The sequence below is a fragment of the Cohnella fermenti genome (assembly GCF_004801405.1).
In the GTDB taxonomy this organism is placed as follows: Bacteria; Bacillota; Bacilli; order Paenibacillales; family Paenibacillaceae; genus Cohnella; species Cohnella fermenti.
In genome coordinates this window covers 230,687-282,848 of sequence record NZ_SSOB01000003.1, presented here as the reverse complement: position 1 = coordinate 282,848, position 52,162 = coordinate 230,687, and the positions used below count along the sequence as shown (strand labels likewise).

The 52,162-nt window shown below is 60.1% G+C and carries 45 protein-coding genes and 1 other RNA gene (1 of these 46 only partly in view); 14 read left to right on the top strand and 32 right to left on the bottom strand.

Annotated features, from left to right (window positions below; translation table 11 throughout):
• The 3 genes from E6C55_RS34130 to E6C55_RS04195 form a co-directional block, all read left to right on the top strand.
• The coding region (locus tag E6C55_RS34130; protein WP_211093515.1) for a hypothetical protein at nucleotides 1-230 on the top strand (230 nt) is incomplete at its 5' end.
• Between the two features lie 295 nt (nucleotides 231-525).
• Complete coding sequence (locus E6C55_RS04200) at nucleotides 526-1,950, top strand: RsmB/NOP family class I SAM-dependent RNA methyltransferase (RefSeq protein WP_136368516.1); 1,425 nt, start codon at nucleotides 526-528, stop codon at nucleotides 1,948-1,950.
• Between the two features lie 271 nt (nucleotides 1,951-2,221).
• Nucleotides 2,222-2,314, top strand: a complete 93-nt coding sequence (locus tag E6C55_RS04195) for a sporulation protein YjcZ (RefSeq protein WP_136368515.1) — start codon at nucleotides 2,222-2,224, stop codon at nucleotides 2,312-2,314.
• A 270-nt stretch (nucleotides 2,315-2,584) separates the two neighbouring features.
• On the opposite strand, the gene E6C55_RS04190 is transcribed toward E6C55_RS04195, so the two are convergent.
• From E6C55_RS04190 to E6C55_RS04170, 5 genes are all read right to left on the bottom strand, one after another.
• Entirely contained in the window at nucleotides 2,585-3,376 is a 792-nt protein-coding gene (locus tag E6C55_RS04190) for a Cof-type HAD-IIB family hydrolase (RefSeq protein WP_136368514.1), read from the bottom strand.
• Complete coding sequence (locus E6C55_RS04185) at nucleotides 3,373-4,227, bottom strand: pseudouridine synthase (protein ID WP_136368513.1); 855 nt, start codon at nucleotides 4,225-4,227, stop codon at nucleotides 3,373-3,375. Before E6C55_RS04185 ends, E6C55_RS04190 begins: the two co-directional genes overlap by 4 nt.
• A 34-nt stretch (nucleotides 4,228-4,261) precedes the next feature.
• Nucleotides 4,262-5,875: an RsmB/NOP family class I SAM-dependent RNA methyltransferase gene (locus tag E6C55_RS04180; RefSeq protein WP_136368512.1), complete on the bottom strand. Its 1,614-nt coding sequence runs from the start codon at nucleotides 5,873-5,875 to the stop codon at nucleotides 4,262-4,264.
• Between the two features lie 95 nt (nucleotides 5,876-5,970).
• Nucleotides 5,971-6,774, bottom strand: a complete 804-nt coding sequence (locus E6C55_RS04175; RefSeq protein WP_136368511.1) for a GTP pyrophosphokinase — start codon at nucleotides 6,772-6,774, stop codon at nucleotides 5,971-5,973.
• A 24-nt stretch (nucleotides 6,775-6,798) separates the two neighbouring features.
• Nucleotides 6,799-7,890: a quinone-dependent dihydroorotate dehydrogenase gene (locus tag E6C55_RS04170; RefSeq protein WP_230986521.1), complete on the bottom strand. Its 1,092-nt coding sequence runs from the start codon at nucleotides 7,888-7,890 to the stop codon at nucleotides 6,799-6,801.
• Nucleotides 7,891-8,115: 225 nt separating this feature from the next.
• Here E6C55_RS04170 and E6C55_RS33625 point away from each other — a divergent pair, with 225 nt between their 5' ends.
• Nucleotides 8,116-8,259 (top strand): hypothetical protein, encoded by a 144-nt coding sequence (locus E6C55_RS33625; RefSeq protein ID WP_168735449.1) that lies wholly within the window; start codon nucleotides 8,116-8,118, stop codon nucleotides 8,257-8,259.
• A gap of 4 nt (nucleotides 8,260-8,263) precedes the next feature.
• On the opposite strand, the gene E6C55_RS04165 is transcribed toward E6C55_RS33625, so the two are convergent.
• The 4 genes from E6C55_RS04165 to E6C55_RS04150 form a co-directional block, all read right to left on the bottom strand.
• The gene (locus tag E6C55_RS04165; RefSeq protein ID WP_136368509.1) at nucleotides 8,264-9,835 is read right to left on the bottom strand and encodes a L,D-transpeptidase; all 1,572 of its coding nucleotides are present in this window, start codon (nucleotides 9,833-9,835) and stop codon (nucleotides 8,264-8,266) included.
• Between the two features lie 116 nt (nucleotides 9,836-9,951).
• Nucleotides 9,952-11,787 carry a CHASE2 domain-containing protein gene (locus tag E6C55_RS04160; RefSeq protein ID WP_168735448.1) on the bottom strand — a complete coding sequence of 612 codons (1,836 nt, stop codon included), beginning with the start codon at nucleotides 11,785-11,787 and terminating at the stop codon, nucleotides 9,952-9,954.
• Nucleotides 11,788-12,261: 474 nt separating this feature from the next.
• Nucleotides 12,262-12,498, bottom strand: coding sequence for a ferredoxin (locus E6C55_RS04155; protein ID WP_136368507.1), 237 nt, complete (start codon nucleotides 12,496-12,498; stop codon nucleotides 12,262-12,264).
• A 128-nt stretch (nucleotides 12,499-12,626) separates the two neighbouring features.
• Nucleotides 12,627-13,913, bottom strand: coding sequence for a DNA polymerase IV (locus E6C55_RS04150; RefSeq protein WP_136368506.1), 1,287 nt, complete (start codon nucleotides 13,911-13,913; stop codon nucleotides 12,627-12,629).
• Nucleotides 13,914-14,163: 250 nt separating this feature from the next.
• On the opposite strand from E6C55_RS04150, the gene cimA reads away from it, so the two are divergent.
• On the top strand, nucleotides 14,164-15,771 hold the full coding sequence (cimA, locus tag E6C55_RS04145; protein WP_136368505.1) for a citramalate synthase: 1,608 nt from the start codon (nucleotides 14,164-14,166) through the stop codon (nucleotides 15,769-15,771).
• A gap of 164 nt (nucleotides 15,772-15,935) precedes the next feature.
• Here the strand turns inward: cimA and E6C55_RS04140 are convergent, their stop codons facing one another.
• Entirely contained in the window at nucleotides 15,936-16,505 is a 570-nt protein-coding gene (locus tag E6C55_RS04140) for a TlpA family protein disulfide reductase (protein WP_136368504.1), read from the bottom strand.
• Between the two features lie 174 nt (nucleotides 16,506-16,679).
• On the opposite strand from E6C55_RS04140, the gene E6C55_RS04135 reads away from it, so the two are divergent.
• Entirely contained in the window at nucleotides 16,680-17,990 is a 1,311-nt protein-coding gene (locus tag E6C55_RS04135; RefSeq protein WP_136368503.1) for an MFS transporter, read from the top strand.
• Between the two features lie 77 nt (nucleotides 17,991-18,067).
• A complete protein-coding gene (locus E6C55_RS04130; protein WP_136368502.1) occupies nucleotides 18,068-18,490 on the top strand; it encodes a Mov34/MPN/PAD-1 family protein in 423 nt (140 codons plus the stop codon).
• Here the strand turns inward: E6C55_RS04130 and E6C55_RS04125 are convergent.
• Genes E6C55_RS04125 through E6C55_RS04115 form a run of 3 tightly spaced genes read right to left on the bottom strand, consistent with a single transcriptional unit; the run spans nucleotide 18,487 to nucleotide 21,746 of the window.
• Nucleotides 18,487-19,224 carry an exonuclease domain-containing protein gene (locus tag E6C55_RS04125; protein WP_230986520.1) on the bottom strand — a complete coding sequence of 246 codons (738 nt, stop codon included), beginning with the start codon at nucleotides 19,222-19,224 and terminating at the stop codon, nucleotides 18,487-18,489. The genes E6C55_RS04130 and E6C55_RS04125 overlap by 4 nt on opposite strands.
• Nucleotides 19,225-19,229: 5 nt before the next feature.
• A complete protein-coding gene (locus E6C55_RS04120) occupies nucleotides 19,230-20,309 on the bottom strand; it encodes a DUF294 nucleotidyltransferase-like domain-containing protein (RefSeq protein ID WP_136368501.1) in 1,080 nt (359 codons plus the stop codon).
• Between the two features lie 60 nt (nucleotides 20,310-20,369).
• Nucleotides 20,370-21,746: an ammonium transporter gene (locus tag E6C55_RS04115; RefSeq protein WP_136368500.1), complete on the bottom strand. Its 1,377-nt coding sequence runs from the start codon at nucleotides 21,744-21,746 to the stop codon at nucleotides 20,370-20,372.
• 497 nt (nucleotides 21,747-22,243) lie between these two features.
• Between E6C55_RS04115 and E6C55_RS04110 the strand changes: the two genes are divergently transcribed.
• Together E6C55_RS04110 and E6C55_RS04105 are read left to right on the top strand one after the other, a co-directional pair.
• Nucleotides 22,244-22,702 carry a MerR family transcriptional regulator gene (locus E6C55_RS04110; protein ID WP_136368499.1) on the top strand — a complete coding sequence of 153 codons (459 nt, stop codon included), beginning with the start codon at nucleotides 22,244-22,246 and terminating at the stop codon, nucleotides 22,700-22,702.
• A gap of 38 nt (nucleotides 22,703-22,740) precedes the next feature.
• Entirely contained in the window at nucleotides 22,741-23,424 is a 684-nt protein-coding gene (locus tag E6C55_RS04105) for a zinc metallopeptidase (protein ID WP_136368498.1), read from the top strand.
• Nucleotides 23,425-23,924: 500 nt separating this feature from the next.
• Here E6C55_RS04105 and E6C55_RS04100 read toward each other — a convergent pair whose 3' ends face one another.
• A complete protein-coding gene (locus E6C55_RS04100; RefSeq protein ID WP_136368497.1) occupies nucleotides 23,925-24,827 on the bottom strand; it encodes a LysR family transcriptional regulator in 903 nt (300 codons plus the stop codon).
• A gap of 52 nt (nucleotides 24,828-24,879) precedes the next feature.
• On the bottom strand, nucleotides 24,880-25,479 hold the full coding sequence (locus tag E6C55_RS04095; RefSeq protein WP_136368496.1) for a rhomboid family intramembrane serine protease: 600 nt from the start codon (nucleotides 25,477-25,479) through the stop codon (nucleotides 24,880-24,882).
• 119 nt (nucleotides 25,480-25,598) lie between these two features.
• Between E6C55_RS04095 and tpx the strand changes: the two genes are divergently transcribed.
• Nucleotides 25,599-26,117 carry a thiol peroxidase gene (gene tpx / locus E6C55_RS04090; RefSeq protein WP_136368495.1) on the top strand — a complete coding sequence of 173 codons (519 nt, stop codon included), beginning with the start codon at nucleotides 25,599-25,601 and terminating at the stop codon, nucleotides 26,115-26,117.
• 121 nt (nucleotides 26,118-26,238) lie between these two features.
• On the opposite strand, the gene E6C55_RS04085 is transcribed toward tpx, so the two are convergent.
• The 4 genes from E6C55_RS04085 to E6C55_RS04070 all read right to left on the bottom strand — a co-directional run bounded on the left by E6C55_RS04085 (nucleotide 26,239) and on the right by E6C55_RS04070 (nucleotide 29,407).
• Complete coding sequence (locus E6C55_RS04085; RefSeq protein ID WP_136368494.1) at nucleotides 26,239-26,622, bottom strand: DUF1499 domain-containing protein; 384 nt, start codon at nucleotides 26,620-26,622, stop codon at nucleotides 26,239-26,241.
• Between the two features lie 83 nt (nucleotides 26,623-26,705).
• A non-coding RNA gene (gene ssrS, locus E6C55_RS04080) (6S RNA) lies at nucleotides 26,706-26,888 on the bottom strand.
• A 54-nt stretch (nucleotides 26,889-26,942) separates the two neighbouring features.
• A complete protein-coding gene (locus E6C55_RS04075; RefSeq protein ID WP_136368493.1) occupies nucleotides 26,943-27,710 on the bottom strand; it encodes a YesL family protein in 768 nt (255 codons plus the stop codon).
• A gap of 35 nt (nucleotides 27,711-27,745) precedes the next feature.
• On the bottom strand, nucleotides 27,746-29,407 hold the full coding sequence (locus E6C55_RS04070; protein ID WP_136368492.1) for a DEAD/DEAH box helicase: 1,662 nt from the start codon (nucleotides 29,405-29,407) through the stop codon (nucleotides 27,746-27,748).
• A 237-nt stretch (nucleotides 29,408-29,644) separates the two neighbouring features.
• On the opposite strand from E6C55_RS04070, the gene E6C55_RS04065 reads away from it, so the two are divergent.
• Both E6C55_RS04065 and E6C55_RS04060 read left to right on the top strand, forming a co-directional pair.
• Entirely contained in the window at nucleotides 29,645-30,484 is an 840-nt protein-coding gene (locus E6C55_RS04065; protein ID WP_136368491.1) for a YitT family protein, read from the top strand.
• A 138-nt stretch (nucleotides 30,485-30,622) separates the two neighbouring features.
• Nucleotides 30,623-31,858, top strand: coding sequence for a putative glycoside hydrolase (locus E6C55_RS04060; RefSeq protein ID WP_136368490.1), 1,236 nt, complete (start codon nucleotides 30,623-30,625; stop codon nucleotides 31,856-31,858).
• Between the two features lie 4 nt (nucleotides 31,859-31,862).
• Here the strand turns inward: E6C55_RS04060 and E6C55_RS33620 are convergent, their stop codons facing one another.
• The 10 genes from E6C55_RS33620 to E6C55_RS04010 form a co-directional block, all read right to left on the bottom strand.
• The gene (locus tag E6C55_RS33620; RefSeq protein WP_168735447.1) at nucleotides 31,863-32,159 is read right to left on the bottom strand and encodes a hypothetical protein; all 297 of its coding nucleotides are present in this window, start codon (nucleotides 32,157-32,159) and stop codon (nucleotides 31,863-31,865) included.
• 448 nt (nucleotides 32,160-32,607) lie between these two features.
• Nucleotides 32,608-33,897, bottom strand: a complete 1,290-nt coding sequence (locus E6C55_RS04050) for an FG-GAP-like repeat-containing protein (protein WP_136368488.1) — start codon at nucleotides 33,895-33,897, stop codon at nucleotides 32,608-32,610.
• 29 nt (nucleotides 33,898-33,926) lie between these two features.
• Nucleotides 33,927-36,266 (bottom strand): helix-turn-helix domain-containing protein, encoded by a 2,340-nt coding sequence (locus tag E6C55_RS04045; protein ID WP_230986519.1) that lies wholly within the window; start codon nucleotides 36,264-36,266, stop codon nucleotides 33,927-33,929.
• 150 nt (nucleotides 36,267-36,416) lie between these two features.
• Complete coding sequence (locus tag E6C55_RS04040; RefSeq protein ID WP_136368487.1) at nucleotides 36,417-38,033, bottom strand: extracellular solute-binding protein; 1,617 nt, start codon at nucleotides 38,031-38,033, stop codon at nucleotides 36,417-36,419.
• 83 nt (nucleotides 38,034-38,116) lie between these two features.
• Nucleotides 38,117-39,001, bottom strand: a complete 885-nt coding sequence (locus E6C55_RS04035) for a carbohydrate ABC transporter permease (RefSeq protein WP_136368486.1) — start codon at nucleotides 38,999-39,001, stop codon at nucleotides 38,117-38,119.
• A gap of 43 nt (nucleotides 39,002-39,044) precedes the next feature.
• Nucleotides 39,045-39,947: an ABC transporter permease gene (locus E6C55_RS04030; protein ID WP_136368535.1), complete on the bottom strand. Its 903-nt coding sequence runs from the start codon at nucleotides 39,945-39,947 to the stop codon at nucleotides 39,045-39,047.
• A 248-nt stretch (nucleotides 39,948-40,195) separates the two neighbouring features.
• On the bottom strand, nucleotides 40,196-42,433 hold the full coding sequence (locus tag E6C55_RS04025) for a rhamnogalacturonan lyase (RefSeq protein WP_136368485.1): 2,238 nt from the start codon (nucleotides 42,431-42,433) through the stop codon (nucleotides 40,196-40,198).
• A 1,126-nt stretch (nucleotides 42,434-43,559) separates the two neighbouring features.
• Nucleotides 43,560-44,528 carry a 6-phosphofructokinase gene (pfkA, locus tag E6C55_RS04020; RefSeq protein WP_136368484.1) on the bottom strand — a complete coding sequence of 323 codons (969 nt, stop codon included), beginning with the start codon at nucleotides 44,526-44,528 and terminating at the stop codon, nucleotides 43,560-43,562.
• Between the two features lie 49 nt (nucleotides 44,529-44,577).
• Nucleotides 44,578-45,603, bottom strand: a complete 1,026-nt coding sequence (locus E6C55_RS04015) for a tetraprenyl-beta-curcumene synthase family protein (RefSeq protein ID WP_136368534.1) — start codon at nucleotides 45,601-45,603, stop codon at nucleotides 44,578-44,580.
• Nucleotides 45,604-45,684: 81 nt separating this feature from the next.
• A complete protein-coding gene (locus E6C55_RS04010) occupies nucleotides 45,685-46,032 on the bottom strand; it encodes a hypothetical protein (protein WP_230986518.1) in 348 nt (115 codons plus the stop codon).
• 141 nt (nucleotides 46,033-46,173) lie between these two features.
• Between E6C55_RS04010 and E6C55_RS04005 the strand changes: the two genes are divergently transcribed.
• Entirely contained in the window at nucleotides 46,174-47,514 is a 1,341-nt protein-coding gene (locus tag E6C55_RS04005; RefSeq protein WP_136368483.1) for a multi antimicrobial extrusion protein MatE, read from the top strand.
• Nucleotides 47,511-48,671 carry an MFS transporter gene (locus tag E6C55_RS04000; protein ID WP_136368482.1) on the top strand — a complete coding sequence of 387 codons (1,161 nt, stop codon included), beginning with the start codon at nucleotides 47,511-47,513 and terminating at the stop codon, nucleotides 48,669-48,671. Before E6C55_RS04005 ends, E6C55_RS04000 begins: the two co-directional genes overlap by 4 nt.
• A 59-nt stretch (nucleotides 48,672-48,730) precedes the next feature.
• Here the strand turns inward: E6C55_RS04000 and E6C55_RS03995 are convergent, their stop codons facing one another.
• From E6C55_RS03995 to E6C55_RS03985, 3 genes are all read right to left on the bottom strand, one after another.
• Nucleotides 48,731-50,119 carry a hemolysin family protein gene (locus E6C55_RS03995; protein ID WP_136368481.1) on the bottom strand — a complete coding sequence of 463 codons (1,389 nt, stop codon included), beginning with the start codon at nucleotides 50,117-50,119 and terminating at the stop codon, nucleotides 48,731-48,733.
• A gap of 222 nt (nucleotides 50,120-50,341) precedes the next feature.
• Entirely contained in the window at nucleotides 50,342-51,652 is a 1,311-nt protein-coding gene (locus E6C55_RS03990) for a replication-associated recombination protein A (protein ID WP_136368480.1), read from the bottom strand.
• A gap of 93 nt (nucleotides 51,653-51,745) precedes the next feature.
• Nucleotides 51,746-52,162: the end of a CotH kinase family protein gene (locus tag E6C55_RS03985; RefSeq protein WP_136368479.1), read on the bottom strand. It continues 639 nt past the right edge of the window; the window shows 417 of its 1,056 coding nt (coding positions 640-1,056); the start codon falls outside the window, past its right edge; its stop codon occupies nucleotides 51,746-51,748.

The following is a 52,162-nucleotide window of genomic DNA, read 5'->3' as shown; positions in this document are numbered from 1 at the left end:
TTTCCCCGAATGGACCCTATGATCCATTGTCCAGAGGCATGCCGGAAAGTCCAGTCCCTGATTCGATTTTCAAGGTGCAAAATGGCTGGAAATTTTTCGAGCGGCCTCCAGTCCCCTCGGGGACTGGAAATAGGCTCTTGAATGACTTCAAAACATACTATACGAGGAGGTATGGCGATGAAGGAGGAGATGTTGTTGGTGGGAATGTGACGCTAGAGGAGGGAAAGTGACGCTAGAGGAGGGAAAGTGTCGCTAGAGGAGGGGATGTGACGCTATGAGGAGAGGATGTCGTGGCGGATGCCAAGCTGACCTCGGTACGTTGCGCGCCTCTCCGGCCCAGTAAGCCCTCCCCCATCCCGTTCGCATCCCATCTCCGTCTCATCCCATCCCATCCTCATCTCCGGCCCATCCCGTCGCCGTCTCCGCGCATCGTCCCGCCGGTATTCGCCGCCAACGGTTTCCTCCTCCCCCCAAGCTCGTGTATACTGGTAAGCACTATCGACAGTACCGGAGGAGATTGACCGCATGACATCGTTGCCGGCACCTTATGTGGAACGCATCAAGCAGCAACTCGGAGAGGAGGCCGCTGCCTTCCTCGACAGTTACAGCTCGCCGAGAACGTACGGGTTGCGAATGAACCTTCTGAAGGCCGCCGAGTCTCCCGAAGCGTGCGCCGTCGTTCGGGCTCAGTTCGGCTTGAAGCCGGTGCCCTGGTGCGCGGAGGGCTGCTTCTACGAAGAGAGCGTCCGGCCGGGGAAGAACCCCTTCCATCAAGCCGGCCTCTACTATATCCAGGAGCCGTCCGCGATGATCGCCGCGGAGTTGCTCGATCCGCAGCCCGGCGAGATTGTGCTTGACCTCGCCGCCGCTCCGGGCGGCAAGACGACGCAGATCGCCGGCAAGCTGGCCGGACGAGGCCTGCTCGTCGCGAACGAGATTCACCCGGGCCGCGCCCGAATTCTAGCCGAGAACGTGGAGCGCCTCGGCATCCGCAACGCGGTCGTGGTGAACGCCGCGCCGGACGAGTTGTCGGCTCGCTGGCCGGAAGCGTTCGACCGCATTATGCTGGACGCTCCCTGCTCGGGGGAAGGGATGTTCCGCAAGGACGAAGGCGCAGCGGCCGAATGGTCTCCCGAGGCGGTTGACGTCTGCGTTCGCCGCCAACGGTCGATTCTGCCCGACGCCGCGAGGATGCTGAAGCCGGGCGGAAGGCTTGTCTATTCGACCTGCACGTTTAACCGCGCGGAGAACGAGGAGACGATCGCCTGGTTCCTCGGCGAATTCCCCGACTTCCGGCTGCTGCGGGAAGAGCGAATGTGGCCGCATCGGGGCGAAGGCGAAGGTCATTACGCCGCCGTGCTGGAGAAGCTTGCCGGCGAAGATGCGGAGCAGGCGGATGCCGAGCCGCGCTCCCGCGTTCAGCGCTCGCAGCCTGAACCGCGCCGCGCCAAGCCTTCGCCCCGGGCCGCTCAAGCCCGCCGGGGCGACCCCGCCGCCAGTCGGCTGACGGCGGCGCTCGAGCAGTTCCAACAGTTCGCGAGAGAAGCGCTGCCCGGCTTCGAGCTGCCGCCGGAAGGCGAGCCGCTGCTGTTCGGCGACGCCCTGTATTGGCTTCCGGTTCCCGCGGGAAGCCCGCTCTCGACTCACTCTCTCGGCGGACTGCGAACGCCCAGGCCGGGACTTCATCTCGGCGACGTTCTCCGAGGGCGGTTCGAGCCGAGCCACGCATTGGCGATGGCCGCTTCCGCGGGCGATGCCTCAAGAAGCGTCAACCTTGCGCCGGACAGCCCGCAAGCGGCCGCCTACCTGCGAGGCGAGAGTCTCCCCTCGCCCGAGCCGCCCATGAGAGGCTGGGGCCTCATAACAATCGCCGGCCTGCCGCTCGGCTGGTTCAAGGCAAGCGACGGCCAGCTCAAGAACCGTCTCCCCAAGGGATTGCGGCAGGTTTAAGCGAGTACGCCTCCTATGCATGCCTCCCGCTTCATGCGCCTCGCCGCCCTCTCCGCCGCCTCCCCGCACGCCGCAACATCCCCATCGTCCCCGTCTTCGCCCGCCCTGCCATGGGCATTTTCCTCAAAATCAGCCGAGCAAGGGCGGATGTCCAATCCGCCATGCTCTATTCTCATAAGATACAGTAGACCGAATGACGGGACACTACTTCCGAGCCCAGCTAGCACCCGTTTCGGCAACCAACAACACATTTCTTGAAGGAGGAATTTGCATGTCCGGTGTTGTCGGCGGCTACTATGCATCCGCAGCTTTCGTATTGGTCCTGTTCATCCTGCTTGTCATCATTCTCAAGGCTGGATACTGAGTTCGCTGAACTCTTCGGCCGCGGCGCAGAATCGAAGCCGACCCGCAGTTAACCCTGCGTCAATCTAAAAGAAGGACCGTCAGGGAATGTCTCCCTGACGGTCCTTTTCGGTTGGGACGTTCAGCCGAATTTTTATATGAATTTTCACATAGAATCCGGCATCCGAATCCAGCATCCGAATCCGGCATCCGGCGGCGGCATCGACGTCGCATCCTTCCTCGGCACCGCCAGTTGCCGGGGAACGCGCCGGCTCATCGGCCCATCGGCCCATCACCCAAGCAGCTTCTCAAGCACGACCGCCACGCCGTCCTCGTTGTTGGACAGCGTCACCTCGTCGGCCGCTTCCTTCACCGCATCCGGCGAATTGGCCACCGCCACGCCGTGCCCGGCATACGTCAGCATCCCGATGTCGTTGTAATAGTTGCCGATGGCCAGAATCTGCTCCCTCGGCACGCCGCGCAGCTTCGCCAGACTCTCCAGCGCCGTCCCCTTCGAAGCGGCAAGCGGCTGGACGTCCATGAAGAAGTCGCCGCTTCTCACCGTCTGCAGGTCGTGGCTCCACGCCGCCCAATCCCGCTCCAGCTCGTCCAGTTGCTCCTTCAGGGCGAAAATCGATATTTTCAGCGTGCAATCCGGAAGCCCCTCTGTCTTCGCATCGCGAACGATCGGAGTCACAAAGATGCGCTTGTACACCGCCGCCATCGTCTCGTCGAGGCTCTCCACATACAGCTCGAACGCCGTGTTCATGTCGAAGTGGTACCTTCGCTCGCGGCAATAATCCAGGTAGCGCTCCACCAGCTCCGGCGGGATGACCGATTGATGAAGCACCTCCCTCGTGCGGCTGTCCACCACACAAGCGCCGTTGTGCGTAACGACCGTGCCCTCCAGACCGAGCTGCTCCAGCATCGGCAGCGTGCTTGTCGTCCCTCGGCCCGTGCACAGAACGATCTCCGCTCCTTGCTCCGCCGCCGCCCGAACCGCCGCACGCACGCGGGGCCGCAATTCGTGATGGTCGTCGATCAGCGTTCCGTCCACGTCCAATGCGATGATGCGATAATTCATGATTCCGAGGACTCCTTCCGGTATTCCCGCAATGCGGTCACTTCATCTTCCGTCAACTCGCGCCACTGCCCGGCCTCCAGCGACTCGTCCAGAGACAGCGGCCCCATCGCCACCCGCCTCAGGTACAGCACCCTCTTGCCCGCGGCCTCGAACATCCTCTTCACCTGGTGGTACTTGCCCTCGCGAATCGTCAGTTCGATCCAGCTCAGCGGACGCCCCGCCACAATCGCCTCCTCAAGCTCCGGCCCTCTCAGCGCCGCGACCTTGCCCATTCGTTCCACAGCGCCCAGCGCCTCGGGATGATCGGGAACCCTCCCGCCCTCCCCGACCGCCAGCACAAGCAATTCGGCCGGAAGCGTCCGATAGCCGTCATCAAGCGTCACCCCGTTGTGGAAAAGAAGGGCTTCGGACTCGCCGACATGGCCTTCGACCAGAGCCCGGTATGTCTTGGGCACGTGTTTGCGCGGAGAGAGGAGGTCATGCGAGAGCTTGCCGTCGTTCGTGAGCAGCAGCAGGCCTTCGGTATCCTTGTCCAGCCTGCCGACAGGGAAGGGCGCGAAGACGTTCATCTCCTCGTCCAGCAGATCCAGCACAACCAGGTCGCGGCGGTCCTCCGTCGCGGACACGTAGCCGGCCGGCTTGTTGAGCAGCACGTAGACCGTATCGCGATACGCAATCCTCGCCCCGTCCAGGTACACCTCGTCCGCCGCCGGATCGATCTGCATGCCGGGGTCCTTCGCCCGCTGGCCGTTCACCGCAATCGCGCCTTGCTTCACAAGCAGCTTGATTCCGCTCCTCGTTCCGTAGCCGAGATTTCCGAGCATTTTGTCAAGCCGCATCGTCTTCTTCATGCCAAGCTCCTCCCTGCTTTCGCGATCCGCTTCTTCATATCCATCGCCAGCCGGGGAGCAGCTCGTTCTTCAGAATCGTCCCGTCCCAGCGGCCCCAGCCGGCCGGGAAGCCGTCGATGCAGACAAGCGTCCAGCCGCGGCCCGGCGCCGGCTCCCCGTCCGTGCCGACGATCGCCGCAGGCTCCGGCTGCAGCGTCTCGCCCTTCATGTAGCGCAGCGCGTCGCCATCGCCGCTTCGCAGCCGAAGCGACAGCGCCGCATCCTCCATCCGCAGCCCCATCGCCAGTGCCTGCGAAGGCTCGAACCGATGCTTCGTCGCGGAGCCGAGCAGCAGCCCCGGCCGCACCGCGTTCAGCCGCCCGAGGTCCGGCAGCTCTTCCGGCTGCAGGTACAACTGCTCCCCGCGCCGATACAGCGTGCCGCGCGGCCGCCAGCCGGGCAGCGTCGTCTTCGCGAAGGCGAGCAGCTTGTCCCGCGGGTCGTCCTCGGCCGAGGTAGCAGGCCCCTTCCCGGCAGTTCCCTTCCCGGCCGGCTTCTTGCCGCGCGGCGAGGCCTCTCCCCGGCCCGGCCGCTTCGCTGCGGCCGCGATCGCCGGCGGGGCGGGCAGCGGCGGGAATTGCCAGTCTCCGTCATTCGCCGGAGCAACCGACTCTCCCGCTTCCGCACCCGGCTCCGGGCGCCGCACAAGCAGCGCGGCGTAATGCCCTTCGCCGCGAGCCCGATGCGGCCACACGCGCACCGTGCCCGCAAGCTGCGCCAGCCGCTCCTCCGGCAGGCCGAACGTGTCCTCCGCCGCCAGCCAGTCCGGCCTGCCGGGGGCGAGCCCCCACTCGGGCGGCGCCTCCAGCGGAACCACGTCGAAGTCCGGACGCTCGCTCAGCAGCCGCGCGACGGACAGCTCGTTCTCCTTCGGCGAGAACGTGCAGGTCGAATAGAGCAGCTTGCCGCCGGGAGCGACCAGCTTCGCCGCTTCGCGCAGAATCGCCTCCTGCATGGCGGCGCAGCGCTCGACCGAATGCCGCTCCCACTCGCGGATCATGTCCTCGTCCTTGCGGAACATGCCTTCGCCGGAGCAGGGCGCGTCCACCAGAACGCGGTCGAAGAAGTCTCCGAACGCGGCGGCCAGCGCGGCCGGTTCCTCGTTCGTGACGATCGCATTCGCCATGCCCGCGCGCTCCGTGTTCTTCGCGAGCGCCTTCGTCCGCTCCGCCGCGTTGTCGTTCGTCACGAGCAGGCCGCGTCCCGCAAGCTTCGCGGCAAGCTGCGTCGACTTGCCTCCCGGAGCGGCGCACAGGTCGAGCACCCGATGGCCCGGGCGCACGTCCAGCAGCTCGGCGGGCAGCATCGCGCTCGGCTCCTGGATATAGTACAGGCCCAAGTAATAGTGAAGATGCTTGCCGGGGCGATCCTCTTCCCCGATGTAGACGCCGCCCGCCGCCCACGGAATCGGGTCCGCCGTCCGTCCCGCGCTCCCGAAGCCGGCACGGCCGTCATCGCGGAACCGCTCCTCGTATTCCGTCAGGCCGAGCTTCAAGCCGTTTATGCGAAGACCGGCTGTCCGGGGCTGTGCGTACGTTGCGAAGAACGCGTCCGCCTCGCCCTCCAGCAGCGATCTCATCGTGTTCTTGAATTTATCCGGAAGCCGCATCCGCTCCGTCTGCCTCCTTGCGGGCCTGGCCCGTCATGTCCGCCTCCAACAGGGAAGCAACCGAAGCCATCGGCTCCGGTTGCCCCCGCATTCCCTTACTCGGCCGATCCCTTCCGTGCGCGCAGAAGCGCCTCCTGGACCTCGCCCGACAGCTCGGTGATGCCCCAGATGTCCTCCTGCTCCCACAGCTCGTTGAAGCGAAGCTGGAACTGCGCCGCCTCGCGGACGCGCCGGAAGAAGTAGAGCCCCTGGATGTCGTTCAGCACCTTGCGGACGATGCCGCTCTTGCCTTCGAAGTCCTGCTGGGCGTCGACGATCTCCTGCCGGATCTTCGACATCTCCTCGTCGAGCTTCGCCGCAGCTTCCGCCGCCCGGAACAGGCGCTCCTTCACGTCTTCGGGAAGCTTCTCTTTATATTTGTAGTTCAGCGAATGCTCGATCGTCGCCCAGAAGTTCATCGCGAGCGTCCGGATCTGAATCTCGGCGAGCACCGGCATCGAGCCGATCGACGTCTGGATCGGGTATTCGACGATGATATGGTAGCTGCGATAGCCGCTGTCCTTGTAATGGGTAATGTAATCCTTCTCGTAGACGACCTTCATATCCTTGCGCATGCGCACGAGATCCGCCACCCGGTGAATATCCTCGACGAACTGGCACATGATGCGGATTCCGGCGATATCCTCGATGCCCGTCTCGATCTGGTCGAGCGGCACGCTCAGCCGCTTCGCCTTCTCCAAGATGCTCGAGATCTTCTTGACTCTTCCGGTCACGAATTCGATCGGAGCATACTCGTCCCGGGCCTTAAGCTCGGTGCGGAGGCCCTTGTATTTGATCTTAAGCTCCTCTACCGCCTGCTGGTAAGGGAGCAAAAACTTGTTCCAATCCCTGCCGTCCATTCCGGTTGCTCCTTTCCGTTCCAATTAACGGTGGTCGGCTCCCACGGCTTCCTCGACGCGCCCGAAGCCGTCTCTTCTCAGAAGCTCGCGAAGACCTCCGGCGATCTCCTTGACGACCCCGGGCCCCTTGTAGATCATCGCCGTGTACACCTCGACGAGGCTGGCTCCCGCACGGATCTTGTCGTACGCATCCCGGGCGGTGAAGATGCCTCCCGAGCCGATGATCGGCAGCTTGCCTTCCGTCAGCGAGTACAGCGACCGGACGACCTCGGTCGAGCGCTCCGTCAGCGGACGGCCGCTGAGGCCCCCCGATTCCTTGGCGTTCGGGTGCGTCAGCCCGTCGCGTCCGATCGTCGTGTTCGTCGCGATGATGCCGGCCATGCCGCTCGTCTTGATCGCTTCCGCCATATAAGCCAACTGCGTCTCGTCGTTGTCCGGCGCGATCTTGACCAGAATCGGCTTCTCCGCTCCCCGCGCCGCCGCGGCTTGCTTGCGCATCTCGTCCTTGACCGCGTCCAGCAGCAGCTTAAGCTCGTCCCCGTGCTGAAGCTTGCGCAGGTCCGGCGTGTTCGGCGAGCTGATGTTCACCACGAAGAAGTCTCCGTACGCGTAGAGAAGGCGAACGCACTCGCGGTAATCGTCCGCGGCGTTCTCGTTCGGGGTGACTTTGTTCTTGCCGATGTTGACCGCAATCGGAATGCGCCGCTCCTTCAGCTTGGCGAGCCGCGCCGCCATCGCCTCCGCGCCTTCGTTGTTGAAGCCCATCCGGTTGACGAGCGCTTCGTCGGGAGGCAGGCGGAAGAGCCGCGGCAGTTCGTTGCCCGGCTGCCCCTTCGGCGTGACCGTTCCGACTTCCATGAAGCTGAGCCCGATCCGCGAGAAGCCTTCCACCGCCTTCGCATTCTTGTCCAATCCGGCAGCGAGCCCTACCGGATGCGCGAAGCGCAGGCCGAACAGATTAACGGCCAGCTCTTCCCGTTCGCGCACGCCCCACACGGCGGACAAGAACGAAGGAATTCCCGGAATCCGGGATGCCGAGCCCAGGCCGTCCACGACCAGATGATGGGCCGCTTCGGCATCCATTTTGAAGAAGAAGGGTTTGACCAATTTGTACATAAGAACGTCGAACATCCTTTCCGTCGCTGCGCTGCACGCAACCTCGCCAAGCGCTCAGCCGCAAAAACCTTTCGGCTATCAGTTTAGCCTTTTCTTCCGGAAAAGAAAAGGGAACATCGTCCATTCCTTCGCTTCGAACCTTTGCGGACATCTGGCTTTTTAGCCGGCAACCGTTTACAATAAAAACAGATTCGCTACTCTATATTCGGAGAAAGGTTGATCGCCGTGAGCCACGCCAAAAAAAAGCCGCCCGTCCTTCCTCATTCCAAACAGAAAGAAGAAGTCAACAAGCGGGCTCTGATATGGGTCGGCGCCGCCATCGCCGTCGTCGTTGTCGTCGTGGCGGTGCTCTTGATCATGGACATCTAGTCGTTTAATTCAGCCATTCATACTTCTTATTCGGGTTTGTCTCGTCCTGCGAAGGCGGAAGGCGGAATCTCTCCGTCGGCGTTCGCAGCTCCTGAGGCAAGCCTTTTGCCGTTATCGTCACCTTCGTCCCGAGCGAGGCGAGGTCGTACAGCTCCTCCAAGTCCTCCTTGGCCATCCGGATGCAGCCCTTCGACTCGTCCTTCCCGATGCTGTCCGGATCGTCGGTGCCGTGAATCGCATACAGCGTGTCGGACAGCGTCATGCCCCGGCTGCCGAAGGCTCCGGTCGAAGTTCCGTTCGGGTTGCGCACCTTCTCGGTAATGTAGAACGTTCCCTCCGGCGTGCGCTCCGCGCCGAGCCCGACCTCGTAGTTGCGCAGCAGCACGTTCCCGCTCACAACCGCAAGGCGGTGCTTCGACTTGTCGACGATAATCTCGAGCGGCTGCTCCGCGAGCGGAGCGAGACTCCCGGACGGCTTGCCGCTTCCTTCCGCCGGTCCGCTCGCTGCGGGCCAACCCGCGGCGGCAGGGAGCTTGCCGTCCACCTTCGTCAGCTCCTCGCTCAGCTCGGCGAACCAGGCTTCCATCCGTTCGTTCCAGCCCGCGACGGAATTGTTCGGGTAAGCCGCCGCCAACTGTTCGCCGGAAGCCGGCCACTTCCCCGTTCTCGTCTTGTACAGATTGATCGCCGAACGCAGCACCAGCTTCTCTTCCTGGAGCGGCTTCCACACCGCAACCGCCTGTCTGGCTGCGGCGTTGTCCGCGCCTTGACCGGCCTGACACGGGCACCAGCCCGAAGCGAACCAATCAACCGCCGCTTCCCCTTCTCCGGAAGCCGCCTCCACCTCGGCCAGCGGCAAGCCGCTGCGCTGCCAGTCCGTCCACTTGCCCGCCAGCACCGGCGTCTGCACGAGCAGGGACACGGACGGGCTCCCGTTGCCCTGCTTGCTGTCCGCCAGCAGCAGACGGCCCAGCGTCAGCGCTCCGTCCGTCTGCGCGTCGGCGGCCCCCGCGACATAAGCCAGCCGCTTCTCCGCCGCCTTGCCGCCATCGCCGCCGCTCGCGCTTCCGCCCGTCTTGCCTCCGGCAGGCGCCGCCTTCGTCCCCGTGGGCTTCGCGGGCTCGGCTTGCCCCGCTTCCGGCGATGGCGTCCCCGTCCCCGTCTCCGCGCCGGCCGCCAACTCCGCCTGCTTTGCCGGAGCGGCCGCTTCCTCGCCGGCGACCGCAGCGCCGACTCCCGTCAGCAGCAGCAGGACGCCCGCGATTATCCAGCCGCGCAGGCGCCGCTTCCTGCCTGCGGCGCGCCCGGCGCCGTCCGAGTCCGTCGGCCTTCCGGCGCTGCGAAGCGGATTCTCCTTCGATTCGAACGCTTCGTACACGGCGCCCGCCTGCGCGAAGCAGTAGTTGGCCTTGCCTTCTTCCCCCTTGGCCGCGTACTGCTTCCCGAGCAGATACCACGCCATCTCATTGTTCTCGTGCTTTAGCAAGTAATCCTTCATGGGCAGAGAATCGCCCAGCTCCGGACTGTGCTCGTAGAATTCGTCGATCAGCTTCTCCAGCTTGTCGTCCTGGCTCACGTCCGTGCTCCTTCCGGCTTCGATAAGTTGGACAGGATGGGATGAGACGGATAAGTGGGAACGGGCAGGTTCCTTACTTGTCCCTTATGTCGTATATCGGTCCGGAGTGCCGGATATTAAAGCGAAGGAAGACCTACAACCTCGTAGATCCGGATCGGCTGCGACTTGCCTTTGAACATTTTCTCCCCGGCGTCTTCGTAGAGGAAGTGCTCCTTGGTCTGCTCATAGACGGCTTCGGACACCATGATCTGCCCCGGCTTCGTCGAGGATTCGATGCGCGCCGCAATGTTGACGTTATCGCCGATTGCCGTGTAATCGACGCGCAGGTAAGAGCCGATATTGCCGACAACGACTCCCCCCGTATTGATTCCGATGCCCACGTTCACCTCGCAGCCGTACTTCTCCCGAATCTGCTCGCGGATGACGTTCATGCCCTGCTGGATCTCGTAGGCGGTCTTCACGGCAAGACGCTCGTGCTCGGCGACGTCGAGCGGCGCGTTAAACAGAATCATCGCGGCGTCCCCGATGAACTTGTCGATCGTGCCCTGGTTGGCGAGCGTCGTCTGCGTGATCATGTTGAACATCGTATTGAGCGTATCGACGAGCTCGGGCGGAGACAGCTTCTCGGACAGCGGGGTGAAGCCGCGGATATCGAGGAACAGAATCGTAATATGCTTCGAATTGCCGCCGAGCTCGATGTCCATATCCTTCGAGACAATCTCCTTGACGAGGTCGGGGGAGATGTAGCGGCCGAATTGGCGCGTCACGAAGCTCTTCTGCGAGCTCTCAAGGTACGACTTCAGCGAGACGTTGACGAGATAGGCAAGCGTCATCGCCAGGACGGCGTAGACGATATTGGCGTGAATCCGCTCCGTGTCGTACAGCAGCCGCTGCCCGTACATGACGCCGAGCACAACGGCCAGGAAGAGCAGAATCGAGAAGACGTTCTTGAGCTTCCAAGGGATGAAGATAAACAGCCCGAACAGCAGCAGCGTGAGCAGAATAACGGCCCAATCCGGCGCGAAGCCGACTTCGGTCCCGCTCAGCATCTGGTTGATAATGTTCGCATGGACGTACACGAGCCTCATATGCTTGCTGATCGGCGTCGTCCCCGAGTCCTGCCCGCTCTCGTCGGAGAGGCCGGCCGCCGTGAAGCCGACGAGCACGATCGAGTCCTTGAACACGGACGGATCGATCTCTCCGTACAGCACCTGGCTGAACGGAACCGTGATGACGTCCTCCGGCACGATCTGGTAGTCGATCGTCATCGTATTCTTCGCGACCGCTTTGCCGTCGAACCGCTTGCCTGGATCGGTCAGCCCGTCGTACTTCGCCAGGTCCGCCCCCGCCATTCCCGCGGCGACATAGGCGAGCGAAGGAAGGACCTCCCCGTCTTCCTGCGACTGCACCTTGAGCCACGTCTGACGAATGACGCCGTCCACGCTGACGACGCGATTGATATTGGCCAGATGAGCATAGTCAGAGAACGCGGCAATCGGCTTCTCGAAGCGGACCGCGCCGGGGTATTCGTCCGGATGCAGCGTTGTCGTATTGTCGAAGTCGCCCTCCATCACTCCGATAACAGGCAGGATAACATTGTCATAGGCGGCCAATGCCTCGGAGAACGCGGCGTCGCTGTCCGGATCGGACTCCTCGTTGAACACGATATCGAAGCCGATCGCCTTCGGCTCGTTGCCGGGCTGGTTGAGCATGTCCAGGAACGGAGCGTAGACGGCCCGGTCCCACGGGAATCGCCCCAGCTCCTGCAGCGATTCGTCATCGATCGCAACAACGACGATATCATGGGCATAATGATCCGCCGCCCGCTTCATCCCACTGTCGAAAATCATATTGTCGATAGACTGAAGCGCCCGAAGCTGGTAAACGACAAACAGGACAAACAGGAAGATAATGTTGAGGACGATGGCGATTCGTTTGATCTTCTCTCTCAATGATTTTCCCACCCTATGAGATCATGGCAATTCGTTCCTATTATAGCTTATCGAGCATGTAATTTGGGGGGAAATGTCGGATCGAGCGCATTCCCGCAATCTCCGCTCATTCCCGCGCCGGCCCGCATTCCCGCAATCTCCCCGCCGTGCATCTCGCCCCCTGATCCGATGGCTGCTGCGATTTGATGCGTTTTATATGAAATTACACATTCATCGGCCGAGATTTCGAGGGGATCGCGTCGTTTTATGTGATTTTTAGCATACATATGGCGATTCGTCCCGGAAATTCCTCCATATATGCTATTTTTCACATAGAATCGGCTAAACCGCCCGCCCCGCGCTGAACGAATGTGAAATTTCACATATATTTAGCGCAGGGCGGCAGCGGCGCATAAAAAACCTCCCCAAGGCGATAAGCCTTGGGGAGGTCGTCACGCTTCTGCAAGCATCCTCTTGGAGCCACTTGCGATCCGCTTAGTTATTGAACGCTGTGTCGGCCACTTTGATGGAATCGGTCGGGCATCCGTCGCAAGCATCCTGCAGATCGTCGTACAGGTCTTCCGGAATTTCCGTCGTGCCGTGATTGCCATCGCCTTGGAAGATAACTTCGGCCAAGCCCTCGTCGTCGTAATCGTAGATGTCGGGGGCAGTCGCTCCGCATGCGCCGCATGCGATGCAGGTGTCCTTGTCCACGTAAGTAAATTTAGCCATTGCAGATCCTCCTTAACTCGGTTACAACACAAAGTACGGCATAGAAAGAGTACTTCTGTTGTCCAATATAATATAAAACAACGATTTGATCAAACGAATTTGCAGATCGTACCAAAGCCGTTCCGCGCTTAATAATCGTTCTCATTCAAGGGATCTTTGTCTCTTAGAAAATCGGTCTGGAGCGACGTTCCGCGCAGCTTCTTGTTGCGGATGAGCGAGGACGGATCGTCGGTCAGCATTCCTGCGGTGAGCACGGCCGATTCCCCGTATTTGTCGCGAAGCCGGTCCATCACCTTGTTCAGCTCCTCCTTGCGCGGGGCCTCCTCGTAGCTGAACAGATCGAGCTGAACGGGCGTGGTCTTCTTCTCCGACAGCCCCTGAAGCGTGATGCCGAGCAAGCGCACCGGCTGCCCGCTCTTCCAATGCCGATCCATGAGGCTGCAGGCGACGCGGTACACCTCGTCCGTCGATTCCGTCGGGGCGTCCAGCGTCGTCGCCCGGGTGATCGTCTTCATGTCCGGGTCCCGGATCGTGATGGACACGGTCGAGCTGAGCATTCCATGCTTGCGCAGCCGGCGCGTCGTCTGGTCCGCGAGATTCAGCAGCACATGGCGGTACTGCTCCCGCTCGGTCAGGTCCGCGGGCAGCGTCGTCGTGTGGCCGATCGACTTCGCCGCCTCCCGCTCCGGTTCGACGGGGGAATTGTCGATGCCGTTCGCGGCTCGCTTCATCCATTCCCCATATACCCCGAACTTATCCGCGAGCATCTTCGCATCCGCATTCGCAAGCTGGCCGATCGTCCGGATGTTCATCCTCTCCAGCTTCTCCGCCGACTTCTTGCCGATGCCGAACAACGTCTGGCAAGGCTTATCCCACAGAAGCGCGGGAACGTCGCGCCGGCGCAGGACGGTGATCGCATTCGGCTTGCGCATATCCGACGCCATCTTGGCGAGCAGCTTGTTCGGCGCGATCCCGATCGAGCAAGGCAGGCTCAGATCCTCGCGGACCCGCCGCTGGATCTCGTCCGCAATCTCGAGCGGCGTGCCGAATTGCCCGCTGCCGGTAATATCCATATAGCACTCGTCGATCGACATCGCCTCGACGAGGGGAGTGTAGCTGCGGCTGATCCGGAGGAACGCCTTGGAATAGCGCCGGTACAGGTCGAAGTCCGGGCGGATGAGCAGCAGCTCCGGACAGAGGTTCTGCGCCTGCCGGACCGTCATGCCCGTCCGGACGCCGCGGGCGCGGGCTTCGTACGAGCTCGTGACGACGATGCCCTTGCGCATCTCGACGCTTCCGGCGACGGCGGTCGCCTTACCTTTGTATATGCCGGGCTCTTCGGCGGCGTGCACAGAGCAATAGAAGGCGTTCATATCCATATGAAGAATGACCCGGCCGTTCCGCTTGCCCTCCATCCGAACCGCCTCCAAGCTCTGATCGTCGTTATCGTCTTCTAATTATACGAACAAACGAGCGCATTCGGCAAGGCGTTCCGGTTCGAATGAAGCTTAAGTTCGGCGCCCCCGACCGCAATTTGCACGAATGCCAATCTTGGAATGACTATAATTCATCCGCTTCCAACCTCTACTTTTGTATGCAGACATGTTATAATATTGGGGATGATTCAGTTATAAGGAACACAGGGTAGGAGGCATCACGTACTTCATGACCACTTCAATCAGCATCTTCGACACGACTCTCCGCGACGGCACGCAGGGAGAAGGCATCAGCCTTACCGCGGAGGACAAACTTAAGATCGCCCTGAAGCTCGACGCGCTGGGCGTTCACTATATCGAAGGCGGCAACCCCGGAAGCAACAGCAAGGACATCGAGTTCTTCCGCCGGGCCCGGGAGATGAATCTGCGCGCCAAGCTGACCGCCTTCGGCAGCACCCGCCGGAAGAACAGCAACTGCGAGCAGGACGTCAACCTGAAGCACCTGATTGAATCGAAGGCGAGCGCCGCTACCCTGGTGGGCAAGTCCTGGGACTTCCACGTTCATACCGCCCTGCAGACGACGCTCGAAGAGAATCTGGCGATGATCTACGAATCGATCGCTTATCTGAAGCGGCACCAGATGGAGGCCGTGTTCGATTCCGAGCACTTCTTCGACGGCTACAAGGCGAATCCGGAATATGCGCTCTCCGCGCTTGCCAAGGCGAAGGAAGCCGGCGCCGACTGGATTGTGCTGTGCGACACGAACGGCGGCACGCTGCCGACCGAGGTTCATGAGATCGTCACGAAGGTATGCAGCGTCATCGACGCCAATATCGGCATTCATACGCATAACGACTGCGAGCTGGCCGTCGCGAACACGCTCGCCGCCATCAACGCCGGCGCCCGCCAGGTGCAGGGGACGATCAACGGCTATGGCGAGCGGTGCGGCAACGCGAACCTGTGTTCGATCATTCCCACTCTGCAGCTTAAGATGAATTACAGCGTCGTCAGCGACGAGCAGTTGAAGTCGCTGACCAGCGTCTCCCGCTACGTCAGCGAGATCGCCAACATGGTGCAGCCGGTCAACCAGCCGTACGTCGGCAACGCGGCCTTCGCGCACAAGGGCGGCATTCACGTCTCCGCCATCCTGAAGGACTCGAAGACGTACGAGCACATCTCTCCGGAGCTCGTCGGCAACAAGCAGCGCGTGCTCGTGTCGGAGCTCGCCGGACAGAGCAACATCCTGTCCAAGGCCCAGGAGCTCGGCCTCGACGTGGATGCGATCTCCAAGTCCCGCGACATTATCGAACGGGTCAAGGAACTTGAGCACCAAGGCTACCAATTCGAAGGCGCCGACGCATCGCTCGAGCTTCTTCTTCGCGACGCGTCCGGGAACGAGGAGAGCGCGTTTACGATCGAATCGTTCAAGATTCTGTGCGAGAAGTCGGAAGCGAACATGGTGACCGAAGCGATCGTCCGCGTGCGGGTGAACGGCCAGCAGGTGTACACGATCGCGGAAGGCAACGGGCCGGTCAACGCTCTCGACAACGCGCTTCGCAAGTCGCTTGTCCAATTCTACCCGAGCATCGCCGACATTCACCTGACCGATTACAAGGTGCGGGTGCTCGACGAGAAGGACGCGACGGCGGCGAAGGTGCGCGTTCTGATCGAGTCGTCGGACTTCAACGATACGTGGAGCACGGTAGGCGTGTCCTCGAACGTAATCGAAGCCAGTTGGGAAGCGCTGCTGGACAGCATTCGCTACGCCTTGCTCGGCAAGAAGAGCAGCGGCTCCCTCGAGCAGTGGCCGGAGTCGGTCGGCCTCAGCAACCACTGATCGACTCCGCTCCGCCAGACACAGCAAGAGCCCCTGTCCCGCGATGCCTTCCCCAGCAAGGGAAGCGCACCCGCGACAAGGGCTTTTGTTCGTGCCTTCAAGCTCTCACATCTTCACATTGTCACATCTTCACGGTTTCCCGCCTTCACGCCCGCAACACGCGCTTAAGCGCCGACGACCTCGTCCAGCATTTTCTCCCACTTCTCCAGCGGCTGCACGCCCTCGATCCGCTCCCGGACGACGCCCTGCTTGTCGATAATAAAGCTGATCGGATAGGAGAACACCTTGTAATCGTCGCCAACCTTGCCGTCCTTGTCCATCATGACCGGGAAGTCGATCTCCTTCTCCTTCACGAAGTCCTTCGCGCCGCGCACCGTATCGTACTTGGTCGCGTTCACCGCGTAGAGATCCACCTGATCTCCGTACTTCTCGTGAATCGTCTGCAGATCGGGGGCTTCGAGATCGCAAGGGCCGCACCAGGAAGCCCAGAAGTTGACGATCAACACCTTGTCCCTCTCCCCGCCGACCTTATACGTTATACTGTCATCGATCGAGGACAGCTCGAACGCCGGAGCGAGCGAGCCGGGAACCGGAGATGGCTTCATGTCCGCCCCGGCGGCTGCCGCCGCGCCCGGATTCGCCTCATCCTGCTTGTCGCTGCCCGCGGCATTCCATAACACGATCGCGATGACAGCGAGGAAAACCGCGATAACGATAATCTGATTGCGCTTCATGGCTGTTCCTTCTTTCCTTGTCACTGTACCCTCTGGCGCTTCGCTCCTTATCTTACCCCATTTTCACGATTCGTTCCATATTAGTCAGGGCCTATTGCAAGGCAGAATGTACGGGAACGGGCATGGGCACATTATCTCTGTTCCGTAACCACATCTGTTGGAGGGAGTAGCCTCATGTCTTCATCCGCATCCGTGCCGCCTAACCGAGCCAAGCGCAAGCAAGCCTTCGCAAGCGAACCGGACGCCCGCACACGGCCCCGAGAAGCGAAGAACGCCGGCGCTAACGGGAAGCGGAAGAGCCGTACCCTGGAATATGTCGCCCTTGCGTCGGTCCCGCTTGTCCTTGTGCTTGGCAATTCCATGATCGTGCCGATCCTCCCGACGCTCAGCCGCGAACTCGGCATCAGCTCCTTCCGAAGCAGTCTGGTCGTCACCCTCTTCTCGTTAACCGCCGCGGTATTCATCCCTGTCGCCGGTTATTTGTCCGATCGCTTCAGCCGCAAGAGCGTCATTATCCCTGCGCTTATTATCTACGGAGGGGCCGGCATCCTGTCCGGATTCGCCGCAGTATGGCACAGCTATGCGATGCTGCTCGGAGCCAGGGCCATCCAGGGAATTGGCGCGGCAGGCACGACCTCGATCGCCATCGCGCTCGTCGGCGACCTCTACAAGGACGCGGAGGAGAGCAAGGCGCTCGGCTTGATCGAGGCTTCCAACGGGGCGGGCAAGGTCGTCAGTCCCATCCTCGGCTCCCTGTTCGCGCTGATCGTATGGTACGCAGCCTTCTTCTCCTTCCCGCTCTTCTGCCTGCTCGCCATTCTCGCCGTCGTCTTCCTGATCAAGGAGCCGAAGCGATCGGCCGAGCCGTTGCGTCTGAAGGAATATGTTCGGAAAATCAAGTCGGTGTTCGCCAGCAACGGAAGGTGGATGATCGTCACTTTCTGGACCGGGGCGGCCGCGATGTTCACCTTGTTCGGAGTGCTGTTCTTCCTCTCCAACATTCTCGAAGACGAGCCCTATCGCATCGCCGGCGTGACCAAAGGCTTCGTGCTTGCCATCCCGCTGTTCTTCATGGTAACGACCGCCTATGTCACCGGAAGCGTCATCCGCAAGAACGGGGTGCTCATCCGCTGGTTCATGAACATCGCCCTGGCGCTGATCGTCGTCTCGTACGCCTGCACGATCTGGTTCAACGACAACCTGTATGTTTTTATCGGACTGTTGAGCATTGGAAGCATTGGGACCGGTCTGCTGCTCCCCTGCCTGACGACGATGATCACCGGCGTTGTGGAGAGAGCCGAGCGGGGAATGATCACGTCCCTCTACAGCAGCTTGCGATTCCTTGGCGTTGCGCTCGGACCTCCGCTGTTCGGCTGGATGATGGGCATCTCGCACCGGACCGTCTTCCTCTCCGTCACGATACTGAGCTTCCTGACGCTGTGCGCGGTCTTCTTCTTCGTGAAGCCCGATAAACGCATTAAGTGAGGCGGGACCGTTGCGCGTCCCTTGCGCATCCTTCATACTGGTGTCAATGCTTGCCGGGATCAGGAGGAGATACGCACATGGAAGCGGGGACGAGGGGGCTGCTGCCGTCAGACCTAAGAGACGACTTGTACCGAACGTGCCGGAAGCGGCTTCCTTATGAATCGTGCGGCGCGATGATCGGAAGCCGAAGCGGCGGCGCGGTCAAGGTGACCGGCTTCCTGCTCGTTCGCAACATCGCCCCCGATCCTCGCGTCTCCTTCCGCTTCGATCCGGACGGGTGGCTGGCGGCATGTGCCCGAATGCAAAAAAACCAACGAGATATCGTCGGCGTGTGGCATTCCCATCCGTCCGGCCCCGCCCTTCCCAGCGTCCGGGACGCGGAAGGTTGGGACGGACACGGAACATATTGGATTGTCGGGCTTGAAGCCGGTCGGGCGGAGCTCCGCGCCTTCGTCAGGGAAGGGGCGGCGTGGCTCCCGCTCCCGATCGACTTCATCTAATGCCGGCTTAGATAGGCATAGAGGTCGCCCAAGGTTTGAACCTGCTTGCTCTGTATAATAGGAAGGAATCGGAACCACAGCTTGGCGGTCATGATCGAATCGTGCAGGGCATGGTGCCGCACGGTAACGTCGACACCGTACGTGTCCAGCACCTCGTCAAGCCCGTAGCTCTTCCGCTTCGGCTCGAGCCACTTGGCGACCATCATCGTGTCCAGCACGCGGTGAGTCAGATTGATCTTCGAGGTCCGCCACAATGCCGCGTTCAGGAACTGCTTGTCGTGTCCGCTGCCGTGGGCGATCAGGACTCGCTTCCCCGCGAAGTCGAGGAAGTCGTGCAGCCCCTGCATAAGGTCCGGAGCTTCCTCCGCCATCTCGTTCGTGATGCCGGTAAGCTCCGTAATATGCTTCGGAATTTTCCTTCTCGGATTGACCAACGTGTAGAACGGCTCCGCTTCTTGGAGCTCATCTCCCCGAATCAGAACGCCGCCGATCGACAGAATCTCGTCGCCGTTGTAGGGATTGAAGCCGGTCGTCTCCAGATCGAACACGACCGCCTCCATCTCCTTAAGAGACGTATCCAGCGCGGACTCCTTCCGCTGATCCCGCGACATGGAACGGATGAACGCCATCTGCTGGGCATTGGAGGAGCCGAGCATCGAAGCGATCGCAGGGGTAATTCCGCCCATCTTGTACAAGTGCCACATTCGCCCCATCGGGCTCTTCGGTTCTTTCACGCTGTTCACCTCCCGCCGAAGCGGTATCGCAACTCCCTCTCCACTTGACGCTGCAGCTTGCGTCCAAGCTTCAGCGCCTTCTTCAAGGGAAGCTTCCATTCGCGATTAAGATCGCTTGCCTTCAGCACTCCCGTTCCGACCCATTGCCCGTCCTCGCTCTTGGTTACAGCCATAAGACGAAGCTTCAGGAGCAGACCGAACGCGTCCATGGACTCCTTCGCTTCATCCGGGGACAGAATCCCCGCGGTCTCCAATGAGCGAATCCGGCCGACCGTGCTCGTCTCCTGAATGCCCGCGTGCACAGCCAACAGCCGGAACACGTTAACCATCGGAATATAAGCGCCGTATTTGATATCGAGGCTCCCGGCCAATTCTCCGTATCTCTCGGTCAGGAGCTGCCCGAACACGCCCACAAGCACCTTGTGCCGCAGCGTGTTCTCCATCATCCGCCTGGCGATGACCGGGGTTCCCAGGAAGTCCCGATGGAACCGTCCGTACCATCGCTCGCTCAGTTCCCGATCGCCGCCGATCAAGCGCCCGTCCGCCACGATAAGCAAGTATCGAACGTTCTCCCAGCTCGGCTCTTCGAACCACGCATCCAGCTTCCTCTCCCACGACGAGATCGACAAGCACCACTCGGGATTGGAAGCGATCACGTTCCCTTCGCAGGGAGGATAACCGATCTCGATCAGACAGTCGACCGTCAACTGCGCCAGTGTCCGGAAGTAATTCTCTAACGTCAAAGCCTCCGCCTCGTCCTGCGGATCGTCATAAATCAGGCCGCTGTCCTGGTCGCTGCTGAACGTCTGCTCGCGGCGGCCTCCGCTGCCGAAGAGCAAATAAGCATATGGCACGGGAGGAGCTCCCTGCCCCAACCGTGCCATCTCGATCTCGGCGAGCTGCAGCGCTCGCCCGATCAAGGAATCGTGCAGCTCGTTCAGATCGTCGACCAGTTCTATCACCGGAGAAGAGGAGAGAATCGCCCCCAGGCGATTCTGCTCCTCTTCCCTTATCCTTCGCAGGCTATCCGGACTCCCGGCGCCGGTGATGTCAAGCAGCCGCTTCTCCCGTTGGAGACTGGACATGCGGCTTCTTCCCTCCTGAACGGACGCCATAGAAGCAACGACCGACTTGTGTAATGGAACTTATACGTTAAGCGTTCCGGACTTCTTGAGCGCTTCAGGGTAACCGTAGTTGCCGTGCTCGCTAAGGTCGAGACCGATGATCTCTTGCTCTTCCGTGACGCGCAGGCCGATGATTTGCTTGATGACCCACAGGACGATGAAGGAAGCGACGAAGGCGAATGCGCCGCAGATGACGAAGGATTCGACTTGAACCCACAATTGGTGTCCGCCGCCGCCGTAGAACAGACCTTCCTTGCCGACGCCGACTTGAGCGACAAGCGCCGGAGTCGCGAACAGGCCGTTAGCCGCCGTACCCCAGATCCCTGCTGCGCCGTGCACGGACATCGCCGCGATCGGATCGTCGGCTTTGATCTTCTCGAAGAACATTTGGCTGAAGAAGACGAGCACGCCTGCGATCAGACCGATAACAACCGCCGCCCAAGGTTCAACGAAGGCGCAAGAAGCGGTGATGGCAACCAGACCGGCGAGCGCGCCGTTCAGCGTAACGCCGATATCGGCCTTGCCCTTGACCAGCCAGGAGATCAGCAGAGCGGCTACCGCGCCGCCTGCAGCGCCCAATTGGGTCGTGAACGCTACATAACCGAAGAACCCGTCGCCGACCGCAACCGCGGATCCGGCGTTGAAGCCGAACCAGCCTACCCACAGCAGGAGAACCGCCAGGGACGTGAACACTTGGTTATGGCCGAGAATCTCGTTCGCGGAGCCGTCCTTGTTGTACTTGCCGATCCGCGGCTTAAGCAGGATCGTCGCCGCCAAGGCTGCCATAGCGCCCGTCAAGTGAACGACCGTGGAGCCAGCATAGTCTTGCGCGCCGTCTTCGGCGAGGAAGCCGCCGCCCCAGATCCAGTGAGCGATGATCGGATAGATCACCGAACCGAACACGAGGGTGAAGATCAGGTAAACCGACAGCTTGGCGCGTTCCGCGAAGCCGCCCCAGGCGATCGACAGGGATACCGCCGCGAACGCGAGCTGGAAGACGAAGAAGATCGTCGACGGGAAGCTCTCTCCATCTTGCGCTACGATCGTCGGATCGAAGAAGAAGTTGCCGATGCCGATGAACTTGTTGAGGCTCTCGCCGGCGTCCCCGCCGAACGCGAAGCCGTATCCTACCGCCCAGTATACCAGAGAGACAAGGCCAACAGTGAAGATCGTCTTGCCCGCTACGTGACCGGCATTCTTCATTCGGGTAGAACCTGTCTCAAGAAGAATAAATCCGCCTTGCATCAAGAGAACGAGGATTGCCGCGACCAGGATCCAGAGGGCATTAAGTCCCATGTCCAGCGTTGCTGCCGAAGGTCCGTCACCTTCCGCCGCGAACGCCATTGTCGGGAAAAGCACGAGCATTGCGCCGAGCGCCACCAAACTCTTTTTGACCACTTCCGACCACTCCCTACGTGTAATGTTTCATAACATTTTAAGAAAGGCTTAGTGTCATTATAGTAAGAAGTTCACGATTTGACAATACAAAAAAAAGAAAAAACGAGGAGTTTTGGACCAAAAATCTAACATTGAAATCGTAAAATCATCGGAATGTTAAGAATTCGCATCATTTCCAGGCCTTTTTGCCCAATAATCTTGTCAAGTTACCGATCAAGGACTACGATAACTTTTTTGGGGAATATTCATAAACACCGGGTCATGTCAGGTTTCAGGCATTCTTCGCGCCGACAATGCTTCCCGTTCCATTCGCAAGCTCGAGAGGCCTTCCATTTATAAGAAGCCCAAGCCGCTCCGGCAACCGCCGCAAAGCATCACGTTTGACTGTATGGTTGGAGATGGGTATATTAAGGGGTATAGATCGTTTATAAGGAAAGAAGCTTGTTATTGCTGCTTCCCGGCAGCGGAAATGTCCAATAAGAAAGAAGGTGGAAGTCGTGCGTCAAGAATCTTCGGAACCGAAGCGCCGCCTTTATCGAATCGGAGAGCTGTCCCGCCTGACCGGCATCAGCCCCCGCACGATCGACTATTACACCGGGATGGGCTTGCTTGCTCCCGCCCAGCGTTCATCCGGCAACTATCGTTTGTATGATGATGAAACCTTGGAACGAATTCGCCGTATTGAGATGTTAAAGGCGCAGAAATTCACGCTTGATGAGATTAAGGAGAACTTCGCAACGCTTCATCGGGTCTCCCCGTCCGAGCAAGTCACCAAGCAGCTCGCGGAACTTCAGACTCACCTGACGCAGATCGAGAGACAAGTCAAGGAGCTCGAGCCCGTGATCGACACCTTGAAGCCAAGCCAGGCGAAGAAGCTGTTCCACGCCATCACCCCGCAGACGGCCGCCTGCGTCGAAGCGCTGCTGCTGCTGCTCGGCAAGAGCAACCTGATGTAACCGGCGAAGCATCCATAACGAATACGGAGGAATCGATTATGTTTTTTCACCCGATGGACTTTCTGATCATCATCGCGTTCCTGCTCTCCTTATGGGCGCAATTCAGGGTCAGCGGCACGTTCAACAAGTGGTCGGAGGTCAGCACCTCCACCGGAATGACCGGCTACGAAGCGGCGCGGCGCTTGCTTGACCGCAACGGCCTGCACGATGTCCCGATCGAGCCGATCCCCGGCAAGCTGTCCGACCATTACGACCCGGTGAACCGCGTCGTTAGATTGTCCGAGCCGGTCTACTACGAGAGCTCGATCAGCGCCGTCTCCGTCGCCTGCCATGAGATCGGCCACGTGATACAGCACAAGGAGCACTACCCGATGCTCGTCCTGCGCCACAAGATGTTCCCGGTCGTCCGCTTCGCATCCGGCATCGCGCCGTTCCTTCTGATCGCGGGCTTCCTGTTCCAGGCGATGAACCTGGTCGGCCTGGGCATCATCTTCTTCTCGGCCGCAGTCGCCTTCCAGCTCGTCACGCTGCCGGTCGAGTTCAACGCCAGCAACCGCGCGCGCCGTCTCATGGTCGCCGAAGGCTTCATCCGCAGCGACGAGGAGCGCGGAGTCGCCAAGGTGCTTAATGCCGCAGCTCTGACATACGTAGCCGCCGCGCTGATCTCGCTGCTCGAGCTGATCAAGTACATCATGATCTTCACGAGCAACCGCGACGATTGAGCAAGCAAGAACCGTCAGGGAATTATCCCCTGACGGTTTTTTTGTGTTCCCGCAGCTCGACTTCGTCCCCTTCCCGTACGCGATCCCTCTTCCCGTACCGATCCGCCTTCCTATACGCGATATCCCCTTTCACATGGCGATCCTGGCCTTCCCACGGCGACCCCCTTCCCATACCGATCCGCCCCCGCCTCCAGCCTCCCGCGCGCGATTTTATGTGGTTTTTCACATTCGTCGGCCCGGTTCCGCAGGAATCGAAGCGTTTTATATGATTTTTCGCATATATCCCGCAATTCGGGAGCAGAATGCCGCCACGAATGTGGTTTTTCGCATAAAATCGTCCAACTGACCCGTTATCGCACCGCACGAATGTGATTTTTCACATAAATCCGGTACAACCGCCGGCTATTCGAGCCTGACTCCCCGGCACTCGAGCCAAAAGAGCCCCGATCGATATCTGCGGATATCGGATCGAGGCTCTTCGTCGAGGCTCTTCATCTTGTTCAATTCGGCTGATATTCGTTGCGGAAGTAGTTCAGCAGGTAGTCGTGGAACAGCTTCACAACGGTCGACGGCTTCTCCCCAGAACGACGAATTAGCGCAATCGTTCTCGTCACGTTCGGCTCGCGAATCTTCACGACGGCGGGCATGAACGAGCTCTGCAGGCTCAGCGCCATCTCCGGGAGAATGCTCACTCCCATGCCGGCGGCGACGAAGCCGCGGATCGTATCGGTCTCCTCGCCCTCGAAGCCGATCTTCGGCAGGAAGCCGGCCGTCCGGCACGCTTCCCAGACGATCGGGCGCAACGAGTAGCCTTGGCTGAACAGAACGAAGGTGTCGTCCTTCAGTTGGCCCAAGTCGATGTACTCTTCGCCGGCAAGAGGGTGCTCCTTCGGCAGAATCGCGCACAGGCTCTCTGTGAGAATCACCTCGCCCTCCACGCGGTCGTTCTTGTCCGGCATCGGCGAGATAAACGCCAGGTCCACCTCCGCCTCGATGACGTCCCGGATCAAGGACGGGTACATCCCCTGGCGGAAGCGGAACTTCACGTTCGGATGCTTCCGACGGAAGGAGGCGATCACCTTCGGAATCAGATGCGTGCCCAAGCTGTGCGGGAAGCCGAGCCGGATCTCCCCGACCTCCGGATCGAGGAACTCGTGGATCTCGTTCACGGCGCGATCGAGGTCGTGCAGAATCTCCTCCGCGCGTCTGAGGAACAACTGGCCGACGGGCGTCAGTTGAACGTTCCTCCCCCGCTGCATGAAGAGCCTGACTCCCAGCTCCTCCTCCAAGCGATGGATCTGGCGGCTGACCGCCGATTGGGCGACGTGCAGCTCCTCGGCCGCTTTGGTGACGTGCTGCATGCGCGCCACATGAACGAAATATTGCAATTGTCGCAGTTCCACCTGACTTCTGCTCCTTCCGGGTAGTCCATAGAACTCGTTCCCTGATGATCCGTTACGAGCGGCGCGCCTTCAAGCCGAACAGCCCGTACAGCGCGAATCCCATCACGAGGCCGCCCAGATGAGCCCAGTAGCCGACGTTCGGGACGATAAACGAATAGATGAGACCGGTCGCCAGGATGCCGTATACGGTCGTCCTGGAGCCGTTGTCGAGCCGCTGGCGCTCGAACAGGCATATATAGAGATAGGCTCCGTACAGCCCGTAGATGGCCGTGGAAGCCCCCACGCCGACCATGCCTTCCTTGGCCGCCCAGATGGCGATGGCATTGCCCAATACGCCGGTGACCAGATAGAAGATGGCATAGCGAACGTGGCCGAATATTCGCTCCAAGGGGGCGGCGAAGACGAAGATCGCGAACAGGTTAAAAATAAGATGCGACCAGCCTCCGTGCAGGAACAGCGCGGCCGCGCAGCGCCAGATGCCGTCATAGCCCGGTATGCTGGAGATCGCGCCGAGACGAAGGAGATTCCCGTACGTGAAGCCTCCCGAGGCCAGCTCGACGAAGAACATCGCGATGCACGCAGCCAGAATAAGCGAATTGATCGGGTACAGACGCAAGTACTGCCTCCAGCTCTCGTAGCGGACGAAGATCATGAAGACCCTCCTTTTCCTCAGATGATGTTATTCTCTTCCGGTTATTGGACAACGATTATTGCCAAAGTTTATAATGGAGGTCGGCAAGGCCATAATGATGAAGGAGGTCATTCCCGCCCATGAGTCAAGAACGCGCGAATGTCGCGACATTCAAAGGCAATCCTCTCACCTTGGTAGGACCCGAGCTTAAGGTCGGCGAGCAAGCGCCGGACTTCCAACTTAACAAGAACTTGCTGGAGACCGCTTCCCTCCAGGATTACGCCGGCAAGGTCAAGCTGATCAGCGTCGTGCCGTCCATCGACACCGGCGTCTGCGACGCGCAGACCCGCCGCTTTAACGAAGAAGCGTCGAAGCTCGGAGAAGGCGTCGTCATTCTGACGGTCAGCGCCGATCTCCCGTTCGCTCAAGCGCGTTGGTGCGGAGCTGCAGGCGTCGATCGCGTCGTGCTTCTCTCCGATTACAAGGATAACTCCTTCGGTAAGTCTTACGGCGTACTTATTAAAGAGTTCCAACTGGATATGCGCGCGATCTTCGTTCTGGATGCGGACAATAAGATCAGCTATGTAGAAGTGCTTAAGGAAATGACCGAGCACCCGGACTACGACGCGGCCGTTGCCGCCGTTCGTTCCCTGCTCTAACCTTGCTCCGCCCCATCTCCCGACGCGCGAAAGCGCCGCAAAAAAAAGCGAGCCAAGGCCATCCGCCTTCCTCGCTTTTTTTACTGGGGTGCGGTCGCACCTGTATATTCGATTGTGCTCTTTATGCTTTGTAAGCGGACAGCTTCTTGTCGAGAACGCCGTAGATCTCCTGGATAACGCGATAGTTGGCGCCGAGATCGCCGAGAGATCCTCTGGAAGCCGAGTAAATATCGACGGCCGATCGTCCGGGACCCGTCCCTACGATCTGAATCGTGATATCCATCGTCCGTCCGGACATCGTGCGCTTCTCCATGACAATCTCTCCGATGTTCGGAACCTCATGGAGAATCTTATAGCCCTGCATCTTCTTCAGGATAGACGCAATCTCTTCCCACGCCTTATCCTTGGACATACGGTAATAATGGGACTTTAGCTTTGGATCTTTCGCCTTGTCTCCCGTATGCTCCTGGCTGCGGAACAATCCGATGAGCACTCGCTTAAGCAATACACATTCTCTCCCTCCGGGTGCCATATGCGCTTCTATTCATCATAACACGCTTGTCCCGGGGATTAAAGGAATTTATAAGAAAAAAACCCGCTCTGCCGTTCGACGCGCATGTTTCTGAACCCGCTCTCGCAGGTGGGTGTCCTCAGTCCCAGCTTTTGACTTCCCCTTTCGAGGGCATGTCAGCCGCCGGACAATTCGAACTCCCGTTGAAACAGCCATTGGTTCAAAACAATATATCGTCGTAACGCACATCGCAGGAGTAAGAACATTATAAACACGGACTCGGCAAAAGTAAACCCAAAGACCGCCGGCTGTTCTTATTTGTTCTCTTCGTCATCCTTCGTCGGGGAATCCTCGATCGGAAGCGCTTCTTCATCGTCTCCGGCAGCTTCGTTCTTCGCCTGCATCTTCTGAATCGTCTGATAGAAGTTAAAGAAGGCGAAGACGGCGATGAGACTGCCCATGAAGAACGGAATGAGGAAGGTGAACTTGAACACGCTGATGTACAGGATGAAACCGCTCACAATCGCCGTGGATAACGAACGCAACGGGCGGCCGATCGTCAGAATGACCGCGTTCTTGATCAGTTGCAGCGTCTTCATGTGGAAGTGCGAGAGCAGCGAGAAGAACTGGAACATCGAGACGAACAGCAGCACCATAAGCGCAAGGAACAGGATCGCGAGAACGCCGAAGCCCTTGAGGTCCTTCAGGTAGACCTGGTAGTCCACGACCAGGACGGCGAACAGAACCGCATAGATGACTCCGCCGAGCATGGCTTGTACATAATTCTGCTTGTAGCTGCGGAAAAAAGTCTTGAACAGCGGAACGTCCGTGTCTCCCATCACCCACTTCCGGGCGACCGAGAACATAGCCGAGGTCGCCGGAAACAGGGTAAACGGGGACAGAATGGAGATGACGATCACGTTCGCGACCAGTTGCCCCGTGCTCTCCGTTGTCAGGAGAGCCGTGAAGGCGAAGAAGAATACCGGTATCGAACAGATGACCCAGAGTACGTTCGTTACGGACAATCGCATGATCCACTCCGAGATCTTGTAAAAGCCGCCCATCATGCCCCGCATTTCCATGGGTATTCCTCCCTAGCTGCCATCATATGGTGCGATTAGATGTTGACGTAATCCTCGTTGCGGGAGCTGCGCGATTCCTCGCGTCTGCTGTCGCCGCGGAAGCCGCCGCCGTCCTCGCGGCGTCCGCCGCCCTCACGGTAAGGCTTGCGATAGCCGCCGCCCTGACCGCCTTGGCTGCCGCCATTGCCGTTGTAACCGCCGCGGCGCTCGCCGCCGCCGTTGTAGCTGCCGCCTTCGCGACGCTGACCGTAACCGCCGCGTCCTTGGCCGCCGTAGCTGCCGCCGCCGCCTTCGCGACGACCATAGCCTCCGCGCCCTTGACCGCCGCCGCCGTAACCGCCGCTGCGTCCGCCGAAGCCGCGCTTCTTGGAACGGATCGGGTCTTCCGGCGTCAGTTCGACCGATACGTCCTTCTTGTCGCCCGTCAGCAGCTTCATCGCCGCCGCAAGCAGTTGAACGGAGTCGTATTGCTCGAGCAGTTGTGCCGCTACCCACTTATACGCATTGGTGTCTTCTTCGTTCCCAACCGCTTCGATAATTCTCTCCGCGATAACGCGTTGCTTGCCTTCCATCGCTTCGCTGAGCGTCGGAAGAGCCTTCTTGGAGATGCGGTGACGGGTGATCTTCTCGATGAAGTGCAGATGATCCGTCTCGCGAGGAGTGACGAACGTCCAGGACGTTCCTTCCTTGCCCGCGCGGCCCGTCCGGCCGATCCGGTGAACGTAGCTCTCCGGGTCTTGCGGAAGGTCGAAGTTGATGACGTGCGTGACGCCCGAGATGTCCAGACCGCGAGCGGCGACGTCCGTTGCGACGAGCACGTCGATGCTGCCGTCGCGGAACTTGCGCATAACCGCGTCGCGCTGGTTCTGCGACAGGTCGCCGTGAAGGCCGTCAGCCGCATATCCTCGCTTCATGAGCGCTTCGGACAGCTCGGCGACGCGGCGCTTCGTGCGTCCGAAGATGATCGCCAGCTCCGGAGGCTCCATGTCGAGAAGGCGGCACAGTCCGTCGAACTTCATCCGCTCCTGAACCTCGATATAGAATTGTTGAATGTTCTTGTTCGTCGTCTGCGTCTTCGGAATCATGGAGATATGCTCCGGATTCTTCAGGAACTGCTGGGCCAGCTTCTGGATGTTCGTCGGCATCGTCGCCGAGAACAGCAGCGTCTGACGCTCTTCCGGCACGAGGCTCAGGATCGACGTGATGTCTTCCATGAAGCCCATGTCCAGCATCTCGTCGGCTTCGTCGAGCACGACGGTCTGAACGTCGTCGAGACGGATCGTCTTCCGGTTGATGTGGTCAAGCAGACGTCCCGGCGTACCGATGATAATCTGCGGGCGGCGCTTCAGTCCGCGAATTTGGCGACCGATGTCTTGACCGCCGTAGATCGGCAGCGAACGAATGCCCTTCGTGCGTCCCAGCTTCTCAATCTCTTCCGCAACTTGAATGGCGAGCTCGCGGGTTGGCGTCATGATAAGCGTTACAATGCGATCCTCGGAGGGGGCGATCTTGCTTACGAGGGGAATCCCGAAGGCTGCGGTTTTACCTGTTCCTGTCTGGGCCTGGCCAATCATATCTCGACCGCTGAGAGCGACGGGAATCGCGTGTGCTTGAATCGGGGTCGGCTCTTCGTAACCCAAATCGGTAATGGCTTGAAGAACGTCCGGCTCCAATCCGAATTCTGAGAATGTGCTCAAATTTTTTTCAAACTCCTTCTGTAATGGTGCCTTATTCAAAATCGGCTTCCCAAAAAAAATATACAAACAATTATACCACAAACGACACTGGAAACTCCAGTCATTCTCTTACACGCAAAATTTGGGCTTGCTGCATCCTTCTCCTCCTTCGATTCCGACTCCTTCTGAATGACCGTTCTTGACCGGGGAACTCTAATCCGACAAGGGCTCACACGGATCAAGGAGGCGCGATTGCGGATGACGAACGGGAAGGCTCTGGCTATCGGCATCGCCATTATGCTGGTATCGTCGGCGGCGATTGCGGCCGGCTTCCGGCTGCTCATCATTCCCGAGGGGCTGCTCAGCGGCGGACTGTCCGGGGTGGCGATCATCGTCGGGTACATCTCCGGCTGGAACATCGGCATCCTTTATTTTGTCCTGAACATCCCGGTTTTGATGTGGGGGCTTACGGCTCTGGGCCGCAGGTTCATCCTCCTCAGCATCGCCAACGTCGCGTTCACCACCTTGTTCATGCAGATCATCCCGCTTGGCGACCTGACGGACGAGCGGCTCATCTCCTCGGCGTTCGGGGGAGCGCTCGTCGGGGCGGGAACCGCCGTCGCGCTCCGATACGGAGGGTCCTCCGGCGGCTTCGACATCATCGCTTCCATTATTTCTCGCAAACGCGATCTCCCCGTGGGCATACTTATCTTTATTCTGAACACGGCCGTCGTGTTAGCGCTCGGGCTCTACAATCGCGATTGGGATGCCGCCTTTTATTCTATGCTGTCGATCTTCGTGACGGGAAAAGTTATCGACGCCGTCCACACCCCGCATCGCAAGGTGACCGCCTTCATCGTGACGAACCGGACGAGCGAGCTGGCGGGCCGTCTGCTGCGAATTCCGCGAGGCGTGACGATCCTTCGGACGAGAGGAGCCTACACGAGCGAGGAGAAGGACATGCTCATGACCGTCACGACAAGGTACGAGCTCGCGGAGCTGCGCAAGCTCGTCCGCGACGTGGACCCGCAAGCGTTCGTGAACGTCGTCCAGACCATCGATGTCATCGGCGAATTCCGCAAGAAGCCCCTCCATTAACCATCCGCCGCCGCCCCTCCTCCTTCGCAGGTCCCTGGCCTCTCTTCCCGTTTTCGCCATTTTCCTACAAAATACCCCTGTCTCCCTCTTCCAATCTCGTTTATAATCGGGACAAAGAGACATGGGGAGAGAGATTCGATGGACATTCTGCTGGCGTTGTTCTTCCTTCTTCATTCTGCGACAAGCGCGTTGACGGGCGGCAAGCCGGAGACGGGCCCGATCGGCCAGCTCGTCCATGCGGTCCATGAGTATCAATCCCAAGCCGGAGGCGGAGAGGCCGGGGGCGGAGAGGCCGGGGGCGGAGAGGCCGGGGGCGGAGAGGCCGGGGGCGGGAACGGCGCCCAAGGGACGGATATGCCCGAAGCGGACCCGCAGCCGGACGCCCCTATTATTAAGGGAATATATGTTACCGCTTACAGTGCGGGCGGCGCTCGCCTGTCCAGCCTGCTTGATCTCGTCGACAAGACCGAGCTCAACGCCATGGTCATCGATATCAAGGACGACAACGGCTATATCACCTACAAGACCGACAATGCCGAGCTGCTGGAGCTGGGAACCGCGCAGCCGTTCATCAAGGATATCGGCGGCCTCATGGAGACGCTGGCTGCGCATCAAGTGTACCCGATTGCCCGGGTCGTCGTGTTCAAGGACACCATCCTGGCGAAAAAACACCCCGAGCTCTCGTACGTGACGGCGGACGGAAGCGTGTGGGCGAACGGCAAGGGCGACAGCTTCGTGAACCCTTACCGGAAGGAAGTATGGGACTACAACGTCGAGATCGCGAAGGAAGCGGCCGCCCTCGGCTTCAAGGAGATTCAGTTCGACTATGTGCGCTTCCCGGAAGGCTTCGAGAAGAAGGCCGACTCGCTCGCGTTCGACAAGACCGAAGAGAGCCGCGTCGACATCGTCTCCGACTTCGTTCACTATGCGCGCGAGCAGCTTGCTCCGCTTGGCGTCCGCGTGTCCGTCGACATCTTCGGCTACGCCGCCTCCGTGCCGGCCGCGGAAGGAATCGGGCAGGACTTCGTCAAGATCTCCGAGGCGGTGAACGTGATCAGCCCGATGATCTACCCGAGCCACTACAGCACCGGCTGGTTCAAGCAGCAGAACCCGGACACCGCGCCTTACGCCACGATCAAGGGGGCGACGGAGGACACGCTCAAGAAGCTGGAGCCGCTGGGGGACGGCAAGCCGGTCATTCGCCCCTGGATTCAGGACTTCACGGCCAGTTGGCTCGGCAAGGGTCACTACATCAAGTATGGCGCCGCGGAAGTGTCCGCGCAGGTGAAGGCGCTGAAGGACATGGGAGTCGACGAGTTCCTGCTCTGGAACGCGGGCAACAAGTATTCGGCCGGGGCGACGTATGCGTATTGAGCCTTTAATCTCGATTATTCTCTGGCCGGGCCGGGCCGGGCCGGGTCGGGTCCGCTTGCCGATCCGGCCCATTGGCTATTGGCTCGGCTTGCCTCATCTGCCCCCCTGGCCTCATTCCCACCTTGCTCGCTTTGCCTACCTTGCTCGCTTTGCCTACCTTGCTCGCTTTGCCTACCTTGCTCGCTTTGCCTACCTTGCTCGCTTTGCCTACCTTGCTCGCTTTGCCTACCTTGCTCGCCTTGCCCACCGTACTCACCTTGCCCCCTTTGCCCATTCTGCCCACCGTACTCACCTTGCTCACCTTGCTCACCTTGCCCCCTTTGCCCCCGGGCAGCTCACTTTTCGATTTTATGTGGTTTTTCACATTCGTTGGCTCGGATTGGGGGGAATCGCGGGGTTTTATGTGGTTTTTCGCATAGATTCGGCACAACGGGCCGGAAATTTCTCCACGAATGTGATTTTTCGCATAAAATCGGGCAAAGTGGCTGGTTTCGGGCATCGCCAATGTGATTTTTCATATAAAATTCGATGGCCGAGCGGGCAGCAGGGGTGGAACAATGGCGGCTCGCGGGGTGGCGAGCTTATGAACTGGCGGACGCGGGTCGCGGCGGGACATTGGGTTGTCGAGTTAGTTGATTGGCGAGTTGCTGATGTCGAGTTGGCGGCGCTGAGGCGGCGGATCGGTCCGGTGGCAGGGCGCGGGGTGGCGGGACGGAGACTCTAGCGGCAGCCGGCCTCCGTCCCTTGTGTCAGCGCTCGAATGGTGCTGGCGCATTAGCCGCTTCGCCGCCCGGATAGAGCGTCGAATTCGACAGCCGCTTCGGCTGCGGAAGCGGCGACGACGCATACGTCGAGCGCAGCTCCAGCGGCACGCTTGAATAGATGTGCGCCCATTCGTCGGTGTAGAGGACGACCTGCTCCAGCCCGGTGCCGCACAGATCGGCGTGGACGGCATAGCCTTCGGTCGGGAAGCCGACGACGACGCGCATGTCGCCGTCATAGAGCGCGGGCAGCATCCCGCCGCGCCGGAAGGCGAGAATGTAGTCGGGCGCGTCCGGCTCCCAGTTGGACAGCGTATCGATGATCGTCAGCCACCCGTCGGCAGCGCGATCCTCCTTCCACAGCTCCTTCCCTGCCGAGTCGAGCAGGAACAGCCCGTCCTTGCCCTTCAGCCCCTTGCCGTCGTCCTCGCGCGTTATCCGATCGAGTCCGGCGATCTGCAGGCCCGGCAGCTCCGGCCGGAAGCGGCCGAGCGCGATGTGCTGCGACTCGATCGAACCCGAGTACCGCCACAGCTCGTTGCCGCTTGCGTCATACATAACGGTGACGCTGCCGCCGATGACGAGCTCCGGCTCGCCGTCCCCGTTCACATCGCCGACCCAGATGCAGTCGGCATGATCCTCGAGATCGCGGCAGCTCCAGAGCGGCGTCCCGTCATGATCGAGCAGGTCGTACCCGACCATAATCTCGTCGAGGCCGTCCCCGTCGAAGTCGTAAACCCACGGGTAATGCCCGGTGTTGCCCTCGTGCTTCCACAGCACCTGTCCGTTCCGATCGAGCGCCCACATCGTGCGATAGCGATCCTTCAGCAGCAGGTCGCCGGCGAAGCCGCCGCCCGTAAGCCGCGCCGCGACGATGCAATCGTGCGCCTCGGGATGGGGCAGCGCGAACGCTCGCTTGGGCTCTCCCGTCGCGCCGTTCAGGACAAGCAGGCGGTCGTGCATGACGCACACGACCTCCAGCCGGCCGTCGCCGTCGAGATCGACGACCTGGGCCGGATAGTCCGAGCCCTGCGAGCCGGCGCCGGCGTCCGGCTTGCCGCGCTGCCAGAGCATTCGCCCATCGAGATCGTAGGCGGTCAGGCATTGGGTCTGATGCGGAATATAACGAACGTCCTGCCGATTGTCCGCCTGCACAAGAACCAGCTCCATCCTCCCGTCTCCGTTCAAGTCTCCCAGCAGTATTTTGCAACGGGGTCCTGCCTGACGGATATCGATGCAACCTGCCAAGCTCGCGGTTGCCGCTCCGGTGTCGGTCATCCTGTTCGCTCCCCTTCCCTAATTGCGCGTTATTGACGGCTTAGCTCACGGTAATGAGTCGGCGTCATGCCTTCCAGCTTCTTGAAGATCCGGTTGAAGTAGCTGTGCTGATAACCGACAAGCTCCGCGATCTCGTTGATTCTAAGCTCCGTCTCCCGCAGCAGCTCCTTCGCCTTGTCCGTCCGCAGCTCCGTCAAGTAATCGATGAAGTTCTTCCCGGTCACCTGCTTAAACGTCTTGCTGAGAAAAAACGGGTTGCAGCCGACCTGCTCGGCACAGTTGTCGAGCGAGATATCGCATCTGTAGTTGGTCTGCAGATAGATCATCGCCTGCTCGATCATCCGCTTCACCTGCGCGTCCGAGCGGCTTGCCAGCTCCACCTGGAACGGCTGCAGCACTTGCTTGCGGAACCAGGCGAGCATCCGCTTCGGCTCCCTTATCTGCGAGAGCTGCTCGTACGGATTGTCGCCCTTGAACAAGCGCCCCGGATGAATGCCGGACACCATGATCGCATGCTGGACGTTGCCGAGCAGATGGAGCATGCCTTGCTGCACGTCGTACTCCTTCGCCCCTTCGCACGACAGCGCTTCGAGGAACGCCTCGAGCAGCCGCTCCGCCTCCTCCTCTTGCCCGGTGCGCAGCGCCTGAATGAACTCCCGCTCGAGCGTGAACGGATAGCGCATGTCATCCGACGTCCCCCCCGGCGCCAGGCTCGATTCCATATCGATAATCTGATCGACGTTCGCAAGGCTCCGGTAGCCGGCCGCCTGCTTCGCTTGCTCGTACGAGAGCGGAACGTCGCTGACGCGGCCGATCGGCCGGCTGATCGCGACGGCAATGCGCATGTTCAGAATCCGGTTGACGGACTGGGTCAGTTCGTCTCCGAACGCCTTGAGCGCCGACTTGTAATCGCCTCCGTTCGGAACAACGACGAGCAAGCCGGCAGTCAGATCGTGGAAGTTGATCGTGCTGCTCTGCTCGAAGTGGCTGTCCGCCAGCTCTCCGATCATATTGACCGCGGCGAACGTCACCAGCCCCTCGTCGCCTTCCCGGAAGCGCCCCTCCTGCGCTTCGATGCCGATCAGCTGAATGTGGAACACGATCATGCTGCGATCTTCCAGACGCCACTTCAGCTGTTCCATCCGACTAAGCAGATCCTGCTCGGAATACGCGTACAGATAACCTTGCAGCAACTGATGCAGGAAGCTCTCCTTCATCTGCGGCAGCTGCTCGGTCAGCTTCGTGTTCAGCTCGAGGCTTCTCTCGTGAAGACTGAGCCACTTGCGCTCGATGAGCGCGAACTCGTCCTCGCGGGCAGTCTCGCCGTCGGAATCGCCGAACAGCGTTACAAGGCGCTTCACGGGAGAGTAGATGCGGCTCGAAGCGAGCCAGGCGAGCAGCGCGGCAAGCAGCAGGACGGCGACGCTGACCGAGATGATGACTTTGGAGATCATAACGATGGGCGACGTAATATTCGAGATGGGGGAAGCCGATATGTAGAGCCACTCGTCCGCGATGCGCGAGAGCCGCCCGTACGAGACCGTATAAGTCGAACCGTTCCAGTTAAGGAAAAACGATCCGTTCCGATGCTCCTCCGCCGCAACCTTCTCCCGCAGCAGCGTCGCAAGCGGCGATTCGTAAGCGCTTCCATTGCCCGAAATAAACAAAGCTCCCGTCGTATTTACCAGCAGCGTCTCGCCGTCGTTGTACGGAGTCATCGTCTGCAGCAGGTTGGCGAACTTGTCGCCGCTGAACCGGAAGACAAGAACGCCGAACGGCTTCATGCTCCCTCCCGGAATGCTGTGAACGAGCGCGAGCTCTTTGTTCTCCGGGTGCTTCGGGTCGAACGACCATTGCGTCCAATACGTCTCGCGCGTGCTGTCGATAAGCGGCTCATAGAGCTGCCTGGTCATCTCGTCGTCACCAAGCGCCCCGTATTCCGGGTTGAACAGCACCCTCGTCTTCCCTTCCACGTACAGCTCCGCCTGCTTGACCATCGCATTGGAGCCTTGCATCGCAATCAGCGTCTTTGTCAGGTCGATCGTCTTCTCGAAGCTTCTCACGAAGTCCAGGTCCATCAGCTCGCTGCCGAACTTGTTGTCGAACGCCCAATGGGAGAGGAGCAGCTCCAGATTGCTCAGTTGGTCGTCCATATTGTGCGAGCGCTGTTCAATCTGCCTGTAATGGAGCTGCAGCAGCTCGGATTCCATCCGCCCGCCTGCAATCTGGTACACGAGAGCGCCCGTAATGACGCCGGGGATGCCCGAGACGAGGAAGATCATAATCAGGCTCTTCGTATAGAAGCGACCGAACCTGGCCGATGAACGCGCAGCCCGCCGGCCAATTCGCGACATTATCGATGACAGCATGTATCACCCAACCGTTCCACTAGTAAGATCGCCTTCCGGCTTTATCCAAGAATACCTCAACCGGCGGGATCAGGAAAGCAAAGCCGCTCCCGATAAGCCGAACAAGACCGCCCGGATGCGGTCCGGACGGCCTTGACCGCGATTAAATTGTCACTTGCCGGCCGCCGCGTACAGCTCGTTCATCTCCTTCGCGAGGTCGTCGCCGCCCGACTTCTTCCACGTATCGAACGCGGCGAGCAGCTCCTCTTCCGACGCCGTGCCGACGATAAACTTGATGCGCGCATCGTTGATGATGTTATCCAACTGCTGTCCCTTCTGCGAATACACCGTCGAGATGAACGGTTCGGCCGGATTCGCCACGACATATTGCTCCGCTTCCTTCTGGATCTCCGCCGTCTGCAGGCGCAGCGGCGTCTGCTTGACCTTAAGGCCCGTATCCGCCGGAATGTACGGCAGCATCTGGTTCAGCCCCTCCACCTCGGACTCCAGCAGAGCCGTATCCTTGCTGACGACGATATCGCTGCCGTCAAGCGTGTAGTGCTTGCCTTCAATGCCGTAGCCGGCAAGCGTCTGAAGCTTCGGATCGTTCAACTGGTCAAGGAAGGCGAGGACGCGCTTCAGCTCCTCTTCGGTCTTGACCGTCGACTTCGGAATCGCCAGCATGCCGGCGAAGCCCGACGTCGGCAGCGCGCGGAGACCGTAGTCGCCGGTTACGCCGATCATATTGTCCACGTAGTGGATGTCCGGATTGTCCTTGCCTTCCGCAGCCAGAGCCGCGTGGATCTTGTCGTCGAGCCGGGCGGCGCCGTCGGTAACGTCGACGATGACGCCCGCTTGGTTGTTGACGACCGGATCGTTCCACTTCGCGCTGTCGAAGACGGCGAAGTCCTGATTGATCAGCTTCTCTTCATACAGCTTCCGCATGAACTTGAGCGCGTTCAGATAACCTTCTGTTTGATGCTCGGGCACGAGCTTGCCGTCGACGACGCCCCACTTGTTCGGAGAGCCGAACCACAGCTTCATAATGTCGAAGCCGCTCGCCCATTGGCCGGTCCACTTGACGAGAACCATGCCGTACGTGTCGTCCTTGCCGTTCTTGTCCGGGTCCTGCTCCTTGAACGCCTTCAGCATGTTGTAGAAGTCGTCGATCGTCTTCGGCTGCTCGAGGCCGACCGCCTCCAGCCAGTCCTTGCGATAATTGATGCCGTTGCGGCCGAGCGCGCGGCCGCGGTAGATTCCGTACGTCTTGCCGTCGATCGAAGAGTTGTTCAGAATGACTTCGTTCGCTTGGCTCAGGTACGGAAAATCCTTCAGATAACCGCCCAGCTCCCAGAACGCGCCGGACTTCGCCGCTTTGACGAAGCTCGGGTTCTTGACGTCGCCGACATAGATGATCGAAGGCAGCTTGCCCGAAGCAAGCGTGATGTTGAATTTGTCCGCATACGATGCATTCGGCACCCATTCCAGATGAATGTTCGTATTGGTCGCCTGCTCGATCGCGGTCGTCACCGGACCGTCATCCTTCGGATAGTTTGTCTTGAAGATCGGAAGCATGATGCTGAGATCGAGCGGCTCCTGCTGGGCGGCAGGCGTCGCGGACGACTGCTCGGCCGCGCTCGAAGCCGGACCCGACGATTCGGCCGCGCTGCCGCTCCCGCTGTTCCCCTTGTTCCCGTTGTTCTCGTCGTTGCCGCCGCAAGCGGCCAGCGAACCGAACGCAACGGCCCCTGCTGCCAGCATCGCCAATGTTCTCTTCGTGAATCTCATTCCTGTTCCTCCCTCTCTTATACAATCGGAATAATCGTTGCCCGCCGACACGCGGCGAAGCGGATAAGCTATATCGCAATCCGTTACCCCTTGACCGAACCGATCAAGACTCCTTTGGCGAAGTGCTTCTGGAGGAACGGATACACGAGCAGAATGGGAATGGTGCCGACGATAATTACCGCCATCTTGATCGATTGCTGCGCTTGCTGAACGTAGTTGTAATCGACGCTGTCCGCGCTGCCGGCCGCCATCTGGGAGAGCAGCACGATCTGCCTCAGCAGCACCTGAAGGGGCCATTTCCAGGGATCGTTGATATACAGGAGCGCCGAGTAGAAGTTGTTCCAATGCCCGACCGCATAGAACAACGTGAAGGTGGCGAGAACCGGCATCGATAGCGGAAGCACGATCCGCCACAGCAAGCTCAGATCGGCGCAGCCGTCGATTCTGGCCGCTTCCTCCAGCTCCGGCGGCAGCTCCTGGAAGAAGTTTTTGACAATGATCAGGTTAAACGCGCTGATTGCGCCCGGCAGCATAAGCGCCCAGAAGGAATCCAGCAAGCGCAGATCGCGGACGACCAGATAGGTCGGGATAAGGCCGCCGCCGAACAGCATCGAGAAGATGATGAGGTTCATGATCGCATTGCGGCCCCAGGTGCCGCGCTTGGACAGCGCATAGGCCATCGTGACGGTGAAGATCAGGTTGACGGCCGTCCCCACGATAGTGACGTATAAGGAGTTGAACAGGCTATGCAGAATGGTATCGGTTGAGAAAATATACTTGTACGCGGTTATCGAGAACGAATGCGGGATGATGAAGAAGGCGCGCCGCGTCAGCTCCGTATCGCTCGCGAACGAGCCTGCGAGCACGTAGAGGAACGGGAGGACCGCGACGATGCCGATCGTCGCCAGCACGATGTAATTCGCGACGTCGAAGATCGTTCCGCCCAGCGTTCGATATCGGGTATTCATGGGCATGTGCCTCCTTCTGCGGAATCGGGATCGGGATGGACACTCAATAGATGCCGCTCTGGCCGAAGCGCTTCGCCAGCCAATTCGCGCCGAGCACGAGAATGACGCCGACGATTCCCTTGAACAGGCCGACGGCCGTACTGTAGCTGAACGCGCCTTGCGTAATGCCCATCATATAGACGTAAGTATCGAACACTTCCGCGACCTCGCGGTTAAGCGGGTTCAGCATCAGGTATATCTGCTCGAAGCCGTTGTCCAGCACGTCCCCCATCCGAAGAATGAGCAGGATCACAATCGTGTTGCGAATCGAGGGAAGCGTAATGTGCCACAGCTGGCGCCAGCGGTTCGCGCCGTCCATGTACGCCGCTTCGTATTGCTCGATATCGACGCCGGCCAGCGCCGCCAGGAAAATAATCGTCCCGAAGCCGCTCTCCTTCCAGATCGTCTGGGCGATGATCAACGGCCGGAACCATCCCGGACTCGTCAGGAAGTCGATCGAGCTCCCGGTGTGCTTCTCCAGCAGACCGTTGACGACGCCGCCTTGCGTAGTCAGAAGCACGTACGTCAAGCTCGCTACGATAACCATCGAGATAAAGTGCGGTACATAGATAAGCGTTTGGACCGCACGCTTGAACACCAATCGGCGAACCTCGTTCATCAGCAGCGCGAGCACGATCGGCACCGGGAAGTAGAAGACCAGATTGTAGAACGACAGCACCAGCGTGTTGCGAAGCAGCATGCCGAATTCCATATTGCCGAAGAACATCCTGTAGTTCTCGAAGCCGATCCAGGGACTCTTCCAGAACCCGAGGTACGGCTGATAATCCTGGAAGGAGATCAGCAGCCCCCACATGGGCACGTATTTAAAAATAATGAAGTACAGCAGGCCGGGGGCCATCAAGAAGTAAATCCACCTGTCTCTCTTCAGCCTTGCCGTCACGCTCATAAGCAAGATGTCGCCTCCCCTGCGCAATGCGATGGCCTAGCGCGTTATGCGTCATGCGTAGTGCATAGTGCTTCATGCGCTCCAGCGGTCATGGACCCTATTATGTATCCGCTTGCATTTTCTGCCAATGAGACATTTTTGACGCGGTGCGGCAACCGTCCCGAGGCGTGGCGGACGCCCGTTCGATGCACGCCTTATGCCTTGGAGCAAGATAGTGCAAACCGGTTAAAACAGGAGAAACGCGCCCGCTAGTCCGCCAGAGGAACCTTGGACCAGTCGATGTCCGACGCCAGGTAGAAGCTCGTGCAGCACGGCTGATTGTATGCGACGTTCTGCCAGGCGACGCCGACCCGGTACTGCGGGTCGTGCATCAGCGTGTACAGCTTGCGGTGCGTCAGCTCCGTGCTTAAATAGATGCGAATGGCCGAGCTGTCCGCGGTGCGAACGAGCAGTTCTTCCCGCCAGTCGCCGAACAGATCGGCGACAAGGCAAGGATTGCCCTTCGTGCCGTTGTTCGACCGCGCGCCTTCGGCCAGCAGCATTCTCCCCCTTCTCCAATCATTGATCTCGATATCCTCGTCGAACGAGCCTGCGACGATCTGGGTCGTCATATCGGCGGCCCAGCGGATGCTCATGTTCGTGCCGGGCGCGCGCGCGTCGATCCGCTCCCCCTTGGCCGACAGCAATCCGCCCGTATCCCGGCTGTGAATGTCTTCGCTCGACCACATCTGCAGCCCGCGCACGTCGGGGACGACCTGCCCGATCATGCCGCGGCCGACATCTCCGTCGGCGAAGGCGCCGTGAAGCACCTCGCCCGTCGCCGCGTCGCGCAGCGTATAGCCGTACGGAGCGTGCACTCCGTTCTCGTGCACCATGAAGATCTCCAGCCCCGGACGGTCCGGATCGATATTCGCGACATGCAGCGCATCGCCGTGGCCGAGCTTGGCATACGCGCCCGGGCTCGAGCTTCCTTCCGGCAGAATGCCGCCCGAGCTGTATGCAATCGAGCCGTCATGGTCGATCGTGGCCGCTCCGTAGACGATCTCCTGACAGCCGTCTCCGTCCACGTCGGCCACGCTTAAGGAGTGCGCCCCCTGCCCCGCGAGGCTTCCGTGGCTCGGACTATCCCCATCCCTGAGACGAAGCGTATCGGCAAAAGGATTGTTCATCCGCACCCATCCGCTATCTGCGCACCAGAGCTCTCTCAAGCTTTTCCCATCCCATCCGTAGGCGACAGCCGCAGCCCTCGTGTAGTAACCGCGCGCGAACACCGCATAGGGATTCGTGCCGTCCAGATAGGCCACACCGGCCAAGAAGCGGTCGACGCGATTGCCCGGCTCGATCCGGTTCCACGAATAATCGCCCCACATAAGACCGTCGTCATGCCTTCCCGGCTTGTAACGGATCGTCTGAAGCTCCTCGCCCGTCTCGCCGCGGAACACGGTCAAATATTCCGGTCCGCTCAGGATAAAGCCTTCGAACTCCCTTAGCCGGTTCCGCTCGCTGCGGGACGGAGCGTACACGTCCAGGAAGTAAGCCGTCAGCCGCTCGGCGTCTTCCCTCGACAGCGGATACTCGTATCGGCGCTCGATGCCGAAGCATTCCTCGAGGGCGGCCGGCCAGCGCCCGGCAATGACCTCTTCATGCTCATGCCAATGCAGGAACAGCTCCGTCAGGTGCTCCTCGTAATCGCGCGAGCTCATCCGATAGTCGTCCTCCTGCCGGCATCCGGCTTCTTCATCCTCGGGCAAGAGACGAACAAAGGTCTCGGATACGCGGTTCCTGTCGGCATCGTAGCGGATCGTTCGGGTGCCCGGCGCCGTCTTGAGCATCAGCTCGGCTCTTCCGTCGCCGTCGAAGTCGTACACGAGAAATTGCGTATAATGGGCTCCGGCGCGTATATTGACTCCGAGATCGATGCGGTACAGCAAGGTGCCGTCCAGCCTGTAGCAATCGAGATACACCGGTCCCGTGTAGCCGGAATGGGAGACGTCATGCGAGTTCGACGGGTCCCACTTGACGAACAGCTCGTATTGACCGTCGCCGTCGACATCCCCCACGCTCATGTCATTCGCCGAGTACGAGTAAGCTTCGCCTGCCGGCGTAACGCCGGCTTCGGGCTTCAGCAGCGGCAGCTCGGTACAGGCGTTCGCCCACGGCTGGACCTCCCGGCTGCGATCCGTCTCCTTGCCTCCGCTCACCGCTCTCACCTCGTATCGGGATTCCGGGGTGCCGTCGCGATCCACATAATTTGTGCTGTCCGCAACGGTCGCAATCGAGCTGCCGTCCCGGTATACGCGAAAGTCGGTTCCCATCAGCCCGCGATCCGAATAGCCGGTCGCTTCCTCTCGCAGCAGCCGCCAACTTAAGAACACGCCTTCCGGAACCGTCGCCGCAACGAGTCCGCGATCAAGCCGCTCCAGGCGCATCCTTAATCCGGACTGAGACTGAGCAGCGCGGTTGTCGGCACGATGATTGCTGTTCATGGCAAGCCCTCCATTCTGAAGCAGCTTCATCGTAGAACGCCCCGCTTTTTCCGGCAATCGGACATTTTTGCCCTGCGGTTTGGATAATCTGGCGCGACTCGCACTTTCTTGACGGAACAAAAAAACGCCCAACGGCGTCCTTTGAGTGCGAGCTTTTGTACTCCTATCCATCGACTCCAGCGTCATGCAGCAAGGCGCTATCCCCCTTCTGCTCGTTTATGCCTCTTCTCCCAACGGCTCAGGAACCTCTTGGATCTTGGCTCTTCGCCGCCCCCCTCCCGCCGCCGGGTGATCCCCACTCCTTCCCCTCCTGAACGAACGGGAGAGGAGACCTAATGCCGCCAGAGGGGGAAAAGGCGCGGGGGAAAAGGCGCGGGGGAGAATGTGCGGGGGGAGAATGTGCGGGAGGAGAAGGCGCGGGGGAGGAGGCGCGGGGGAGGAGGCGCGGGGGAGGAGGCGCGGGGGAGGAGGCGCGGGGGAGGAGGCGCGGGGGGAAGCGTTGCCGCGTACCGGATGCATGGCAAGCGGATCTCTAGGCGTGGTGCGCGGCGCTCCTCTCCCGCTCGGTGAGCCCCTATCGTAGGGGGGAGACAAACGTTCGGGTAGTCATAGCGGTTTTTCGCATAAGCATGACGGTCGAGACATCGCGCCCTGACCGTTCCACCCAACGCTGTTCGCATCTCCGGTCCAACGTCTTTTGTCCTCTGATCCTCCAGCTCTTGCCCTCTGATCCGCCTGCTTTTGCGATTTTATGTGGTTTTTCACATTCATCGGTTTGAATGAGCCGCTTTCTCGGCGTTTTATGTGATTTTTAGCATACATGCGGCAACGGAAGCCGGAATTTTCTCTATATAGGCTATTTTTCACATAGAATTGTCTAAACCACCCATTATCGCGCTGCACGAATATGAAATTTCACATAAATTCGGGGGCGGAGGGTTGGTGATCGACGGGGCGCAGGTTCAGCAGATCAATTGGGCATTATTGCCTGCAGTTTGGATAATCTGGCGCGGTTCGCGCTTTCTTGGCAGGAACGCAAAAACCGTCCTCTGGAGGCCGGTCGGACAATTCCTTCCGACGTCCACAGGACGGTTTATCGCGGATTGTTTCTTAATGAAATAATCTATTATTGGGCCAAACGAATCGCCAGGTTGTACAAGTCCATGTTGAAGCCCTTCTTCGTCGTCGTTACCTTGTCGATATCCGTCGTCACGAGCTCGCCCTTGACGATGCCGCAGCCCTTCCCGGAATCGCCTTCGGTCAGCCTCTGGACGGCGAAGTCGCCGAGGCGGCTGGCCAGAATGCGGTCGTTGTGCGTCGGCGTGCCCCCGCGCTGGATGTGCCCGAGCACCGTCACGCGCGGCTCGATGCCGCAGTGGCCGGTCACCTCGCGGGCGATGTCCTCGCCGCGGCCGGCGCCTTCCGCCACGATGATGATGCTGTGACGCTTGCCGTTCTGGAAGTTCTCCTTCATCCGGTTCGAGATCTCCCTCACATCGAACGGAACCTCCGGCACGAGGATCGATTCGGCGCCGCTCGCGAGGCCCGCATAGAGAGCGATGTCCCCGCAGTGGCGGCCCATCACCTCGACGATGGACGAACGCTCGTGCGAGGTCATCGTGTCGCGCAGCTTGTTGATCGCATCGACGACGATGCTGACCGCCGTGTCGAAGCCGATCGTGAAGTCCGTGAACGGGATGTCGTTATCGATCGTGCCCGGAAGGCCCATCGTCTTGATGCCGAGCTTGCTCAGCTTGTTCGCGCCTTGGTAAGAGCCGTCGCCGCCGATGACGACGAGCCCGTCGATGCCGAACTTGCGCAGCACCTCCGCGCCGCGTTGCTGGCCTTCCGGCGTCACGAATTCCTTGCAGCGGGCGGTCTGCAGAATCGTGCCCCCGCGCTGGATAATATCGCCTACGCTGCGAAGGTCCATCGGACGGAGGTCCTCGTTAAGCAGCCCCTGGTAGCCGCGCTGAACTCCGTATACCTCCAGGCCGCGGAATAATGCGCTTCTGACGACCGAGCGAACGGCCGCGTTCATTCCTTGGGAATCTCCGCCGCTCGTCAACACGGCGATTTTCTTGACTGCGCTCATGTTCATTCTCCCTTCAAGTAGGTATCTCTCTCCACTCTTGCTCTCGTTGTTACATGGCCTTGCGTATCCAATGGCTGTTCAGCCAGAAGAACACTCTTGTCCACGGGCTTCCCTTCATCAATTGCTTGGCGGTATGCTTGACGTCCTCCTGGTGCCTGACCTTCGGATCGGACAGGTACAGCGCGACAAGCCCTTCCACGATCATCCGATGGAAGCCGGAGAACGGAAGCCGATCCGCGGAAGCCCGCGCCGCCTGCACCATCCGCAGCATTCTCCGGTCCAGCTCCTCCTGGCTCTCGTAGTAGCTGCAGAAGTTCAGATCGCCGCCCAGCTTGTCCTCCGCTTGGTCGATCAAGTAATCGAGGAGGATGTGAAGCCCGTTAATGGATGGAAAATAAAGCTCTCGTATCGCTTGTCCGTCGGAACGCTTCAAGCTCTCGTCGCTGGCGGCGAGGAACAGCATGAACATCCCGAGAGTCGAGCCGGTCGCGGCTGCGAATTCGTTCCACTTGAGCTCCGGGTACCGGCTCTTGTGCAGCTCCCACCATTCCAGAAGCTTCGGTTCCCGCCGCTCCACGGCGATATGCTTGTACACCTGAAGGTCGCCGTAGAGCGAGACGAGCTCCCGAACCTCCTCCTGGACAAGCGGATAAGAGGGCAGGGCCGCGACGCACTCCTGGCACTTCCGAACAAGCCGATGAAGGTAGCCTCCGTCGTCCTGTTCCTCGCGCAGCTCGTAATAATTCGCAAGCGGCGCCCCCGGCGTCACCGCATCCAGCATGCTGCGATGCAGCAGCCGGAAGTCGTCGGGGTCGAGAGAAGTGCTCCGGTCGCACAGGTTATCCAGATAATCGCTGATCGTCTGGAGCGCGACGATCAAGGGCAGCAGAGTGTCCTTGGCTTGGAGATTGGCGGCAGCGTACACGCCGCCGCCAATGCAGTGGAATTCCTTCGCCGTCATGCTATCGATCGCCTGCTTCCGCAGCTCGGGGTCCGGAATCTTCTCCGCCTGCTCCCTCCAGCCGCCGAGCTCGCGCTTCACGCCCTTCAGAACGTGCTTGTAGACCCGAGCCATCAAGGCGAACGGGCCTCTGGGCGATCGTCCTGCCAACAAGTTGTTATCGGTCAATTGCGTACCTCCAGATGCGCAGAAGACTTAGCCGTGCGGCTTCGTCTGTTCTTCGAAATTCGGCTCCGTCCGATACCAGATATGCAGATCGTTGATCCGGCTGGCCAGCTCGGCGATTCCGGCGTTAAGCCGACAAGACCGGTCGAAGTTATCCTCATCGCTCAGCTCGTCCTGCAGCTCCCGAATCCGCTCTTCGAAGCCGCGGACCCGATCCGGAATCGTGCCGCGAATCGCTTCCCACACTTCCAGCAACGCCATTCGCTCGTCCAGACCGATCTGTTCCCAAGGAAGGGTTGGAATCGGTATGGCAATGCCCAGTCGTTCGTTAAACGCAAACTGGGCGTTCACCCAGCCCGGGTCAACCCCATCGTCCATCTTCCTCCCGCTCCCCATGTCATTCTCTAATTTATCATTTCAGAAAGTCTAAATCCAGTCAAAATCTCTCTGAAAACATCCCCCCTGCCCGAACGAACCTGTTATAATTACTCCGGTATGCCCCAGAAGGAGATGGAACGTTTGTCCGCTCAGCCCAATCAAGTCAACCTAAAGCGTCTCTTCTTGTTTTTTATTCCGCTCGGCCTGTCCGCTCTGCTGATCAATTTGTCCCATACCATCATCAACGGCACGCTCGCGCGAGCCGCGAACCCGGAGCTTATCATCGCCGGCTATGCGACCGCCATGAGCCTCTTGACCGTCACCGAGCGGCCCGCTGTCCTGTTCCGCGAGACGTGTTCCGCACTCGTGCGCGACAAGCGATCGTTCGGAGCGGTGCGTCAGGTCGCCTTCATCGTCTTCGGCGCGTCGCTCATCTTCGGCGCTCTGATCGCCTATTCGCCAATCGGCGTCTGGATCTTCGGCGGAGCCTACGGGGCGAATGCGGAGACGACGGAAGCGGCGACCGACGTCTATGCCGTCCTGATGTTCCTCAGCGTCTTCTCCGGCATCCGCTGCCTTTATCAAGGCGTCATTATTTATCGAATGCGAACGAAGTGGCTTACGATCGGGATGGTTTTCCGCTTGGGAGGCACGTTCGCCCTGGCCCAATATATTCTGCATGCCGGCGTCACCCATTCGCGGCAGGGCGCCATCCTGTTCGTGTTCGGCATGATCATCGAAGCGGCCGTCAGCCTGCTCGAAGGCCGCAAGCTGGCGAAGGACCTGCCGGACGATTCGCCGGAGAGCGAGATTCGCAGGCCGAGACAGGTGCTGAACTTCTACAGCCCGCTGCTGTTCTCTTCCTTCATTATCGTATGGGTCCCGCCGATCCTGAACGCCCTTCTCGGCCATACGCAGCATGGGGCGCTCTCGATCGCTTCCTTCTCGATCGCCGGCAGCCTGATGGGACTGACGCTCGGCTTCTTCACCTACTTCCATCAGATCGCGCTGCAGTTCCACCGGACACACCCTCATCTGGTCAAGCAGTTTGTCCTCTTGATGGCGTTCGTTCCGGGAATGCTCGTCGCCGTCTTGGCCTATACGCCCGTCGGCGAATGGGTATTCGCGAAGGTGTACGGCGTGCAGGGACCGCTGCTCCAATCCAGCGTTCATGCGCTGCGAGCGTTCCTGCCTTATGTGCTTGTCTTCCCTTGGATCGATACGCTCAACGGCATCGTCCTCTCGCGCAGCCAGACGAAGCTGATGTTCGGCTCCCAGACCGCCAACGCGGCGGCAACGGTGGTTCTGGTCGTCTCGCTTACGCTTGCGCTTCCCCACTGGACAGGCACGCTCGCCGCGTTGTCCCAATCCGGAGGGATGGTCGCCGAGCTTGCCGTGCTGCTTCTGCTGCTCCGTCGCGCTTCCCGCGCCGAGCCGTCCGGGAAGCTTAACATCCTGCCATCCAAGGAGAGACATCCATGAGAAGCCGGCTATTCGGCTCCGGGCAACTGACCGTGCTCCGCAGCCTGCACTTCGTCAACTATGCGGCGATGGTGCTCGTCGTCACGTACTTCCCGCTCTACTTCTATGATATCGGCTTCACCAAGCTGCAGATCGGCACCATCTTCTCGATCGGCCCGCTGCTCTCGATCTTCTCGAACCTGCTCGCCGGCATCGTCGCCGACAAGACCAAGGCGCTGCGCCGGGTGCTGAGCCTCGTGTTCCTCGGGCAGATTCTCGCGCTTGCGCTGCTGCTGCCGCAGAAGGAATTCGCGGTCGTCTCCGCGCTTATGGGGCTGTTCTACTTCTTCCAGACGCCGGTCAACTCGATGATGGACAGCATAACTCTGCTCGCCGCAGAGAAGCTGAACCGCACGTTCTCCGCGATTCGCATGTTCGGCTCGCTCGGCTACGCCGTGTGCGCCATTCTGTTCGGCTACGCGCTGAAGGCGACCGGCTCCGACCTGACGCTCTGGCTCGCTCTCGGCACCGTCGTCTGCTCGCTTGTTCTGTCGTTTGCGCTGGCCGACTTCCAGAAGTCGGCGGCGCCGTTCCGCTTCGCCAGTCTGCTTGACGTGCTCAAGCGCCGCGAGACGCTTGTCTTCTTCGCCTTCGCAGCGCTCGTCTCGGTGGCGCACCGGATGAACGAAGGCTTCCTAGCCGTCACGATGAAGGAGTTCGGCGCGTCCGAATCGCTGATCGGCCTGTCGTCGCTCGCTTCTTCGGCGAGCGAGATCCCGACGTTCTTCCTGCTGTCCCGTTACGGGCATCGCTTCAAGGAGCTTCCGCTGCTCGCCTTCGCGAGCCTGATGTACGCCCTGCGGATGCTGCTGCTGAGCGTATCCCACGAGCCAATTGCCTTCGTCGCCATCCAGGCGATGCACAGCGTGACATTCGGCATCTTCTACATCACGGCGCTGCGCTACCTGCAGTCGATCGTCCCCGACGAATACCGCTCCTCCGGGCAGGCTCTGTTCGGCATGGTATGGACGGGGCTCGCCGGACTTCTCGCCGGCACGCTCGGCGGCTGGCTGTACGACGCCTATGACCACACCGCCGTCTTCCGGCTCGGCGGGGCATTCGCGCTGACCGCCATGGTCGGCTTCCTGCTCGTTCACCTGCGTCGACTTAAGGAGTAGGCGCACCACAAGAAACGGCGGCTTCAGGGAGATTATCCCCGAAGCCGCCGTTATTGCACTCAGCCCGTTACCGACTCGGGAGGCTCCCAGGAGCTCGCCCCTTCGTAACGGATAATATGGATACGGGAGATACGCAGATGGTCGGTCTCCTCGATGATAAACCGAATGCCCGCTTCCACCTCGATCGTCTGGTTCTTCCTCGGCGGGTTCTCGATCTGGGAATACATCCAGCCGCCGATCGTGTCGTAATCCTCCGTCGGGATGTCGAGCCCGAAGTAGCTGTTGACCTCCTCGATCAGCATCATGCCGCTGATCGAATACGTCTCATCGTCCTTCTTCTCCAGGTCCGGACGCTCCTCGTCGAATTCGTCCTGGATCTCCCCGACGATCTCTTCCATGATATCCTCAAGCGTCACGAGCCCGGACGTTCCGCCGTACTCGTCGATCAGAATCGCGATCTGCGACTTGTTCTTCTGCATCAGCTTCAGCAGGTTGCTGATCGGCATGCTCTCCGGCACGGTCGTCAGCGGCCGCAGAATCTCGCGGATGTCCTGAACCGAGCCGTCGTAGCCCCGCAGTACGTCCCGGATGTGGACGAAGCCGATGATGTTGTCCTTGTCCTTGTCGCATACCGGATAGCGGGTATGCATCTCGCGGAGGGCGACGATGCGATTGTCCTCGAACGGATGATTCGCGTACAGGCAGATCATCTCGGTGCGCGGAATCATGATCTCGCGGGCGTTCGTCTCGGCGAACTCGAAGATATTGTCGACAAGCGTAAGCTCCGTCTTGTCGATGAGCCCGCTCTTATGACTCTCCTTCATCAGGATGCGAATCTCCTCTTCCGTATGGGCGGAGGACAATTCGGTGGCAGGCTCGACGCCGACCAGCTTAAGCAAGCGGTTCGCCATTCCGTTGAGCAGCCAGATGAAGGGACTCATGATCTTGCGGAAAACAATCAGCGGCGCAGAAGCCCACAGCGTTACGGTCTCGGCTTGGCGGATGGCGAGCGTCTTGGGCGCCAGTTCGCCTAATACGATATGAAGAATGGTGATCAAGGAGAAGCCGATGATAAAGGAGAGAGGGTGGACGAGACTCTCCGATAGGCCAAACTTCTCGAACAGCGGTTCGAGAGCTCTCGCGATGGCAGGCTCGCCGATCCAGCCGAGTCCAAGCGAGGCAAGCGTGATGCCGAGCTGGCAGGCGGATAAATAAGCGTCCAGGTTGCCGGTCAGATGCGAAGCAAACTTCGCCCGTTGATTCCCTTCTTGCACAAGGGTATCGATCCGGGTTCCGCGCACCTTGACCATCGCGAATTCGATGGATACGAAGAATCCGTTGAGGAAAACCAATGCGAAGATCAAGACCAAGTCCACGACTAGCGGAAAGGGGTCAGGTTCCAAACGTTCCCTACCCTCTGACAGAGAGGATAGGTACACCTCCTTCATAATAAAAAAAAGTAAATGATGGTAATCGTAAATATGCCTTTACACTAGCTTAGACGATGATTCACCGAGCGTCAAACTCCGATTCCCCCCGTAAAAGGCCGATCGGGTGCCTTCCACGCTCGCGAGCGGGCAGAAGAGGCCGATTTAATGCCGCGAATCGCCGTATATCCGTCCGTATCCCCTCTCAGGCGCTCCCAGCGCGGACAGCTTGGCCGAATTCGCTCAATCGCGGGAGCGCCGCAGCTCCTGGTTGTGCCGAATCTTCTTCTCCGTCCCTTGCTCCGTGGCCTCGTAGAAGTGCCGATCGCGGATCGCGTCCGGCAAATATTGCTGGTCCACGTAATGTCCCGGGAAGTCATGCGGGTATTGGTAGCCGACATGGCCGAGCTTCTTCGCGCCGCTGTAATGCCCGTCGCGAAGATGCAGCGGCACCTCCGCCGACTTCAGCGCGTCGAGCGTCCCCATAATGTTGCCGATCGCCACGGCGACCGAATTGGACTTCGGGCTCTCGACCGCGAACAGGATCGCCTGGGCGACGATGTACTTGGACTCCGGCCAGCCGATCCGGTGATAGGCTTCCATGGCGCTGACGGCTTGTACCATCGCCTGCGGATTGGCCAGCCCGATATCCTCGCTGCAGGCCACCGTCAGACGGCGCAGGAACGTCATCGGGTCCATGCCGAGCTTCTCGACCGCGTAGAGGAACCAGAACAGCGCCGCGTCGCTCGAGCCCCGCACGCTCTTGTGGAAGGCGGACAGCACGTCGTACTGCGTCGATTCGTCCGCTTGGACGGTCGGCTGGCGGATCGATTCCTCGGCGATCTCGACCGTGACGCGGACGGAGCCGTCCGGCTCGGACGGCGTCGTGATCGCCGCCAGCTCCAGCGCCGTCAGCGCGCGGCGAATATCGCCGCTGGCCATCGACGCGATGTGCTGCAGCGCCTCCTCGTCCACGTGCAGCTTCATGAAGCCGAGCCCCTTCGCCGCGTCGGCAAGCGCCCTGCGCATCGCCAGCAAGGAGTGCTCCTTCGTCAGCGAATGAAGCCGGAACAGCGTCGAACGCGACAGAAGCGCTCCGTTCACCGAGTGATACGGGTTCTCCGTTGTCGCCCCGATGAACACGATAATTCCCTTCTCGACGGCGGGCAGCAGCGCGTCCTGACGGGCGCTGTTGAAGCGATGCACCTCGTCGAGGAACAGAATCGTCTTGCGCCCGTACATCGTCTTGTTGCTCTCCGCCTGCTCGATCACCTCGCGAACATCCTTGACGGACGCGTCCACGGCGTTCAACCGAACGAAGTCGCCTTCCGTTCGCTTCGAGATAATATGGGCCAGCGTCGTCTTCCCGCAGCCCGGCGGTCCGAACAGCAGAATCGAGGACACCGCATCCCCTTCGATCGCCCTTCTAAGCAGCTTGCCCGGCCCCACAATATGCTCTTGACCGATATATTCGTCGAGCGTCTCCGGCCTCATGCGGTCGGCAAGCAGCCGAGAGCGAGGCTCCGATTCCGCCCGGTAGCTGAACAAGTCCAATGATCTCCCGCCTTTCCCCCGTTCCTTCATCATAGCAGAATCGGAGCGGAATCGGAAGATGGATGGCGAACATTTGTTCTGTATCGAATCGCTTTACAACCGCTGGAGAGCGGAGGCAATGATCGATCGCCGCTCGCGAATATAGTGCCGAATGACCTCCGCCTCCCCCATGAGCTCGTATCGCGACTGCCGACGGTGAGGATCTAGGCTTAGATCCCCCACGATTTTCCCCAACATTCCGTGGACCTTGGGCATCAGCGCACTCTCGGTGAAGGGGCCTCTGATCGCCTTGGACAGAATCGTCCGGTAACGGCTTCGCAGCTCGGGGAGCTCCAGCAGCTTGGCCGATAAGTAATTGTAGCCCGTCACGTCCACCAGGTCGCTCGAGACAAGCTTCCCGTAGCAGTTCCGCCCCCAGGTTCCTTCGTAGTCCCACGGAATGATGCGGAACTTGCCCGTCTTCGAATGGCGGTAGATCGCGTAGTTCTGCTCGAAGCCGTCGTAATTGCC

Bases quoted from the DNA above. Each gene is read 5' to 3' on its own strand.
- cimA (WP_136368505.1), top strand. From the start codon at position 14,164: ATGACCACTTCAATCAGCATCTTCGACACGACTCTCCGCGACGGCACG.
- E6C55_RS04065 (WP_136368491.1), top strand. From the start codon at position 29,645: ATGACGAACGGGAAGGCTCTGGCTATCGGCATCGCCATTATGCTGGTA.
- E6C55_RS04035 (WP_136368486.1), bottom strand. From the start codon at position 39,001: ATGAATACCCGATATCGAACGCTGGGCGGAACGATCTTCGACGTCGCG.
- E6C55_RS04170 (WP_230986521.1), bottom strand. From the start codon at position 7,890: ATGTACAAATTGGTCAAACCCTTCTTCTTCAAAATGGATGCCGAAGCG.
- E6C55_RS04015 (WP_136368534.1), bottom strand. From the start codon at position 45,603: ATGGCTCGGGTCTACAAGCACGTTCTGAAGGGCGTGAAGCGCGAGCTC.
- E6C55_RS04200 (WP_136368516.1), top strand. From the start codon at position 526: ATGACATCGTTGCCGGCACCTTATGTGGAACGCATCAAGCAGCAACTC.
- E6C55_RS04095 (WP_136368496.1), bottom strand. From the start codon at position 25,479: ATGATCTTCGTCCGCTACGAGAGCTGGAGGCAGTACTTGCGTCTGTAC.
- E6C55_RS04140 (WP_136368504.1), bottom strand. From the start codon at position 16,505: ATGAAGCGCAATCAGATTATCGTTATCGCGGTTTTCCTCGCTGTCATC.
- E6C55_RS04045 (WP_230986519.1), bottom strand. From the start codon at position 36,266: ATGCTGTCATCGATAATGTCGCGAATTGGCCGGCGGGCTGCGCGTTCA.
- E6C55_RS03995 (WP_136368481.1), bottom strand. From the start codon at position 50,119: ATGAAGGAGGTGTACCTATCCTCTCTGTCAGAGGGTAGGGAACGTTTG.
- E6C55_RS04195 (WP_136368515.1), top strand. From the start codon at position 2,222: ATGTCCGGTGTTGTCGGCGGCTACTATGCATCCGCAGCTTTCGTATTG.
- E6C55_RS04150 (WP_136368506.1), bottom strand. From the start codon at position 13,913: ATGGAGGGCAAGCGGAACGGCCGGGTCATTCTTCATATGGATATGAAC.
- E6C55_RS04120 (WP_136368501.1), bottom strand. From the start codon at position 20,309: ATGTCCAGTCTCCAACGGGAGAAGCGGCTGCTTGACATCACCGGCGCC.
- E6C55_RS04040 (WP_136368487.1), bottom strand. From the start codon at position 38,033: ATGAGATTCACGAAGAGAACATTGGCGATGCTGGCAGCAGGGGCCGTT.
- E6C55_RS04130 (WP_136368502.1), top strand. From the start codon at position 18,068: ATGGAAGCGGGGACGAGGGGGCTGCTGCCGTCAGACCTAAGAGACGAC.
- pfkA (WP_136368484.1), bottom strand. From the start codon at position 44,528: ATGAGCGCAGTCAAGAAAATCGCCGTGTTGACGAGCGGCGGAGATTCC.
- E6C55_RS04180 (WP_136368512.1), bottom strand. From the start codon at position 5,875: ATGCGGCTTCCGGATAAATTCAAGAACACGATGAGATCGCTGCTGGAG.
- E6C55_RS04175 (WP_136368511.1), bottom strand. From the start codon at position 6,774: ATGGACGGCAGGGATTGGAACAAGTTTTTGCTCCCTTACCAGCAGGCG.
- E6C55_RS04105 (WP_136368498.1), top strand. From the start codon at position 22,741: ATGTTTTTTCACCCGATGGACTTTCTGATCATCATCGCGTTCCTGCTC.
- E6C55_RS04025 (WP_136368485.1), bottom strand. From the start codon at position 42,433: ATGAACAGCAATCATCGTGCCGACAACCGCGCTGCTCAGTCTCAGTCC.
- E6C55_RS04050 (WP_136368488.1), bottom strand. From the start codon at position 33,897: ATGACCGACACCGGAGCGGCAACCGCGAGCTTGGCAGGTTGCATCGAT.
- E6C55_RS04155 (WP_136368507.1), bottom strand. From the start codon at position 12,498: ATGGCTAAATTTACTTACGTGGACAAGGACACCTGCATCGCATGCGGC.
- E6C55_RS04135 (WP_136368503.1), top strand. From the start codon at position 16,680: ATGTCTTCATCCGCATCCGTGCCGCCTAACCGAGCCAAGCGCAAGCAA.
- E6C55_RS04075 (WP_136368493.1), bottom strand. From the start codon at position 27,710: ATGGAAATGCGGGGCATGATGGGCGGCTTTTACAAGATCTCGGAGTGG.
- E6C55_RS04030 (WP_136368535.1), bottom strand. From the start codon at position 39,947: ATGAGCGTGACGGCAAGGCTGAAGAGAGACAGGTGGATTTACTTCTTG.
- E6C55_RS04010 (WP_230986518.1), bottom strand. From the start codon at position 46,032: ATGGACGATGGGGTTGACCCGGGCTGGGTGAACGCCCAGTTTGCGTTT.
- E6C55_RS04190 (WP_136368514.1), bottom strand. From the start codon at position 3,376: ATGAATTATCGCATCATCGCATTGGACGTGGACGGAACGCTGATCGAC.
- E6C55_RS04000 (WP_136368482.1), top strand. From the start codon at position 47,511: ATGAGAAGCCGGCTATTCGGCTCCGGGCAACTGACCGTGCTCCGCAGC.
- tpx (WP_136368495.1), top strand. From the start codon at position 25,599: ATGAGTCAAGAACGCGCGAATGTCGCGACATTCAAAGGCAATCCTCTC.
- E6C55_RS04060 (WP_136368490.1), top strand. From the start codon at position 30,623: ATGGACATTCTGCTGGCGTTGTTCTTCCTTCTTCATTCTGCGACAAGC.
- E6C55_RS04185 (WP_136368513.1), bottom strand. From the start codon at position 4,227: ATGAAGAAGACGATGCGGCTTGACAAAATGCTCGGAAATCTCGGCTAC.